Here is a 57,671-nt window from a genome sequence, read left to right as displayed (position 1 = left end):
GAACAGTGCCGACATCGCGATCGGTTCGCCCATCGCGGGTCGGGGCGAGGCGTCGCTGGACGAGGTCGTCGGCATGTTGGTCAACACCTTGGTCCTGCGGACCCGCATCGACGGGGACGAGAGCTTCGAGGAGCTGCTCGGCCGCACGCGCGAGTCCGACCTCGGGGCGTTCTCGCACGCGAACCTGCCCTTCGAGCGGCTGGTGGAGGTACTCGATCCGAACCGATCGACCGCCAGGCATCCGCTCTTCCAGGTGGCGCTGTCCTTCCAGAACCTCACGCCGACCAGCTTCACCCTGCCCGGGCTCGAGGTCGCCCAGGTCGAAGCGGATCTGCAGGCGGCGATGTTCGATCTGCACCTGACGATGACGGAGCGGCCCGAGGGCGGAATCGCCGCATCGCTGACGTACGCGACGGATCTGTTCGACGAGTCGACCGTCGCGGGGTTTGCGGCGCGGTTCCTTCGGGTGCTGGAGACGGTGTCGTCGGATCCGACCGTCGTGGTCGGCGACGTCGACGTGCTCGGCGACCTGGAGTGGCGTGAGCTGGTCGAGGCACGGAATCTGACCGGGCACGACGTTGCGGACGAGTTGTTGCTGGACGGGTTCGGTGCCCGGGCGGCGGCGACTCCGGACGCGGTTGCGTTGGTGTTCGAGGGCGAATCGCTGACGTATGCGGAGTTCTCGGCTCGGGTGAACCGATTGGCCCGGTTCCTGATCGGCGAGGGTGTGGGCCCGGAGTCGTTGGTGGCCTTGGGGATGCGCCGTTCACTCGATCTGGTGGTCGGGATGTACGCGGTGCTGGCCGCCGGCGGCGGCTACGTGCCGGTCGACCCCGATCATCCGGCCGAGCGGATCGGGTACATCCTGGATGCGGCCGATCCGGTGTGCGTGCTGTCCACCGAGCGAGACGGTTTCGAGGTGGTGGGGGAGAGGTCTGTCTTCCGGATCGACACCCTCGATCTGGCCGGGTTCGACGCCTCTCCTCTCGCTGATTCGGAGCGGCGAGCGGCCGTGCTCCCTGATGACGTCGCGTATGTGATCTTCACGTCGGGTTCGACGGGTAGGCCGAAGGGCGTCGCGGTCTCGCATCGGGCGATCGTGAACCAGATCGCCTGGATGTCGGACGAGTACGGTCTCGATGCGTCGGACGTGTACTTGCAGAAGACCGCAACGACGTTCGACGTCTCGTTGTGGGGGTATTTCCTGCCGCTGCGGGCCGGCGCGACACTCGTACTCGCGACCGCGGACGGGCACCGGGACCCGGCCTACCTTGCCGGCGTCATCCGGGAGCGAGGTGTGACGGTCACGGACTTCGTGCCGTCGATGCTGTCGGTCTTCACCGCGGCCGTTTCCCGTGCGGACCTCGCGTCGCTGCGGCACGTGTTCGTGATCGGTGAGGCGTTGCCCGCGGCCACCGTGGACGACTTCGCCCGTGTCTCGGGTGGGCGGGTGCACAACCTGTACGGACCGACCGAGGCGGCGGTGTCGATCACCTACGCCGACGTCACCGGGACCGCTGCGGGTGGTTCGGTGTCGATCGGTGTGCCGGAGTGGAACTCGCGGGTCTACGTGCTGGATTCGCGGCTGCACCCGGTCCCCGCGGGTGTGTCGGGCGAGCTCTACCTGGCGGGCGTGCAGTTGGCCCGCGGCTACGTCGGTCGGCTGGATCTGACGAGTGACCGTTTCGTGGCCGACCCGTTCTCCACGTCCGGTGAGCGGATGTACCGCACCGGGGACCTGGTGCGCTGGAGCGGTGACGGTGGCCTCGAGTACATCGGTCGCACCGACTTCCAGGTGAAGTTCCGTGGTCAGCGGATCGAGTTGGGCGAGATCGAGACGGCGCTGCAGTCGCACGAGGGTGTGCTCGGTGCCGCGGTCCTGGTCGTCCCGACGGCCACGGGGGATCGGCTGGTCGCATACGTGGTCCCCGCGCCGGGCGCGGTTCTCGATGCCGGGGACCTGAAGGCTCATGCCTCCGCCTCGCTGCCGAGCTACATGCTGCCCGAGGCGATCCTGGTGCTCGGCGAGTTCCCGCTGAACACCTCCGGCAAGCTGGACCGGAAGGCGTTGCCCGCGTCGGTGTTCGAGGCGAAGGTGTTCCGTGCTCCGTCCACTCCGACCGAACGGGTCGTGGCGGCGGTGTTCGCGGAGATCCTCGGCGCCCCGCGGGTCGGTGCCGACGACGACTTCTTCGCGCTCGGCGGCAACTCGCTGGTCGCGACGCAGGTGGCGGCACGACTGTCCCGGGCGCTGGATGTGCCGGTGCCGGTGCGCGAGCTGTTCGAGGCCCCCACCGTCGAGGCACTGGCCGCCCGCCTCGCCGCAGGCGCCGGAACCGGAGCCAGGCCCGCGCTGGTCGCGGGGCCTCGCCCGGACCGGATCCCGCTGTCGCAGGCGCAGTCCCGGATGTGGTTCCTCAACCGGTTCGCCCCCGAATCGTCGGCGTACCACATCCCGGTGGTCCTGCGGCTGTCCGGTGAACTCGACGTGGCCGCGCTGCAGGCCGCGGTCGGCGACGTGGTGGCCCGGCACGAGGTGCTGCGCACCGTCTATCCCGAGCACGACGGGTCCGGCCACCAGGTGGTGCTCGCCGCCCCGGCGGGCGCCGTCGACCTGACCCCGGTGGCCGTCGCGGCGCACGAGCTGGCCGAGGCGGTCCGTGCGCTGGTGCGCACCCCGTTCGACGTGACCGCCGAGGTGCCGCTGCGGGCGCGGCTGCTGCGCGTGACGGAGGACGGTGCGGCGACTCCTTCGGTGTCCTCTGGTCGCTCCGCGGGCTCCGCTCCCGTGTCCTCTGGTCGCTCCGCAGGCTCCGCTCCTGTCGACCACGTGCTCGTCGTCGTGGTGCACCACATCGCCGCCGACGGCTTCTCCACAGGACCCCTGGTCCGGGACGTGGCGCTGGCCTACGCCTCCCGCACCAACGGCAGCGCACCGTCCTGGGCGCCGCTGCCCGTGCAGTACGCCGACTTCGCGCTGTGGCGCTCGGCGGTGCTCGGCTCCGAGTCCGATTCGGACAGCGTGATCTCGCGGCAACTCGACCACTGGCGCGCCGCGCTCGCGGACCTGCCCGACGTGCTCGAGCTGCCGCTGGACCGGCCGCGGCCCGCGGTGGCGTCGAACCGCGGCGCCACCCACACCCTCGCGCTCGGGGCGCCGCTGCACCGGGCGATCGAGGAACTCGCCCAGGCACACGGCGCCACCGCGTTCATGGTCGTGCACGCGGCCCTTGCGGCCCTGCTGGCACGGTTCTCGGGCACCGAGGACATCGTGATCGGCACCCCGATCGCCGGCCGCGGTGAGGCCGAACTCGACGACCTGATCGGCATGTTCGTCGGCACCCTGGTGCTGCGCACGCGGGTCGACCCCGACTCCGGGTTCGCGGAGCTGCTGGGCCGGGTACGCGAGAACGACCTGGCCGCCTTCGACAACGCGGACGTGCCGTTCGAGCGGATTGTCGAGGTGCTCGATCCGGTTCGCTCACAGTCGTATTCACCGCTGTTCCAGGTGAGCCTCGCCTTCCAGAACATGGTCCACCCGGACCTCGAACTCGGCGACCTCCGGATCGCGCCGGTCGACCTGTCGATCGACACGACACAGTTCGACCTCGACGTCGTGTGCGTGGACGCCCGCGACGAGGCCGGTCGGCCCGCGGGCCTCGAGGTGCACCTGACCTACGCGACGGACCTGTTCGACGCCGCCACCGCCGCGCGGCTGGGCGACGGGTTCGTGGTCCTGCTCGCCGCCGCGGTGGCGAACCCGCGCACCGCCGTCGGCGACCTCGACGTCGAGGACCCCGCCACCCGCACAGCCGCCGACGAATCCTGGAACGCCACGGCGCGGCCCGCCGCGCCCGCGACCCTCGCGGACCTGCTCGCCGACGGTGCCGCCGACAGTCCCGAGTCGACGGCGGTGGTGTTCGAGGACGAGCGGCTCTCGTACCGCGAGTTCGACGCCAGGGTCAGCCGGCTGGCCCGGCACCTGATCGAGCGGGGGGTTGGCCCGGACGTGCTGGTGGGCCTCGCCACCGAGCGGTCGGTGGCGATGCTGACCGCGATGCACGCCATCGTGCGGGCCGGCGGCGCGTACGTGCCGATCGACCCCGAGCACCCGACCGACCGGATCTCCTACGTGCTGGAGTCGGCCGCGCCCGCGCTGGTGCTCACCGACAGCAGGCACCGGTACGTGCTGCCCGAGACCGTCGAGTGCCTGCTGCTCGACGAGCTGGAACTTGACTCCCACGACGACGGGCCGATTACCGACGACGAGCGGTCCGCATCGCTGCGGCCGGAGCACATCGCGTACGTGATCTACACGTCCGGTTCGACGGGACGCCCGAAGGGTGTAGCCGTGTCGCACGCGGCGATCGTGAACCAGTTGCGTTGGCTCGCCGACGAATACGATGTGGACGCCGCGGACCGGATCATGCAGCGGGCCCCGTTCACCTTCGATGTGTCGGTATGGGAGTGCTTCCTGCCGCTGACCGTCGGCGCCCGGCTGGTGATCACCCGGCCGGGTGGGCACCGGGAGCTGGACTACCTGGCTTCGATCATGCGCGAGCACCGGATCACGGTCGCCGAGTTCGTGCCCTCGGTGTTGGCGGCGCTGATCGCCGAGGGCGAGGGCGGCGCGCTGGCCTCGCTGCGACACCTGTTCGCGGGTGGCGAGGAGCTCACCCCGGAACTGGCCGCACAGTTGCGTGAGTGCACCGCGGGCGCGGTCCACAACACCTACGGCCCCACCGAGGCTGCGATCACCACCACGTTCCACCAGATCACCGGTCCGGTCGCGGGTTCCGTGCCGATCGGGCGACCGGTGTGGAACACCAGCGCCCACGTGCTCGACGCGCGGCTGCGGCCGGTGCCGGTCGGCGTCCCCGGTGAGCTGTACCTGGCCGGGCACCAGCTGGCCCGCGGCTACCACGGCCGTGTCGACCTGACCGCGGACCGCTTCGTGGCCAACCCGTTCGAGGGTGGTGCCCGGATGTACCGCACCGGCGACCTGGTCAAGCGCGGTCCGGACGGGAGCCTGATCTACCTGGGTCGCACCGACTTCCAGGTGAAGATCCGTGGGCTGCGGATCGAACTCGGCGAGATCGAGTCGGCGCTCGCCGCGCAGCCCGGGGTCGCCCAGTCCGCGGTGTCGGCCGTGGAGGACCGGCTGATCGGGTACGTCGTCGGGACGGGCGCGCAGCCCGATCCGTCCGTGCTGAGGGCGGCGCTCGCCGTGAGGCTGCCCGGGTACATGGTGCCGGCCACCATCCTTGTGCTGGACGAGTTCCCGCTGGGCACTGCCGGCAAGCTCGACCGGAAGGCGCTGCCGCGGCCGGAGTTCGAGGCCGCGGAGTTCCGGGCCCCGACCACCGAGTCCGAGATCCTGGTCGCCGCGGTGTTCGGGGACGTGCTCGGTACCGACCCGGTCGGCGCGGACGACAGCTTCTTCGACCTCGGTGGCAACTCGCTGTCCGCGACCCGGGTGATCGGGCGGGTCAACGCGGCGACGGGCGCCACCCTGGCCCTGCGCACCGTGTTCGAGGCCCCGACGGTAGCCGCGCTCGCCGCGGCGGTCGAGGCGGCCAGGCGCACCGACCGCCCCGCATTGGTGGCGGCGCCGCGCCCCGACCGGATCCCGTTGTCGTTGGCCCAGACCAGGATGTGGTTCCTCAACCGGTTCGACCCCGAATCGCCTGCCTACACCATCCCGCTCGCGATCCGGCTCGAGGGCAGCCTCGACGTCGATGCCCTGACCGCCGCGGTGCGTGACGTGCTCGAGCGGCACGAGTCGCTGCGCACGGTCTACCCCGACGACGGGGACGGACCCGTCCAGGTGGTGCTGCCCGCCGACCGGGTGGAGCTCGACCTGAACCCGGCGGAGATCGCCGGGCCGGACCTGCCCGAACGTGTGCGGGCGATCCTCGGCCGCGGCTTCGACGTGGCGGCCGAGGTCCCGATCCGGGGCGCGCTGCTACGGCCGGCCAGGGCGGAGGACTCGGAGCACTCCGCTCCGCAGCACGTGCTCGTCCTCGCCGTGCACCACATCAGCGGCGACGGGGTGTCGATGGGTCCGCTGGCCAGGGACGTGATGGCGGCGTACATCGCCCGTGCGGCTGGGCAGGCACCCGCGTGGGCGCCGCTGCCCGTGCAGTACGCGGACTTCGCGATCTGGCAGCGCGCGCTGCTCGGCGAGGAGTCGGACCCGGGCTCGATGGCGGCCTCGCAGATCGCGTTCTGGAAGCGGACGCTGGCCGGGCTGCCGGACCTGCTGGAGCTGCCGACCGACCGGCCGCGACCCGTGATCGCCTCGCACCGCGGCGATTCCGTGGAGTTCGAGATCGACGCCGAGGTGCTCGCAACCGTCCGGGATCTCGCCCGCGCGCACGGCGCATCGGTGTTCATGGTGTTGCACGCGGCGTTCGCGGTGCTGCTGGCCCGGCTGTCCGGGGGCGAGGACATCGCCGTCGGCACTCCCGTCGGTGGCCGCGGTGAGGCAGCCCTGGACGAGTTGGTCGGCATGTTCGTCGGCACCGTGGTGCTGCGTGCCCGGGTCGATCGGTCGGAGCGGTTCGTGGACCTGCTGGGCCGGATCCGCGAGGGCGACCTCGCGGCGCTCGGGAACACCGACATCCCGTTCGAGCGGCTCGTCGAGGTGCTCGCGCCTGCCCGCGCGCAGTCGCACTCGCCGCTGTTCCAGGTGGCCCTGGCCTACGAGCACCGCGAGGACACCACCTTCGAGCTGCCAGGCCTCACGGTCGGGGCGTACCCGTTCCGGGCCGAGGTCGCCCACTTCGACCTGGCCCTCACCCTGACCGAGGTCGAGGACCCGGACGGCGGGCTGTCCGGATCGCTGCGCTTCGCGACCGACCTGTTCGACGCATCGACGGCGGCAGACCTGGCCGCCCGGTTCGTCCGGGTGCTGTCGTCGGCCGTGGCCGAGCCCGGCACCGTGGTGGGCGAACTGGAACTGCTCGCCCCGGACGAGCGCGCCCGGCTGACCCCGGTGTGCGGCCTGCCGGCCGTGCGACCGCGTCGACTGGCCGATCTCATCGCGGATGCGGTCGCCGCGAATCCCGAGGGCACGGCGCTGCTCTGGCGCGAGCGGTCCTGGACCTACCGGGAGGCCGACGAGTGGTCGGAACGGCTGGCGCGGGTGCTGGCCGGGCGGGGAGTGGGGCCGGAGGACTTCGTGGCGCTGGCGCTGACGCGGTCGGCGGAGTCGGTGCTGGCGGTGTGGGCGGTCGCGAAGACGGGTGCGGCGTTCGTGCCGGTGGATCCGACCTATCCGGCCGAGCGGATCGAGCACATGCTCGCCGATTCCGGTGCGGTGCTGGGCATCACCACCGCAGCCGACGGCACTGACCTGCCCGCCGGCCTCGACTGGGTGCTACTCGACGAGACCGCCCCGGGGGCCGCGGCACGATTCGACGCGGTCGACCTCGTCGAGGCTTCGCTCGCGAACCCGGCGTACATGATCTACACGTCGGGTTCGACGGGGAAGCCGAAGGGTGTGGTGGTGACCCACGCCGGTCTGGCGAACCTGGCGGCGGAGCGGCGTGAGCACTATCGGGTGACGGCGGATTCGCGGTTCCTGCACAACACCTCGCCGAGCTTCGACATGGCGGTGGGCGAGATGATCTCGGCGCTGTCGGCGTCCGCGACCCTGGTCATCGCCCCGCCGGCCAGCCCGGTCGACGAGGTCGCGGAGCTGATGCGGGCCCGGCGGGTCACCCATGCCCTGATCACGCCGGCGATGCTGGCATCGATGGATCCGCGGGGTCTCGAGGACCTGGCAGTGCTCGGCGTGGGCGGCGAGGCCGTCGGTGCCGAACTGGTCGCCCGGTGGCAGCCGGGCCGGACCATGCTCAACGGGTATGGCCCGACGGAGGCGACGGACATCTCGACGGTCGCGGACCTGATCGCAGGCAGGCCGGTCACGATCGGTGTCCCGGTGCGCGGCTTCGAGGCCCTGGTGCTGGACGCGCGGCTGCGTCCGGTGCCGGTGGGGGTGTCCGGCGAGCTCTACGTGGCCGGTCCCGCGCTGGCCCGCGGCTATCACGGCCGGCACGGCCTGACCGCCGAGCGGTTCGTGGCGAATCCCTATGGTGCGCCGGGCGATCGGATGTACCGCACCGGTGACGTGGTGCGCTGGATCGGCAGCGGAGCGTCGCGGTCCTCGGGGGACAGGCTCGAACTCGAGTACCACGGTCGCAGCGACCACCAGGTCAAGATCCGGGGGCACCGCATCGAACTCGGCGAGATCGACGCGGTGCTGGTCGCGCAGGACGGCATCGACTTCGCCGTCACCCTCGGGCGGGTGACGCCTGCCGGCGACACCGCCCTGGTCTCCTACCTGGTTCCGCAACCGGGCCAGGCGCCGGCGGCGGTGGAGGTGACCGCCCGGCTCGCCGAGTCGCTGCCGCGGTACATGGTGCCGTCGGCGGTCGTGGTGATCGACGCGCTGCCGTTGACGCCGACCGGGAAGCTGGACGAGAAGGCGCTGCCGACACCGGAGTTCGCGTCCCACACCCCCGAGTACCGCGAGCCGGGCACCGCGGCGGAGCGGGTGGTGGCCGGGGTGTTCGCCGAGGTGCTCGGCGTGGAGCGGGTGGGAGCCGACGACGACTTCTTCGACCTCGGCGGCAACTCGCTGTCCGCGACGCGGATCGTCGCCCGGATCGGCGCCGACGCCGGGGTGGCACTGGCGGTGCGGGCGCTGTTCGACGCGCCCACCGTGGCGGGCCTGGCCGCGGCGCTCGAGTCGACGCGCCGGATCGACCGCCCGGCGCTGATGCCGGTCGCACGTCCCGGCCGGATCCCGTTGTCGCTGGCACAGACCCGGATGTGGGTGCTCAACCAGCTGGCTCCCGAGTCGGTGGCCTACAACATCCCGCTGGCGATCCGCCTCGACGGCGCCCTGGACGTCGACGCGTTGGGCGCGGCGGTGCGTGACGTGCTCGAGCGGCACGAGTCGCTGCGCACGGTCTACCCCGACGACGGGGACGGTCCGGTGCAGGTGGTGCTCCCGGCCGATGCCGTCGAACTCGACCTCACCCCCGTCGGCGTCGACTCCGAGTCGCTGCGCGCGGTGGTCCTGCGGACCATGGCCGAGGGATTCGACGTGAGCGCAGCCGTGCCGCTGCGGGGGCGCCTCCTGCGCGTGCGGGACGACGAGCACGCGTTGGTGATCGTGGTCCACCACATCGCGGGAGACGGCATCTCGATGGGTCCGCTGGCCCGGGACGTGATGGCGGCCTATGTCGCCCGCGCGGCGGGGCAGGCACCCGCGTGGGCCTCGCTGCCGGTGCAGTACGCGGACTTCGCGATCTGGCAGCGCGCCGCCCTCGGCGAGGAATCGGATCCGGACTCGGTGGCCGCGCGGCAGATCGGGTTCTGGAAGCGGACGCTGGCCGGGCTGCCGGACCTGCTGGAGCTGCCGACCGACCGGCCGCGGCCCGCGATCGCCTCGCACCGCGGCGACTCCGTGCGCTTCGAGCTGGACCCCGGCACCGTCGCGGCGGTGGCGACGCTGGCGCGCGCGCACGGCGCGACCTCGTTCATGGTGTTGCACGCCGCGTTCGCGGTCCTGCTCGCCCGGCTGTCCGGCACCGAGGACATCGCGGTGGGCACACCGATCAGCGGTCGTGGGGAGGCCGCGCTCGACGACCTCGTCGGCATGTTCGTCGGCACCCTCGTGCTGCGTGCCCGGGTCGACCCCGCGGAGAGCTTCGCGACGATGCTGGGCCGGGTCCGGGAGGACGACCTCGCGGCGCTCGGGAACACCGACGTCCCGTTCGAGCGACTCGTCGACGTGCTCGCCCCGGTGCGGACGCAGGCGCACTCGCCGTTGTTCCAGGTTGCGTTCGCGGTCGAGCACCGCGGTGAGACCGCCTTCGAGCTACCGGGACTGACCGTGTCCGCGTTGCCGTTCGAGGCGCACGCCGCCCAGTTCGACCTCGCGCTCACCCTCGCGGAGGGCGCGGAGGGCGAGGCCATGACCGGCGGCCTCACCTATGCCACGGACCTGTTCGACCGCGCCACGGTGGTGGCGATGGCGGATCGGTTCGTCCGGGTGCTCACCGCGGCGCTCGACCGGCCGCAGACCCCGGTCGGCGACCTCGACGTGCTCGATGCCGCCGAAGCCGTCGCGCTCGCGCCGGTGCGCGGGCTCCCCACGGTCCCCGCCGTCACGCTGGCCGGGCTGGTGGAATCCGCGGTGCGGGCGAACCCGGACGGGATCGCGATCAGTTGGGAGGGCCGCGGGTACAGCTACCGGGAGGCCGACGCGTGGTCGGACCGGTTGGCGCGGGTGCTGGCCGGGCGGGGAGTGGGGCCGGAGGACTTCGTGGCGCTGGCGCTGACGCGGTCGGCGGAGTCGGTGCTGGCGGTGTGGGCGGTCGCGAAGACGGGTGCGGCGTTCGTGCCGGTGGATCCGACGTACCCGGCCGAGCGGATCGAGCACATGGTGTCGGATTCCGGTGCGGTGCTGGGCATCACGCGGTCCGGTGAGGGCGAGGGCCTGCCGGGCTCGGTGGCCTGGCTGACGTTGGACGAGCTGGATCTGGACGCGGAATCGGCCGCACCGTTCTCGCCGGCGGTGGCGGTGCGATCCGAGAATCCGGCGTACATGATCTACACGTCGGGTTCGACGGGGAAGCCGAAGGGCGTGGTGGTGACCCACGCCGGCCTGGCGAACCTGGCGGCGGAGCGGCGTGAGCACTATCGGGTGACGGCGGATTCGCGGTTCCTGCACAACACCTCGCCGAGCTTCGACATGGCGGTGGGCGAGATGATCTCGGCGCTGTCGGCGTCGGCCACGCTGGTCATCACCCCGCCGTCGATCCTCGGGGGCGAGGACCTGTCGAACCTCATGCGCGAGCGCGGGGTCAGCCACGCGCTGATCACGCCGGCGATGCTCTCGTCGATGGACCCCGCCGGGCTCACGGACCTGAGGGTGCTCGGTGTCGGTGGCGAGGCGTGCAACGCGGAGCTGGTGGCGCGGTGGCAGCCGGGCCGGAACATGCTCAACGGGTATGGACCCACCGAGGCGACCGACATCTCCACCGTCGGCGACCTCGAGACCGGGCGTGCGGTCACGATCGGTGTCCCGGTGCGCGGCTTCGAGGTGATGGTGCTGGACGCGCGGCTGCGTCCGGTGCCGGTGGGGGTGTCCGGCGAGCTCTACGTGGCCGGGCCCGCGCTGGCCCGCGGCTATCACGGCAGGCACGCGCTGACCGCCGAGCGGTTCGTCGCGAATCCCCATGGCGCGCCGGGCGATCGGATGTACCGCACCGGTGACGTGGTGCGCTGGACCGGTGCCGGGGAACTCGAGTACAGCGGGCGCAGCGACCACCAGGTCAAGATCCGGGGGCATCGCATCGAGCTCGGCGAGATCGACGCGGCGATGCAGGATCACCCGGACGTCGAGTTCGCGGTCACCCTGGGCCGCCGGATGCCGAACGGGGATGCGGCACTCGTGTCCTACCTGGTCGCGCGGGACGGTGCGGAGCTGAGTCCCGACCGGGTCGCCGCGTTCGTCTCGGAGTTCCTGCCCCGGCACATGGTGCCCGCGGCGATCGTCGAGATCGAGGCGGTCCCGTTGACGCCGACCGGGAAGCTGGACGAGAAGGCGCTGCCGACACCGGAATTCGCGTCCCGGACGGTGCGGTACCGGGAGCCGGGCAGCCCGACCGAGCGGGCGGTCGCCGAGGCGTTCGCCGCGGTGCTCGGTGCGGACCGGGTGGGCGCGGACGACGACTTCTTCGACCTCGGTGGCAACTCGCTGTCGGCGATGCGGGTGCTCACGCACCTGCGGTCGGCGCTGGCGGCTCCGGTGTCGCTGCAGTGGCTGCTGGTCGATCCGACCCCGGCCTCGATCGCGGCACGGATCGACGCGTCGGACGGGCAGGTGGGCGACTCGGGTCTCGACATCGTGTTCCCGATTCGGGAGACGGGCGAGTCCGAGCCGGTGTTCTTCGTCCACCCGATCGTCGGGTTGTCCTGGTGCTATACGGGATTCGCCGCGCACGTGGGTGCCGATCGCCCGCTGTACGGCCTGCAGGTGCCGGGTCTGCTGAGGGAGGAGGCGGAGCCGGCGTCGATCGACGAGCTCGCCGCCCGCTATCTCCAGGAGATACAGCGGATCCAGCCGCAGGGCCCCTATCATCTCGTCGGCTGGTCGCTCGGCGGGGTGATCGCCCAGGCGATGGCCGTCGAGCTGCAGACGGCGGGGGAGCGGGTGGGCTCGCTGGTGCTGCTCGACAGCTACGCGATTCCGGTGGACGAGCCGGGCGACCCGATCCGTCCGGACGACCTGCTCGCCGGGCTCGGGATCGCGGCCGACGATCTCGGTGACCTCCATGCCGACCTGCTCGACCCCGTGACGGTCCTCGACCTCGTCGACGACGGCTCGTTCCCCGGACTGACCCGGGAGCACGCGCGCCGGCTGTTCGCCGCGGCCGAACGCAACGACGCGCTGATGGGCCGTCACCGTCCGGGTGTGTTCGACGGCGATGTGTTGGTGTTCACCGCCGCGGCGGATCCGGCGGGTGCCGCCGACTCCTGGCGCCCGTTCGTCACGGGCGAGATCGACGAGCACCCGGTCGAGGCCACGCACTGGCAGATGACCTCCCCGTCGGCGATCGAGGTGATCGGGCCGGTGCTCGGCGACCACCTCGACGACGACCTCAGGCAGACCAAGCGATCGGAGATCGACCGGTGAGATTGCGGAATGCGGTGGCGGGCCTGGCCGCGGCCATCGTGATGGGGCTGGCCGGCGCGCCTGTCGCGGCGGCGCAGACCCCCGCTCCGGCGACGCCCGGGGTCGCCGCGCTCGACCACATCGAGCGCGTCGGCGACCGGCGCTGGAACGTCTTCGTGCACTCGCCCTCGATGAACGAGGTGGTGGAGCTGCAGGTGCTCCGACCGGCCGACACCAGCGCCGCCCGCCCGACGCTGTACATGCTCAACGGCGCCGGCGGTGGGGAGGACGGCGCGAACTGGATTCGCCAGACCGACATCGTCGACTTCTTCGGCGACAAGAACGTGAACGTCGTGATCCCTGTCGGCGGGTACATCAGCTACTACACCGACTGGCGTCGCGACGACCCGGAGCTCGGCCGCAACCAGTGGCAGACCTTCCTCACCGAGGAGCTGCCACCGGTGCTGGACGCGGCGCTCGGCGCCAACGGTGTCAACGCGATCGGCGGGCTGTCGATGTCGGCCGGTTCGGTCCTGGACCTGGCGATCCAGGCGCCCGGGCTCTACCGAGGCGTCGCCTCGTACAGCGGCTGCGCGATGACCAGCGACCCGGTCGGGCAGGCCATGGTGCGCGTCGTCGTCGAGGGCGCGGGCGGCGGCGACACCCGCAACATGTGGGGCCCGACCGACGACCCGGACTGGGTCCGGCACGACCCGTACGTCAACGCCGAGAAGCTGCGCGGGCTGGAACTGTTCATCTCGAGCGGCAGCGGTCTCCCGGGCCCGTTCGAGGAACCGGGCGCGAACCGGCCCGCCGCATCACCGCCGCTGGCGGACCAGATCGTGGTCGGCGGGGCGATCGAGGCCGCGACCAACCACTGCACGCAGCGGTTGGTGCAGCGGCTCGGAGAGCTCGGGATCCCGGCGGAGGTGGACCTGCGCCCGACGGGAACCCACTCGTGGGGGTACTGGCAGGAGGCACTGCACCGTTCGTGGCCGGTGCTGGCCCGCGCGCTCGGGCTCGACGGCTAGAAGGGGTTGTCGACGTAGACCGGGGTGGATCGAGCGGCCCCGTCCGCCGTTACTCCTGGCCGGCCGCCTTCGCCTGCGCGGCGGTCGTCGCCGGGTGCACGGCGATCAGGCCCAGCCCCGCGCGCCGACGGCAATGCTTGGCCAGCTCCTCGTACGCGGGCTTACCGAGCAGCTCCGTCAGCTCGGGGGCATAGCTCTGCCACACCGGCTTCGATCCGACGTGCGCGTCCGGCGAGCCCGAGCAATACCAGTGCAGGTCCTCACCGCCCTCGCCCCAACCGCGGCGGTCGTACTCGGTGATGACGGTCTTGAGGATCTGCGAGCCGTCCGGCCGCTCCACCCAGTCCTGGGTGCGGCGGACGGGCAGCTGCCAGCAGACGTCCGGCTTGACCTCGAGCGGCTCGATGCCCTTGCGCAGGGCCATCGAGTGCAGCGCACAGCCGATCCCGCCCTCGAATCCGGGCCGGTTGAGGAAGATGCACGCCCCCTGGTAGCGCCTGGTGCGCAGCGCGGGCTCGTCGTCGAGATCGTCCTCCTCGACGTACCCCTTCTTCCCGAGACCCTTCTCCATGAACTGCCAGTCCCGCTTCGTGAGCAGTTTCACTGACCGGTCGAGCTTGGCCTTGTCGTCGGCGTCGGAGAGGAAGGCGCCGTGCGAGCAGCAGCCGTCGTCGGGGCGTCCCGCCACGGTGCCCTGGCACGCAGGCGTGCCGAACACGCAGGTCCAGCGCGAAAGCAGCCAGGTCAGGTCCGCCACCACGAGATGTTCCGCGTTGGCGGGGTCCACGAATTCGATCCACTCACGGGGGAAGTCGGGGTCGACTTCCGGAGTCGGCTCCATCTTCGAATCGGGCGTGGTGTTGCCTGCTGTCACAAGTCTCGACGGTAGACCCAGTACCGTGGTCACGTGCGGTTAGGGGTACTCGACGTCGGAAGCAACACGGTTCATCTACTCGTGGTGGATGCCCACAGGGGCGCACACCCGACGCCGATGAGCTCCACCAAGTCGACACTGCGGCTCGCCGAGAACACCGACGACCGCGGCGACATCACCGTGTCCGGGGCCGACAAGCTGGTCGCGGCGGTACAGGATTTCTCGAGTATCGCCACGACGTCCGGCTGCGGCGAGCTGATGGCCTTCGCCACCTCGGCCGTCCGGGACGCCAACAACTCCGAGGCTGTGCTGGCCCGCGTCCGCGACGAGACCGGGGTGGCGCTGGAGGTGTTGTCCGGTGTCGACGAGGCGCGGCTGACCTTTCTCGCGGTGCGGCGCTGGTACGGCTGGAGCGCGGGCCGGATCATGAACTTCGACATCGGCGGTGGCTCGCTGGAACTGACCTCCGGCGGCGACGAGGACCCGGACGTCGCGTTCTCCCTCCAGCTCGGCGCCGGCCGCTTGACCCGGGACTGGTTGCAGGCCGACCCGCCCGGCAAGCGCAGGGTGGCGGTGTTGCGCGATTGGCTCGACGCGGAGCTGGTCGAGCCGGCCAAGGCCCTGCGCGCCGCCGGAGAGCCGGACCGGGTCGTCGGGACGTCCAAGACGTTCCGGTCGCTGGCGCGACTCACCGGGGCGGCACCTTCCGCCGCCGGACCGCGGGTTCAGAGGACACTGACTGCCGGCGGTCTGCGTCAACTGATCGCGTTCATTTCTAGGATGACGATGTCGGACCGCGCAGAATTGGAGGGTGTGAGCTCGGATCGGTCACAGCAGATCGTGGCGGGCGCACTGATTGCGGAGGCAAGCATGCGGGCACTGTCGGTGGACTCGCTGGAGATCTGCCCCTGGGCTCTGCGTGAGGGGCTGATCCTGCGGAAGCTGGATACCGAGATGGGCGGAGAACTGGTGGTGAGTGCGCGATGAGCGAAGGATCCGAGGACACCGGGCAGATCTCAGTTGCCGAGCTGCTGGCGAGGAACGGCCAGCAGGTCGAGTCGCGCGGTGGACGACGCCGTCGAGGAGTCGCCGGTGGCGGGATCAGCGTTGCCGAGCTGACCGGCGAGATCCCTGTGATCCGGCCGCCCGAGGACTCGCGGCACACGATTCCCGAGGTTCCCGACCTGTCGGTCGCACCGCCCGCGCCCGTCTCACCGCCCGAACCTGTGTCGCCGCCCGTGTCTCTCTCACCGCCCGAACCCGTGTCACCGCCCGCGCCCGCCGCGGTCACACCGCCCCAACCCGCCGCGCCGCCCGAGCCCGCCGCGCCGCCCCAGCCCGCCCCGCAGCCCCGGTCCCGCCGCGCGGACCGCTCGCCCGTGTCTCCGGTCGTCGCGCGCTACACGGTCCCCGAACGCGAGCGGCCGACCATCCCGCCCGTCCCCGAGGTGCCGAGGGGCGAGACGCCGAAGTTCGAAGCTCCCAAGTTCGAGGTGCCCGAGTTCGAGGTGCCGAAGGTCGAGCCGGTCGCGCCCGTGTCCGCCCCGGTGGCCCCCGCACCCGCGCCCGCGCCGGTCGCCCCCGTGGCCGCGACGCCCACGCAGTATCGCGCTGCCGCGACGCCCGATGCCACATCGGCGACAACGGTGGCCGCCCTGCCGCCGCAGTACGGTTCGCAGTCCGGCTCCTTCGGTCGGGTGAGCGTCCCGCCCGCACCGGCCGAGGCGCCCAAGGTCAGGCCCGAGACCTCCATGCGCGCGCCGATCGCGGATCAGCCGAAGACCTCGGCCATGCCCGCCGCGGAGATTCCGCCCGCCCCGCGTCCCGGATTCGTGCCGTACACCCCCGTCCGCGAACCGGCGTTGCTGTCCGGGTCGAGTGTCGAGGGCGACCTCATGCGCCAGGCCAGGGCGGCAGGCACCTCCCGTCGGGAGACGCTGGAGGAGGCCAGGGCGCTGGTGCACGTCACCGGCGAGATCCCACGGGTCGTCGTACCGAAGACGTCCGCTCCCACCGCGTCGGCGCTCAAGGAACGAGCGCTCAAGGAATCGGTTGCCGAGGATTCGGCGCGCGAGGGAGCGGTGCTGGGGTCCGCGGAGCCGGCCGATTCGGCGGACCGGGCGGCGGACGAAGTCGTCGACGACGCGCCGTCCGATCGAAACGACAAGCAGGCGGCCCGCGAGTGGGCGGTCCTGATCGGTCAGGGCATCGTCGCCCTGCTGGTCGGTGGGCTGCTGTTCAAGGGCTTCGAAAAGCTGTGGGATGTGTTGCCCTGGGTGGCGCTGGTCCTCGCCGTGCTGGTGATCGCCGGCCTGGTGGCGGTGGTCCGGATCCTGCGGCAGACCGATGACCTGGTGAGTCTGTTGATCGCGATCATCGTCGGCGTGTTCGTGACGATCGGTCCGCTCGCCTTTCTGCTCACGACCTGACCGAGGTGGCGATGGACGGATCCCGAACCGGGACGCGCAAGGTTCTCGTCGGTCTCTCGACTGCGTCGGTCTATCCACAGAACACCGAGGCGGCCTTCGAATACGCCGCCGAGCTGGGCTACGACGGCATCGAGCTGATGGTCTGGGCGGAATCGGTGAGCCAGGACATGGACGCGGTCAAGGCGCTGGTCCGCAAGTACGCCGTCCCCGTGCAGGCGGTGCACGCGCCGTGCCTGTTGATCTCGCAGCGGGTGTGGGGCGCGGACCCGGTCGCCAAGCTGGAGAAATCGGTCCGCGCCGCCGAGGTGCTCGGAGCGCACACCGTCGTCGTGCATCCGCCGTTTCGATGGCAGCGCAAGTACTCCGAGGGCTTCGCCGACCAGGTGCGCGAGCTCGAGGAGCGGAGCGACGTGGCGGTCGCCGTGGAGAACATGTTCCCGATGCGCGCCGATCGCTTCTGGGGCAAGCGCGCGAAGTCGGCCGAACGGCTCGAGAAGCGGGGCGGGCCCGGTCCCGGGGTGTCCGCGTTCGCGCCGTCCTACGATCCGACCGACAGCGGCCACGCCCACTACACGTTGGATCTCTCGCACACGGCGACCGCGGGCATGGACGCCCTCGACCTGGCCCGGCGGATGGGCTCGGGGCTGACCCACCTGCACCTGGCGGACGGGCGGGGCGCGTCCGTCGACGAGCACCTGATTCCCGGGCACGGCAATCAGCCGTGCGCACAGGTGTGCAGGCAGCTCGTCGAGAGCGGCTTCGACGGGCAGGCGGTGCTGGAGATCAACACCCAGAACGCGCGCACCACGGCGGAGCGGTCGTCGATGCTCGCGCAGTCGCTCGCCTTTGCCCGCGAGCACCTGTCGGTGGGCGCGCGCTCGTAGCGACGGCCGTCAGAGCGCGCCGACGCCCGCGGCGATCACCGCGATCCCGGCGACGATCAGCCCCGCCACCAGTACTCCGAACCCGATCCACACCGACCGGATCCAGGCGTTCGGGCGTTCGGGTTCGGTGCCGATCACGGACAGGAAGAACCCGGTGGGCACGAAGATCGCCGAGGTGAGCACCAGGATCGATCCGGTCGCCGACCACCCCGGGGAGACGCCGGCGACCTGGGTGAGCAGCGCGACCACCAGTCCGAGTGTCACCAGCACGCCCGCGTGCGCGTGGCCGGCGCGGAACATCGTCTTCTGCAGGGCGTTGGCGCCCTGCTTCCCGCTGATGACGCGGAGCATGAAGGTGCCGCCGAAGGCGATCCCGACGACGGTGAGGAGGGTGACGCCGACGACGATCGTGAGGATGGGGTCCATGGCGGGTCTCCTGGTTCGAGGGGTAGTCTGAGGGCGTCTGGATAGCGAAACTATCCAGTAAGTTGGATAGTAGAAGTATCCAATCGTTCCGTCAACCAGGAGGGTCGATGCGCGTCTCCGAGCTCGTCGAGCGGTCCGGGCTCCCGCTGGCGACGATCAAGTACTACCTGCGTGAGGGCGTCCTGATGTCGGGCGAAGCGACCAGCGCGACCCAGTCCAGCTACGGCGAACAACACCTGCGGCGCCTCGCGCTGATCAAGGCCCTGGCGGGCGCCGGCCTGCCGATCCACAAGATCCGCGCGATCATCCGACTGATCGACGAACCCGTCGGCGGCCTCTACGACACCCTGGGACGGGCGGTGGCCACGCTGCCTCCCTACCCGGACGACGCCGAGGCGGAGGGGCGAGATCATCCCCGTGCCCGCCGCCTGCTGGATCGGCTGGGGCAGGTCTACGACCCGGCGTTCCCCGCGGTCGGCCAGCTCGAGCGGGCCCTGAAGGCGGTCGAGGATGTCGGCATCCCGATGACCGACGAACGGATCGACGCCTACGGCAGGCACATCATGGGGATCGCGGAGGTGGACCTCGCGCAGATGCCGACCTCGTCCACCCAGGCGGCCGTCGAGTATGCCGTGCTGGGCACCGCGATCTACGAGCCCGTGATCGCTGCGATGCGCCGACTCGCCCACCAGGACATCGCGTCCAGAAGCTTCCCGCCCGCCGGATCGACTCCGTCGGGCGCGCACGAACCCCGAGAGGAAATCCGATGACCCGACCCGCCACCACGCTCACCTCGACCCGCCCGTTCGCGGACCTGACCACGCTGACGGACCTGGGCGGCGGCAATTTCGGGGCCGTGATCGACCCGATCTGGACCATCGGGCCGAAGGTGCACGGCGGCTGCATGATGGCCCTGTGTGCCGCCGCGGCGCGCGATGCGATCCGGGCGCCGTACGAGACGGCGGGCGCGGAGCGCCCCATCGACACCGGTGCCATGCAGCCGATCGCGGTCAGCGCCGGCTACCTCAACGCACCGGACCCCGGCGAGGTGCGGCTGGTGACCACCGTCCGCAAGCGCGGCAGGCAGGTGTGCCTGGTCGATGTGGACCTGATGCAGGGCGACAGGGTCGCGGTGTCCGCGGCGGTGACCCTCGGCGTCCCGGACGTCGGCGAGCCCCGCCACCAGGAGCCCCTCGCACTGGCGGAGTTGTCCGCCGAGCCGCCCGCCGACGCCGTCCACATCACCCCCGACCATCCGATGGGGCAGATCGTGCACGTCGCGAAGGGATGCGACCTCCGCGTCGATCCGTCCGCCGCGCTGTTCCTGGCCGGGCAGCAGGGTGACCCGGTGAACCGGATGTGGGTGCGCCCGTTCGCCGAGGACGAGGCCGATCCGGATGTCGCGGTGCTCTTCGCCCTGATGACCGGTGACATCAGTGCCCCGGTGACGATGAACCGCGGCATGTTCGGGTGGGCGCCGACCGTTCAGCTCACCACCTACCTCCGGCGTCGTCCCGCGCCGGGCTGGCTGCGGGTGATGGCCAGTGCGACGGTGCTCGGCGACACCTGGTTCGAGGAGGACCATCTCGTCCTCGACGAGACCGGGCAGGCCGTGGTGCAGAGCCGTCAGCTGGCCATGATCCCGAAGGGCTGATCCCGCCGGACCTCCCTGGTGCCCGCGCCCGAGCGCGAGGCACTAGCCGCCCGCCGACGGCTGCATGGCAGGCTTGCGACCATGACGAGAATTGCAGTGATCGGTGGCGGCAGGATCGGCGAGGCGCTGATCGCGGGGCTGCTTCAGTCGGGTCGTGCGCCGAAGGATCTGGTCGTCGCCGAGTCCTCGGCCGAACGGGCGGACGAACTGACGGGACTGTTCGGCATCAGGGCCACCACGATCGCCGATGCGGCCGAGGGTGCCGACGTCGTGGTCATCGCGGTGAAGCCGAACGACGTCGATGCAGTGATGGCCGAGCTGACATCGGTCGAGCTGGACGGGGACCGCGAGCAGATGGTGGTCTCGCTGGTGGCCGGTCTGCCGACCTCCCGGTACGAGGCCAAGCTGCCCGCCGGGTTCCCGGTGGTGCGCGTGATGCCCAACACCCCGATGCTGGTGGGCGAGGGTGTCAGCGTGATCGCGGGAGGGCGGTACGCGAAACCGGAGCACCTCGCGCTGGTCACCGACGTCCTCGCGTCGGTGGGCAAGGTGGTCGCGGTCGCGGAGTCGCAGATGGACGCGGTCACCGCGGTGTCGGGGTCCGGGCCCGCCTACTTCTTCCTGATCGTCGAGGCGATGGTCGACGCGGGCGTCGGTATCGGCCTGACCCGGGCCACCGCGACCGAGTTGGTCGTGCAGACGATGCTGGGTTCGGCGGCCATGCTCGACCGGTCCGGCGAGTCGGCCACGGATCTGCGCGCCGCCGTGACGTCGCCGGGCGGCACCACCGCGGCGGCCCTGCGTGAGCTCGAGCGGGGCGGGGTCCGGACCGCGTTCTACGAAGCGCTGGTGGCCGCGAAGAGCAGGTCTGCCGTTCTCGGTGGTGGCACCGAATAGATATTGGTACTCCACACCCGTCGCTGTAACCCCATCTGTCCCGCTAAGCTGATTACAGCACGTGCGTGTCTGTTCCGCCGGAGGGGAAGCCGGCGGCGCGAGACGTGCCGGAGGTATGTGGATTAATGGTGTCTACAAGTAAGTCGAAGGGGCCCAGCCCCGACGGTCAACCCATGGTCGGCGGCACGCAGTTTCTCACCGTCGCCGAGGTGGCGACGCTGATGCGGGTCTCCAAGATGACGGTGTACCGGTTGGTGCACAACGGCGAGCTGCCCGCGGTGCGGGTGGGCCGGTCATTCCGAGTGCATGCGAAGGCGGTGCACGACTACCTGGAAACCTCGTATTTCGACGCGGGCTGACCGGTCCGGATGTTCCCCTCGGGCGGCGTGTCCGGGGGCGAACGAAGCTCGGTTTCTGCGGAGCGAGGCCGCACCGGTACGATGATCACTTGTCGTGCCAGCCAGCCGGTGTCATCAGGCGCTGGGTTAGCAGATACGAGGCCGAGCGCCAGATTCGTAACGCACGCGTACGTCACCGGCGTGCGCAGGACCGCTAGAGAAGAACGTGAGGGACACCCGCCATGGGTTCAGTGATCAAGAAGCGACGCAAGCGCATGTCGAAGAAGAAGCACCGCAAGCTGCTTCGTCGGACCCGAGTGCAGCGTAGGAAGCTCGGTAAGTAAGTCGCCGAGTCAGGCTTGGGGCGCGAAGTCCCCGACGATGCCCGTCACCGCAAGGTGGCGGGCATCGCTGCATTCCAGGGCCCGATTGGTCGATCGTCCAGGGTTCGGCTCGACGAACTTCGTTCTATGCTGATACGAAATACCTGGTAAATAGGTATTTCGGCCGCGTTAAGATGCCGTGCGGTCTGCGTCGAGGATGGTTACGCTCGCAGGGGACGACCGAACAGGTAGGGGTGGGTGTGGAGGTACTCAACGAACGCGGTGTGCGGCCGCCGGGTGTCGTCCTGGTGACGGGCGCCAGCCGCTTCCTCGGGGGATTCCTGGTGGCCCGGCTCGCGCAGAATCCGAACATCGAGCGGGTCATCGCCGTCGATGCCGTGTCGCCGAGCAAGGACATGCTGCGCCGGATGGGGCGTGCGGAGTTCGTCCGGGCCGACATCAGGAACCCGCTCATCGGCAAGGTGATCCGCAACACCAGGGTCGACACCGTGGTGCACGCCTCCTCGATCCCGAAGGCCCCGAAGTCGGGCAGCAGGGCCGCGATGAAGGACATGAACGTCCTCGGCGCCATGCAGTTGTTCGCGGTGTGCCAGAAGTCCCCGGACGTCCGCAAGGTGGTGGTGCGCTCGTCCGGTGCGGTCTACGGCGGCAGCGCCAAGGACCCCGCGAAGTTCACCGAGGAGATGAGCGCGCGCACCCCGCCGCGGGGCGCCTTCGCGCGCGACATCATCGAGATCGAGGGATACGCGCGCAGCCTCGGACGTCGGCGGCCGGAGATCGCGGTCACGTTGCTCAGGATGGCGCCGCTGATCGGCCCGCGGATGAGCGGTCCCGTGTCGCGCTACCTGAACTCGCCGGTGGTGCCGACGGTCCTGGGCCGCGATCCCAGGATGCAACTCCTGCACGAGGAGGACGCGCTGGCGGCCCTGGAACTCGCCACGGTCTCGGGCCCCGCGGGAACCTTCAACATCGCGGCAGACGGCGTCGTGATGCTCTCCCAGGCGGTCAGACGGGCCGGTGGCCTCGCGGTGCCGGTGCCCTCACAGCTGTTCCGGACCCTCGGCCGGGCCTTGATGGGACCGGCGATGCGGGACTTCACCAAGGAACAGCTCGACTACTTCCATTTCGGGTGTGGGTTCGACACCGCGCGCATGCGGACGGAACTGGGCTTCGAGCCGCGGTGGACGACGATGCAGGGACTGGACGATCTGATCAACGGGGCCGGCATCAGCCCGGTGATCAGCGAGGACTGGCTTCGGTCGGTCGAAACACGGGTGCAGCGGTTGGTCGGAGTCGGGGGAGAACAGCGATGAGTGATGTGGCCAAGGTGATCCCGCTGCACGACGCGGCCGGGCGGCGTGCCCGGTCCGCGCCCGGCGAGGCGCCGGTGACCGAGCATCTGCCCGAGCCCCGCCTGCTGTTCGGCGAACCGCAGCCGGCGGCGCCGTCGCTGCCCGGCGTCGTGCTCGACTCGGCGCGCGAGCTGGTCGCCGATCCCGTGGTCGCGATCGCGGAGTTCATCCGTCGCCGGCTCACCGGCGACTACCAGGTCGACGAATTCGGATTCGACCCGCATTTCGCCGAGAACGTCTGGCTGCCGATGCTCCGGCCCCTGTTCGAGAGCTGGTTCCGCGTCGAGGTGCGCGGAATCGAGAACGTGCCCGCCGAGGGCGGTGCGCTGGTGGTCGCCAACCACGCGGGCGTGGTCCCCATCGACGGGCTGATGACCTCGGTGGCGATGTTCGACCATCATCCGGCTCATCGTCCGCTGCGGATGCTCGCCGCCGACCTCGCCTTCGAGATGCCGGTCGTGGGCAACATCGCGCGCAAGGCCGGGCACACGCTTGCCTGCAACCCGGACGCCGAGCGGCTGCTGCGAACCGGCGAGGTGGCGGCGGTCTTTCCCGAGGGGTTCAAGGGGATCGGCAAGCCGTTCAGCGAGCGGTACAAGCTGCAGCGCTTCGGCCGGGGCGGGTTCGTCAGCGCCGCGCTGCGCACCGGGGTGCCGATCGTCCCGTGCTCGATCGTCGGCTCGGAGGAGATCTACCCCAAGATCGGTGACCTCAAGTCGCTGGCGCGGTTGCTCGGGATGCCGTATTTCCCGGTGACGCCGTTCTTCCCGCACCTGGGCCCGCTGGGGCTGATCCCGCTGCCGTCGAAGTGGTACATCGAGTTCGGCGAGCCGATCCTGACCGACTCCTACGACGCGGTGTGCGCCGAGGACCCGATGGTGCTCTTCGAGCTGACCGACCACGTCCGGGAGACCATTCAGCAGACCCTGTACCGGCTGCTCGCCCAGCGCCGCAACGTGTTCCTGGGCTGAATCGGGGGAGTCTCGGCCGGATCGGTTGCCCGGCAAGCGAACCCGCGTCGGCGTCGCTGGATTCCCGAGCGGATCTGGTGATCGCCCGGCCGTTGTGCTTTGGTGGGACAGGGGGCCTCGACAGGGAGCCACGACATGGCCAGGTCATTCCGCGGTATCACCAACCTCGACATTCGCGACTCGGTCCCCGACTGGGGTCCGTACGAGCAGCCGAAGGCCCCGCCCGGCACGCCGAACGTGCTGTACATCGTGCTCGACGACGTGGGGTTCGGCGCATTCAGCTGCTACGGCGGCCCGATCGAGACGCCGAACATCGACCGGATCGCCGGGAACGGGCTGCGGTACAGCCAGTGGCACACCACCGCGCTGTGCTCACCCACGCGGTCCTGTCTGCTCACCGGCCGCAACCACACCGTCAACGGCATGGGCTGCATCAGCGAGGCCGCGATCGGGTTCCCCGGTGCGAACGGGCACGTCCCGCGGGAGTGCGCCACCCTCGCCGAGATCCTGGTCGAGCGCGGGTTCAGCACCGCGATGGTCGGCAAGTGGCACCTGTGCGCCGCGGACGAGATGAACCTCGCCTCCACCAAGTCGAATTGGCCGATCGGCAGGGGCTTCGAGCGGTTCTACGGCTTCCTCGGCGGGGAAACCAGCCAGTGGCATCCGGATCTGATCCACGACAACCACCCGGTCAAGCCGCCGGCCACACCGGACGAGGGCTATCACTTCGGCGTCGACATCACCGATCGCGCCGTGGAATTCATCGACGACGTCAAGGCGATCGCACCGGACCGGCCGGTGTTCCTGTACTACGCGCCGGGCTGCGCACACGCCCCGCATCAGGTTCCGCAGGAGTGGGCCGACCGGTACCGCGGCAGATTCGACGCCGGCTACGAGGCGTTGCGCGAGGAGATCCTCGCCCGGCAGAAGGACATGGGCATCGTTCCGCGCGACGCCGAGCTGCCCCCGTTGAATCCGATCGGCGACCCGCAGACCCGCAGCGGGCCCGACGGCCAACCGTTCCCGCTGCTGGACTACACCCGGCCGTGGGACAGCCTGTCCGACGACGAGAAACGGCTCTTCGCCCGCATGGCCGAGGTGTATGCCGGGTTCCTGTCGCACTGCGACGACCAGATCGGGCGTCTGCTCGCCTATCTCGAAGACATCGGCCAACTCGACAACACCATCGTCGTGGTGGTCTCCGACAACGGGGCCAGCGGCGAGGGTGGCCCGAACGGGTCGGTCAACGAGAACAAATTCTTCAACGGTGTGGCCGACGACCTGGCCGAGAACATGGCCATGCTCGACGACATCGGCAGCACCAAGACCTACAACCACTATCCGAACGGCTTCGCGATGGCGTTCAATGCGCCGTTCAAGATGTGGAAGCGCTACTCGTTCAACGGCGGTACCTGCGATCCGTGCGTGATCTCGTGGCCGGCCGGCATCTCCGCCCGCGGCGAGATCCGCGACCAGTACCACCACGCCATCGATCTCGTGCCGACCCTGCTCGAGTGCCTCGGCATGGAGATGCCCGACACGGTCAGGGGCTACACCCAACACCCGATCCAGGGCGTGAGCATGCGTTACAGCTTCGACACCGCCGGCATCCCGTCCGCCCGGCACACCCAGTTCTACTCGATGCTCGGTACCAGGGGCATCTGGCATGACGGCTGGAAGGCCGTGACCACGCACCCGACCATCAGTGGGTGGAGCCATTTCCCCGAGGACACCTGGGAGCTATACCACACGGACGTCGACCGCACCGAGCTCCACGACCTCGCCGCCGCCGAGCCCGGCAAGCTCGCCGAGCTGATCGGGCTGTGGTTCCACGAGGCCGGTGCCAACCAGGCGTTGCCGCTCGACGACCGGTCCGCGGTCGAGATCCTCATGACGCCGCGCCCCAGGCTCGCCCCGGCCCGCAACCGGTACGTGTACCGGCCCGGCGGCGCGGACGTGCCGGAGTCGGTCGCGGTGGCCGTGCGCAACCGCTCGTACACGATCGGGGCGCTCGTGGGCCTGCCGGAGGCCGGCGCGTCCGGAGTGCTGTTCGCACAGGGTGGCCGCTTCGGCGGGCACGCACTGTATGTCCGGGACAACCGACTGCACTACGTCTACAACTTCCTGGGGAGCGAGGAACAGCGGATCACCGCCACCGAGGTCCTGCCGACCGGGGACCGGGTGATCCTCGCGGCCTCCTTCGAGAAGGACGGGGAGGACCCGCCGGGCACGGCCCGCGGCCTGCTGAGCCTCTACCACGGCGATCGCAAGGTCGGCGAGGGCCGGATCCGGACCCAGCCGGGCGTGTTCGGGCTCGGCGGCACCGGGCTCACCGTCGGACGGGACGACGGCGAACCGGTCACTGGCCACTACCAGGGTGCGGCGCCGTGGGCGTTCACCGGCGGGACGCTGAACCGGGTGGTCGTCGACGTCAGCGGCGAGCCCTACCTCGACCTCGAACGCGCGGCCGCGGCGATGCTGTCCCGGGAGTAGCGGCCACGGTTGGGTCAGTGCTTGCGGCGGCTGATCACGGCGGCCAGCGCGCCGCCGACCGCGCCGAGCACGAGCGCGGTGGGCACCCCGATCCGGGCGGCCTTGCGTCCGGTGCGGTAGTCCCGGATCTCCCAGCCGCGGTTCTTGGCCAGTTCCTTGAGATCGGTGTCCGGGTTGATGGCCACGGCGGTGCCGACGAGCGAGAGCATCGGCACGTCGTTGTGGCTGTCCGAGTAGGCCGTGCAGCGCTTGAGGTTCAGGCCCTCGCGCACGGCCAGGGTCCGGACCGCGTGCGCCTTGCCCGCGCCATGCAGGATGTCGCCGACCAGCCGCCCGGTGAACTTGCCGTCCTCGCTCTCGACGACGGTTCCCAGCGCCCCGGTCAGCCCGAGCCGCTTCGCGATGACCTGGGCCAGTTCCACCGGGGTGGCTGTCACCAGCCACACCTGCTGGCCGGCATCGAGGTGCATCTGGGCCAGCGCCCTGGTCCCCGGCCAGATCTTGTCGGCGATCAGCTCGTCGTAGATCTCCTCACCGAGCCGGGAGAACTCCGCGGTCTCGCGGCCCGCGATGAAGGCCAGGGCGCGTTCCTTGCCGCTGGCGACGTCGTCGCTGTTCTCCTTGCCGGTCACCCGGAACTTCAGCTGCTGCCAGCCGAACCGGGCCATGTCGGCGACCGAGATGTACTTGCGGGCGGCGAGGCCACGGGCGAAATGGATGATCGAGGCGCCCTGGACCATGGTGTTGTCCACGTCGAAGAACGCGGCGGCGGTCAGGTCGAGTGGCACACCGCCCTCGGCCTCGCGACCACCGAGCTCGGCGCCCGCCTCGACCTCGCTCGTCGCCGCCTCGTGCAACGCGATGGCGGCGTCCGCGCTGGCCTCACCGGCGAGGCTGGCACGCAGCTGCGCGTCGCTCGGCCCCAAGGGGTTCCTGCCGCGTCGGCGGGGACGCTTGGCATCGAGCCAGCCGGCGCCCACTCCCGAGCCGGTCGGACCAGATCGACCAGGCACTCATACCTCCCGTGTTCGTCCAACTCCGGCCCACCCTATCCCCAGCATCGAGGGTGCACCGGGTGGATCGCCGCCGGGGCAGCCGCTGTGACTTGCGTCTCCGCGGGTGGCCGACGGAAGGCGCAGGTGGCGGTGGCACAGTGGACCCATGACCGCCCCCGCACACACGATCACCCTCCTGACCCGGGCCGGCTGCAATTCCTGTGACGTAGCACGCACTCAGCTGCTGACGCTGTGTGCGGAATTCGGGCTCGAACTCGAATCGGTCGACGTCGATGTGGCCGCGGCGACCGATCCCGAACTGCGCGCCGAGTACGGCGACCGGCTGCCGGTCGTGCTGCTCGACGGCCGTGAGCACAGTTACTGGGAGGTCGACGAGCCTCGGTTGCGTTCGGATTTGACAATCTGAGGCCGACCTGACACCCCCGCCGCCCGGACGCCGCGCAGGTCGCAGCGGGTGAATTCGGAATCCGGCGACTTTGTGCATGGGTTCACAAGCAGTTACCGTGGTGTGAACAGTCCCCCCGGATCAGCGTGAGAACCGGCCATGTGCATGGCCGGACGAGGAGCCACCAACGTGACGCAACAGCACCAGCCGCATGGGTTCTCCGCCCGTGGCGTCGCAGGGGCTGAGTCCGCGTCCGACGCGACGGCCAGTTCGGGCTCCGACATCTCCCGCGCGGACACGACGGTGCGGGACCTGCCGCAGGCCACCGTCACACGGCTCGCCACCTACTTGCGCGTGCTCGGCGTGATGGCCGACGACGGCACCATCATCGTCTCCAGTGAGGAGCTCGCGACCGCCGCAGGCGTCGGCTCCGCGAAGCTGCGCAAGGACCTCTCGTTCCTCGGTCCCAACGGTGTCCGCGGCGTCGGCTACGACGTCACCAGGCTGCGCGCCCGGATCGAGGCTGCCCTCGGGCTCGACCGCGGCCACCAGGTGGTGCTGGTCGGCGTCGGCAGCCTGGGGCAGGCGCTCGCCCGGTACGGCGGGTTCGGCCGACGCGGATTCACGATGGTCGGACTGTTCGACCGCGATCCCGGCCGGATCGGCAGTACCGTCGACGCGCTGGCCGTTCGCGACGTGGCCGAGCTCGAGGCGGCGTGCCGGGAACTGGATGCCACCATCGGGGTCATCGCGACCCCGGACGAGTCCGCCCAGGAGGTGTGCGACCTGCTGGTGAACGCCGGCGTGCGCTGCATCCTGAGCTTTGCGGCCTCGCCGCTCGATGTTCCGAAACACGTCGAGATCCGCCGAGTGGATCTCGCCGTGGAGATGCAGGTGCTGTCGTTCCACAGTGCCCGCAACGCCGAATCCGAGCCGGCTGCGGCCTCGGCGGCGGTGGGACTGCGCACGGCACGCTCGGCTTCGACAGGTTCGGATTCGACAACGAATGGATCGGTGATGGCACCGTGAGTGTTCTCCTGGTCGGGATCTCGCATCGCAGCGCTCCCGTCTCCGTCCTCGAGCGCGTCGCCGTCGGCGACACGGATCGGCCGAAGCTGATCGACAAGATGGTGGCCTCCGATCACATCTCCGAGGTCATGATCGTCTCCACCTGCAACCGCGTGGAGATCTACGCCGTGGTCGACGCGTTCCACGGCGCGCTCGCGGATGTCGGGGAGCTGCTGGCCGGGCACTCCGGCCTCGACCTCGCGGACCTCACCAAGCATGCGTATGTGCGCTACAGCGAGGCGGCCGCCGAGCACCTGTTCGCCGTGGCCAGCGGGCTCGACTCGATGGTGGTCGGCGAACAGCAGATCCTCGGCCAGATCCGGACCGCCTACGCCACCTCCGACAACCAGCAGGCCGCGGGCCGGGTGCTGCACGAGCTGGCCCAGCAGGCACTGCGGGTCGGCAAGCGGGTGCACTCCGAGACCGGGATCGACCGGGCGGGCGCCTCGGTGGTGTCGGTGGCGCTCGAGCGCGCCGCCGGGCTGCTCGGCGACGGTCTCGCCGGGCGGACAGCGATGGTGGTGGGCGCCGGGTCGATGGGCGGGCTGTCCGTCGCGCACCTGACCAGGGCCGGCATCGGCCGCATCATCGTCGCCAACCGCACCAGGGAGCGCGCCGAACACCTGGCGGACACCGTGCGGGCGGCGGGCGTCGAGGCCGACACCGTCGAGCTCGGGGAGCTCTCGGTGGCCCTCGCCGAGGCGGACGTGATGGTCACCTGTACCGGCGCGGTCGGTGCGGTGGTGACTCTCGCGGACGCGCATCTCGCGCTGGCGAAGCGGGACTCCGCGCAGCGTCCGCTGGTGATCTGCGACCTGGGGCTGCCCCGCGACGTCGAAGCCGCGGTGGCCGGGTTGCCCGGGGTGAGCCTGCTCGACATGGCTGCCCTGCAGCGCGATCCGGCGGCCGGTGCGGCCGCCGCCGATGCCGCCGCGGCCCGCGAGATCGTCGCGAGCGAGCTCGCCACCTACCTGGCCGGGCAGCGCCTGGCCGAGGTCACCCCGACCGTGACCGCGCTTCGCCAGCGCGCCGCCGACGTCGTCGAGGCGGAGCTGATGCGGCTGGATTCGCGCCTGCCCGGGCTCGAGGACCCGCAGCGCGACGAGGTCGCGCGGACCGTCCGGCGGGTGGTCGACAAGCTGCTGCACGCGCCGACCGTCCGGGTCAAGCAGCTCGCCAGCACCCCCGGCGGCGACTCCTACGCGGCCGCGCTGCGGGAGCTGTTCGAGCTGAGCCCCGGGTCTGCCGAGGCCGTCGCGACGCCGATGGAGATCCGAGCCGTCGAGCTCGCCGACGACTTCACCGCAGGCCACGAGGCCGAGGCGATGGACGCATGGAAGGGGATGCCGTCATGAGTTCGACCGCCGCATCCACTCAGGACACGACCGCGGGGCGGACCACCGCGGCCACCCTGCGCATCGGCACCAGGGGCAGCCTGCTGGCCACCACCCAGGCCGGCACCGTCCGGGACGCGCTGATCGCCGCGGGACATCCCGCGGAGCTGGTGATCGTCAAGACCGCGGGCGACCAGTTCTCCGGCCCGGTCGAGAAGATCGGTGTCGGCGTGTTCACCGCCGCCCTGCGCGAGGAGCTCGCCGCCGGGAACGTGGACATCGCCGTGCACTCGTTCAAGGACCTGCCCACCGCTCCCGACGAGCGCGTCGTCATCGCCGCCGTGCCGGGACGGGAGGATCCGCGCGACGCGTTGGTGGCACGGGACGGGATGGTGCTCGGTGAGCTGCCCCCCGGTTCCCGGATCGGCACCTCCGCGCCGCGGCGTATCGCCCAGTTGCGGGCCCTCGGCCTGGGGCTGGACATCCAGCCGCTGCGCGGCAATCTCGACACCCGGATCGGCAAGGTCGCCGACGGCGAACTCGACGCCGTCGTGGTCGCGAGGGCGGGGCTCTCGCGGATCGGCCGGCTCGACGTGATCACCGAGGCGCTGGAGCCGGTGCAGATGTTGCCCGCCCCCGCGCAGGGCGCGCTGGCCGTCGAGTGCCGCGCGAGCGACACCGCGCTGGTCGCGATTCTCGCCGAGTTGGACGATGCGGGTGCCCGCGCCGCGGTCACCGCGGAGCGCGCACTGCTGGCCGAGCTCGAGGCCGGCTGCACGGCCCCGGTCGGCGCGATCGCGGAGATCGTGGAGTCGATCGACGATGAGGGCCGGGTGTTCGACGAGCTGTCGGTGCGCGGCTGCGCGACCGCGCTCGACGGATCCGATTCGATCAGGGCCTCGACGGTGGGCCCGCCGGACCGCGCCGAGGAGCTCGGTCGCGAGGTGGCCCGCGAACTGCTGGACCTGGGCGCCCGCGCCCTGATGGGCCCGGTGACCGATCGCGAGATGGAGGGCGGTCCAACCGATGAGTGAGCCATTGCCGACGGCGCGCTTGTCGAAACCGCGCGCCCTTCCTCCCGCCCCTGACACTGCTCGACACATGAATGCACTGGAGAACAACCGATGAGCCGAGTCCGCAAGAACACCCCCGGACGGATCCTGTTCGTGGGCTCCGGCCCGGGAGACCCGGCGCTGCTCACCGTCCGGGCGCGGGACGTCCTCGCCGCCGCCGCCCTGGCGTTCACCGACCCCGACGTCGACAAGGGCGTGACCGCGCTCGTCGGTACCGGCCTGCTCGGCAAGGGGGAGGAGTTCGACCCCGAGAACCCGCCGTTCGAGGTGCGGCCCGCGCTGGGTGAGCCGGCCGAGGTCGCCAAGACCCTGGTGGCCGAGGCCAAGAACGGGCACGACGTCGTCCGCCTGGTCGCCGGCGACCCGCTGACCACCGACTCGGTGATCGCCGAGGTCACGGCCGTCGCGCGGACCCAGGTCCAGTTCGAGATCCTGCCCGGCCTGCCCGCCGGATCCGCGGTGCCGAGCTACGCGGGTATGCCGCTCGGCTCCGGCCACACCGAGGTCGACGTGCGCGGTGAGGTCGACTGGGCCGCACTGGCCGCCGCGCCCGGACCGCTGGTGCTGCACGCCACCTCCGGCCACCTCGCCGAGACCGCGAGCGAGCTGGTGGAGAACGGGTTGGCCCCGCAGACCCCCGCCGCGATCACCGTCCGCGGTACGACGTGCCAGCAGCGGACCGTCGAGGCCACCCTGGCCACGCTGAACGAGGCGGGCTCGGAGCTGGTCGGTTCGCTGATCGTCACGGTCGGCAAGGTGGTCAGCCAGCGCAGCAAGATGTCCTGGTGGGAGTCGCGCGCCCTGTACGGCTGGACCGTGCTGGTGCCGCGCACCAAGGAGCAGGCCAGCGAGATGAGCGATCGCCTCGTCACGCACGGCGCCATCCCCATCGAGGTGCCGACGATCGCCGTCGAGCCGCCGCGCAGCCCGGCGCAGATGGAGCGTTCGGTCAAGGGCCTGGTCGACGGCCGCTACCAGTGGGTCGTCTTCACCTCCACCAACGCGGTGCGCGCGGTGTGGGAGAAGTTCGAGGAGTTCGGGCTCGACGCCCGCGCGTTCTCCGGCGTGAAGATCGCGTGCGTCGGCGAGGCCACCGCGGACAAGGTGCGCTCGTTCGGCATCAACCCCGAGCTGGTGCCGTCCGGCGAACAGTCGAGCGAGGGCCTGCTGGCCGAGTTCGCGCCGTACGACGACGTGTTCGATCCGGTGAACCGGGTGCTGCTGCCCCGCGCCGACATCGCCACCGAGACCCTGGCCGAGGGTCTGCGCCAGCGCGGCTGGGAGATCGACGACGTCACCGCCTACCGCACCGTCCGGGCGGCGCCGCCGCCGGCCGAGACCCGCGAGATGATCAAGACCGGCGGATTCGACGCGGTCTGCTTCACCTCGTCCTCGACCGTGCGCAACCTGGTCGGCATCGCCGGCAAGCCGCACGCCCGCACCCTGGTCGCGTGCATCGGGCCGAAGACCGCGGAGACCGCGATCGAGTTCGGCCTCCGTGTCGACGTGCAGCCCGAGACCGCCCAGGTCGGCCCGCTGGTGGAGGCGCTCGCCGAGCACGCCGCCCGGCTGCGCGCCGAGGGAGCGCTGCCGCCCCCGCGTAAGAAGTCTCGTAGGCGCTAGCGCGCCCGTGAGCGGTTGACGAGTCCAGGCACTCGCCAACCGCTCACAGGCCCGACGAAGGAGGGCACCATCTTCCCCGCCGAACGTCCCCGGCGCCTGCGCGCCACCCCGGCGCTGCGTCGACTGGTCGCCGAGACCTCGCTCGAGCCACGGCACCTGGTGTTGCCGATGTTCGTCGCGGACGGGATCGCCGAGCCGCGTGAGATCGGTTCGATGCCCGGTGTCTTCCAGCACACCCTCGACTCCCTGACGCGGGCCGCCACCGAGGCGGTCGCGGCGGGCGTCGGTGGGCTGATGCTGTTCGGCGTCCCCCGGCCGGAGGACAAGGACGCGAACGGGTCGGGGGCCACCGATCCCGACGGCATCCTGAACCGGGCCCTGCGCTCGCTCCGCGGTGAGCTCGGGGACGACACGGTGATCATGGCGGACACCTGCCTCGACGAGTTCACTGATCACGGTCATTGCGGGGTGCTGTCGGCGGACGGCCGGGTCGACAACGACGCGACCCTCACCCGCTACGTCGACATGGCGCTGGTGCAGGCCGAGTCCGGGGCCCACCTGCTGGGGCCCAGCGGCATGATGGACGGCCAGATCGCAGCGATCCGTGAGGGCCTGGACGACGCGGGTCGCCAGGACACGGGCATCCTGGCCTACTCCGCCAAGTACGCCTCCGCGTTCTACGGACCCTTCCGCGAGGCCGTCGGGTCGTCGCTGTCCGGCGATCGCCGCACCTACCAGCAGGATGCCGCCAACCGGCGAGAGTCGCTGCGCGAGGTCGACCTGGACCTGGACGAGGGCGCGGACATGGTGATGGTGAAGCCGGCCATGTCATACCTCGACGTGCTGCGTGAGGTCGCCGACATGTCGACGGTTCCCGTTGCGGCGTACCAGATCTCGGGGGAGTACTCGATGATCACCGCCGCCGCGCAGAACGGCTGGATCGACCGCGACGCCGCCGTGCTGGAGTCGCTGCTCAGCATTCGCCGCGCGGGTGCGGACATCGTGCTGACGTATTGGGCCGCCGAGTTCGCGGCCCGGTTGTGACAGTTACGGTGGTGGCATGACCGCCCCCTGGCCGCCAGCGCCCCCGACCGGTCCCGTCGCGCAGGACGCGCGACCCGTGCCGCCCGTCGACGTGGGTACCGCCTTCCAATTGCTCTGCGGGGTCGCCGCACTCGGCGTGGTGAACCTGCTCGCCACCCTCGCGATGGTGGCCGCGGATCGGAAGACGTTCGCCGATCAGTTGATCAAGGATGTGCACGCCCAGGATCCGTCGGTGGAGATCAGCACCTCGGCCGCCGAGGGACTGCTGCTGGTCGGGCTAGGCGTCACCGCGCTGCTCGGGCTCGCGCTGACGGCCCTGTATCTGCTGTTCGTGTTCAAGATGCGCAGCGGGCGGAATTGGGCCCGGATGCTGGTGACGATGATCGGCGTGGCGATGGTCTTCTTCGCGATCCCGGCGCTGTTCGGGCTCGGCGCGGGCGGCGGCGTGGCCGGCATGCTCGCCGGTGGTGCGGGGATCCTGCAGGCCGTGCTGTCGGTCGGAGCGGTGGTCCTGATGCACCGGAGCGAGTCGAACCGGTACTTCGTGCCCGGGCCGAAAGCGCAGTAGCCGGCGTGGGTGACGCGCAGACCCGTCCGCGTTCGGTCGACGCCGCGTACTGGTTGTGGCTGGTGTGTGCCGCGCTGCTGGTGCTCTTCGGGCTGCTCGCCCTGACGTCTCCCGGCACCGCGATTCGGGAGCAACTGGTGGAGCGCGGCGCGAACCCCGACAGCGTCGACGCCTTCATCGTGCTGCTGCGTGGCTCCGGCGCCGTCGCGCTGCTGACCGGGCTCGGCGTCGGGCTGATGGCGGGGCCGACCAGGGCGGGGGATCCGCGATTCCGGCGAGCGGTCGTGGCGCTGTCGGTGGTGTTCGGAGTCCTGCAGCTCGGGCTGATGGCGATCGGCCTCGGCCAGGCTCCGGTGCTGGTGGTGGCGGTGCTGGCGCTGGTGGCGAGCGCGCTGGTCTACCTCAGGTCCGCGGCGGAGTGGTTTGCCGGTGAGTGACGATCGGCCGCGGGGCGACGCGGAATCGGCCGCCGCGGCCGGGAAGGTTCTGTTCGAGGAGCCGGGCGCGCGGTGGTGGATGGTCGCGCTCGGGCCGGCGCTGTGTCTGGTCGTGCTCGTCGCGGAGGCCGTCCTCGGGTCCGGGGTGCACTGGCTCGGGCTGGCGCTGTCCGCGGTGCTGCTCGCGGGCCTGGTCTCCCTGCAGGTCCTGGCGGCGCGGCGGCATGCGAGCGTGCTGCTGACGCCGACCGTCCTGCGCGACGGTGCCGAGACCCTCGACGTGGCCGAGATCGCCGAAGTCCTGCCGGAGGCCGATCCATACGCCGAGGATCTGGAGCCATGGGAGAGTGCCCCCTCGCTCGGCGAGCTGTCCGGGATACCGCGACGTCGGACGGCGATCGGGCTGCGGCTGCGGGATGGGTCGACGGTGCGGGCGTGGGCGCGGGACGGTGACGGGCTGCGGACCGAGCTGGAGGGGCTCGTGGCGGGGGACGATGCGGAGGACGGCGAGCGGTGAGCGAACGGATGACGCGGATCGTGGAGCTGTGCCTGGCGGTGCTCGCGGTCGGTGCGGCGGTCTGGTGCTGGAACCGGGGAGTGCAGACCTCGGACTTCGCGCCTGCGATGGACGGTGCCCCGGCATTCACCGGCACGCACTACTCCGGCACCTGGATCGGGGCGGCGACCGGGCTGGTGATCGGGGCGGGGTTGTTGGTGATCGACGTCGTCCGGCGACGGGTGAGCGGATCCCGGACACCGGAGTGAGCGGGGCGCGGGGCGAGCTGGAGGCGCGGCACCTACGGTATTTCGCTGCGGTGGCGGAGGAGCTGAACTTCACCCGAGCCGCCGACCGGCTGCACATGGCGCAGCAGTCGCTGAGTGCGCAGATCAAGCAGCTGGAACAGATTCTCGGTGTGCCCCTTTTGGTGCGGACCACGCGCAGTGTGCGCCTCACCGCCGCAGGCGAGGACTTCCTGCGGGACACCCGCGTGATCCTGTCCGCCATGGACGCCGCTGCGGAGCGCGCACGCTCGACGCATCGCCGGGCCTGCGACAGGCTGGTGCTGGGGTTCATGGAGGGGGCGGCCCTCACCCTGACGGACCCGATCCTGTCGGCGTTCGGTGCGCGCTACCCCCACGTGACCGTGGAGATGAGGCAGTTCAACTACGACGATCCGTCGGCAGGGCTGGCGCAGGAGGCCGTGGATGTGGCGATCCTGCGTCGTCCGATCGCGACGCCGGGCCTCCGCTATGAGAGCCTGTTCGTCGAGCCGGTGGTGGCGGCGTTCTCGCAGGGGCATCGGTTGGCGGAACGCGAGTCGGTGTGGGTGGACGAGCTGCTCGCGGAACCGATCCTCGGGTCGTCGTGTGCCGATCGAACGTGGAATGCGTTCTGGGAGCTGGACGCGCATCGCGACGGCGAGCCGGCGCGCGTGGTCTCTCGGTCGACGACGGTGTTGGAAGAACTGCAGAAGGTGTCGGCCGGCTTGGGGTTCGTGGTGACGGGCGCGGCGGCCCGGTGGCTCGATTACCCCGGGGTCCGGCTGGTGCCGATCACGGATGCCGCACCGAGCGAGGCCGCCGTCGCTTGGCGGCGGGATCGCGAGTCGGCTCTGGTGCGTGGGTTCGTGGAGGTCGCCAGGGACGTCCGCGAGGAGAACGGCGAGTCGATCGCGCGGCTGTGCGCCCCCGACCTCGCGGAGCGCGCCTATCCGGCACCGATTCACGACTGACAGGCACCACCTGTGGGTCCACACTCAACGAGTGTTTCTGTTGGCATCCGCGCCGCCCTAGCGTCACTTCTCATGGGTGAGATGACGTGGACGAACTTCGCGGGCGACCAGGTGTGTCGGCCGCGATCGATCGAGCGGCCTGCGAGCCGGGACGAACTCGCGGAGGCGATCGGTCGGGCGGGTCGCGCCGGTGACAGGGTGCGGGTCGCGGGCTCCGGCCATTCGTTCAACGACGGTGTACTGACCGACGGGGTGCTGGTCACACTGGACCGGATGAACAGGGTGCTCGACATCGATCCTGCGTCCGGGCTGGTCCGGTGCGAGGCGGGAATCTCGCTCGGCGCGCTGAGCGCCGCGATGTGGGAGCAGGGCCTCGCCTTCGCGAACCTCGGAGACATCGACGTGCAGTCGATCGCGGGCGCGACCGCGACGGGCACCCACGGCGCGGGCATCCGGCTCCCCAATCTGTCGACGAGCCTGCGTTCGATCGAGCTGACCCTCGCCGACGGCACCGCGATCGAGGTCGATGCGGACAGCGACCCGGAGACCTACCGCGCCGCGCGGGTGAGCATCGGCGCGCTCGGTGTGGTCAGCGCGGTGACGCTGCAGGCGGTGCCCGCGTTCACGCTGGAGGGCATCGACACGCTCGAACCGCTCGATGACGTCCTCGACAATCTCGGCGAACTCGCCGACAAGAACGATCATTTCGGCTTCTTCGTCTTCCCGCACACCCGGCACGCGATGACCAAGACCTGGAACCGCACGACGGCGGATCCGCGGCCGCTGCCGAAGCACCGGGAGTGGCTCCACGACGTCGCGATGACGAACTACGCCTTCTGGGCCGCCTGCCGGGTGGGACGCGCACGCCCCCGGTGGATCCCGGCGATCAACCGGCTGTGCACGAGCCAGTCCGGGACGACACACCGCATCGACCGCTCGTACCGGGTCTTCGCGACCCCGCGGCTCGTCCCCATCACGGAGCTGGAATATGCGATCCCCGCCACGGGTGCCGCACAGGCCGTGCGGCGACTCCTCGCCGTTGCGGAGGACCCGCGCTTCGATGTGCCGGTGCCGCTGGAGGTACGGTTCGTCGCCCCCGACGACGCCTTCCTCAGCCCGGCAGGGGGCCGCGAAACCTGCTACATCGCCGTGCACCAGTTCGAGGGGATGGAATGGGAGCCGTACTTCCGTGCCATGGAGCGGGTGCTGCTCGAGTACGGCGGCCGACCGCACTGGGGCAAGCGCCATTTCCGCGCCGCCGACGATCTGCGCCCGCACTTCCCGCACTGGGATCGGTTCGCCGCAGTGCGCGACCGACTGGATCCGCATCGGCGTTTCACCAACCCCTACATCGAGCGCGTGTTGGGGGCGTGACGGTGGCATTGCTACACGACCGGTTCGGCGAGCTCCGCGACACGGTTCCGTTCCTCCGTCTCGGCTCGGGCCCGACGTCGCTGCGGCCTGCGCCCGGCCTCACCAACGGTCCGGCCGAGATCTGGGTCAAGGACGAGGGCGAGTACGGCGACGGCGGCTGGGGCGGCAACAAGGTTCGCAAACTCGAATGGCTCATTCCCGACGTGCGGCGTCGAGGCCGGCGCACCATTCTCACCGTCGGCGGGCTCGGCACGAACTGGGGCCTGGCGACCTCCCTGTACGGGCGCGAACACGGGCTCGACACCGCGATCGCACTCGTCGACCAGCCGGTCGACGACCATGTCCGCGCGCAGCTCCAACGCCTCGAACACAGTGGTGCCACGCTGCACTTCACCCGGACGAAGGCACGCACGATCGCCGCCGTCCCGCTGTTGCTGGCCTGGCATGCCACCGGCGCCCGGCTGCCGTACCTCCTGCCCGCGGGGGGCTCATCCGCCGTCGGGACCCTCGGCTACGTGGAGGCCGCGCTGGAACTGGCCGACCAGGTGGCGGCGGGGATCGTCCCCGAGCCGACGCACGTCGTCACCGCGATCGGATCGGGTGGCACCGCGGCCGGACTACTGCTCGGCCTCCGGCTCGCCGGACTGTCCACCCGCGTCGTCGGGGTGGTGGTCAACGACCAGCTACGGCTCGACACGACCACCCTGCTGCGCTCGGCCCGACGCACCGAACGACTGCTCCGCGCCCGCGGCGCCCGACTGCCCGAGCTCACGCTCGCCGCCGATGACCTGGTGCTGGTGCGCGACCAGCTCGGCGACGGCTACGGTCACCCCACCGACCGGGGCGATACCGCCCTTGCCCTCGCCGACAAGCGCGCCGGTCTCGGCCTCGAGCCCGTCTACACGGCCAAGGCGATGGCGGCGGTGCTCGCGCTCAACGCGGCGGGCAGGCTCGGCGCCGGTCCCGTCGTGTTCCTGAACACCAACGGGCCAAGGCGGTCCCCACACTGATCGGGCGCCGGACCCCGCTCGTTCGGCCCAGGTGGACGGGGAGCGCGCCTGGCGGATGGATACCCATACCGGGTATCATGGTGCCATGAACGGATACTCCCCGCAGAAGGACGACCTCCTCAAGCGCCTTCGTCGCATCGAGGGACAGGTCGCGGGCATCTCCCGCATGGTCGACGACGACCGGTACTGCATCGACATCCTGACCCAGGTGTCGGCGGCGACGAAGGCGCTGCAGTCGGTCTCGATCAAGTTGCTCGACGAGCACCTTGCGCACTGCGTGGTCGAGGCGGCCAAGAAGGGCGGCCCCGAGGCCGACGCCAAGGTCAAAGAGGCGTCGGACGCGATCGCCCGCCTCGTCCGGTCCTAGGGGACGCGCAGATGCAGACCACGTACACGGTCACGGGCATGACCTGCGGGCATTGCGTCGCCTCGGTCACCGAGGAGGTCAGCGCCATCGCCGGGGTCACCGACGTGCAGGTCGACCTGGCAACCGGGGCGGTCCGCGTGACGAGTGAGACCGAGCTCGACCCGAAGGCCGTCGCTGAGGCGGTCGAAGAGGCGGGCTACGAGCTGGCGCCATGACCGCCGCTGGAGGATCTCCCGCTCCCGTAGGCGTCGCGGAGCGCGAACTCGACCTCGAACTCGGCGGGATGACCTGTGCGTCCTGCGCGAACCGGATCGAACGGAAGTTGGCGAAGATCGCGGGGGTCAGCGCGACCGTCAACTTCGCCACCGAGCGGGCGCATGTGCGCTACCCGGCGGGGGTGGAACCCACCGAGTTGGTCGCCGCGGTCGAGTCCGCGGGGTACACCGCGACGGTGTCGGCCGCGGCGGGGCGGGGCGAGCCGACGCCGCCGGGAGCGGGCGCGGCACCCGACGGGCTCGGCACCCGCCTGGCGGTGTCCGCCCTCGCCGCCGTGCCGGTCGTCGCGCTGTCGATGGTCCCGGCCCTGCAGTTCGACCGCTGGCAGTGGATCGCGCTCGCGCTGACCACCCTGGTGGTGTTCTGGGGCGGTTACCCGTTCCACCGTGCGGCGCTGACGAACGCCCGCCACGGCAGCTCGACGATGGACACCCTCGTCTCGCTCGGCACCCTCGCCGCGTACGGATGGTCGGTGTGGGCGTTGGTGTTCGGCACCGCGGGGCACATCGGGATGGCCCACGAGTTCACCCTCCGGTTGGGTGCGCACGACCCGTCGGGGCAGATCTATCTCGAGGTCTCCGCCGCGGTCACCGTATTCCTGCTCGCGGGCCGGTACGCGGAGTCGCGGGCCAAACGCCGTGCGGGCGCGGCACTTCGGGCGCTGATCGAGGTCGGTGCCAAGGACGTCGCGGTGCTGCGCGACGGCGCCGAGCGACGGATCCCGGTGAGCGGGCTACAGGTCGGGGACCGGTTCGTGGTGCGGCCGGGGGAGAAGATCGCCACCGACGGATGCGTGCTGTCGGGCGCCGCCGCGGTCGACGCGTCGATGCTCACCGGCGAGTCGGTGCCGGTCGAGGTGTCCGCGGGCGACGCCGTCGTCGGCGGCACCGTGAACACCGACGGCCGGCTCGTGGTGAGGGCCGAGAGGATCGGCGCGGACACCCAGCTGGCCCACATCGCCGCGCTCGTCACCGAGGCGCAGAGCGGCAAGGCCGCCGTGGCGCGGCTCGCGGACCGGGTGTCCGCGGTGTTCGTGCCGGTGGTGCTGGTGATCGCGGCGGTGACGCTGGCGGGCTGGTTGGTCACCGGGCACGCCGCGACGGAGGCGTTCACCGCCGCGGTGGCGGTGCTCATCGTGGCCTGCCCCTGCGCGCTCGGGTTGGCGACGCCGACCGCGCTTCTCGTGGGCACGGGACGCGGGGCCCAGCTCGGCATCCTGATCCGGGGGCCCGAGGTGCTCGAGCAGACCAAGCGGATCGACACCGTGATGCTGGACAAGACGGGCACCGTCACGACCGGGCGGATGGCGTTCGACGAGGTGGTCCCGGCGCGCGGGCAGGACGCCGATCGCGTGCTGGCGCTGGCCGCCGCCGTCGAGGGCGCGTCGGAGCACCCGGTGGCCAGGGCCATCGCGGCCGCGGGCGGCTCCGGGCATTCGGTGACGGAGTTCGAGAACCGCCCCGGCCTCGGCGTCGTCGGACTCGTGGACGGGATCCGGGTCAGCGTCGGGCGGCCGCACGGCCCGGTCCCCGCCGAGCTCCGCCCGGCGTTCGCGGCCGGGCGCACCACCGTCGCGGTGGCCTGGGACGGCGAGATCCGCGGTGCCATCACGGTCACCGATGCCGTCAAACCCACCAGTGCGGAGGCGATCGCGCAGATCCGGGCGCTCGGGATGACCCCCGTGCTGTTGACCGGGGACCGAACCGAGGTCGGCCGGGCCGTGGCGGAAAGCGTCGGCATCGACCGGGTGATCGCGGAGGTCCTGCCGGCGGACAAGGTGGCGCATGTGGCGCGGTTGCAGCGCGAGGGCGCCGTCGTCGCGATGGTCGGCGACGGCGTGAACGACGCGGCGGCGCTCGCCGCCGCGGACGTGGGGCTGGCGATGGGGACCGGTACCGACGCCGCGATCGAGGCGAGCGACCTGACCCTGGTGCGCGGTGACCTGTGCTCGGTCCCGCAGGCGATCCGGCTCTCGCGCGCCACCCTCGGCACCATCAGGGCCAACCTGTTCTGGGCGTTCGCGTACAACGTCGCGGCCATCCCGCTGGCCGCGCTCGGGCTGCTGAATCCGATGATCGCCGGTGCCGCGATGGCGTTGTCCTCGGTGTTCGTGGTGGCGAACAGCCTGCGATTGCGCCGTTTCCGCTAGGGGCCGGTGAGGGCCCGATTTGCGCGGACGCCCCTCCAACTTGAACACTGTTCAAGTTGGAGGGAGATTCGGTGACACAGGCAGCGGCGGCCCCGATCGGGGTCGCGACGGTACGGCATACCCGGGTCCTCGTGATCGGTGCCGGTTTCGCGGGGCTCGGCATGGCGATGGGATTGGCGCGGGAGGGCCGCGGCGATTTCATCGTGCTGGAGAAGGCGGGCGAGGTCGGCGGGACCTGGCGGGAGAACACCTACCCCGGGTGCGCCTGCGATGTGCCCTCCGCCCTGTACTCGTACTCCTTCGAGCGCGGCGACTGGGACGGTGTCCGGGCGCGGCAACCGGAGATCCTGCGCTACCTGCGGCGAGCGAGCGAGAAGTACGGCGTCCGCGGCAAGATCGAGTTCGGTGTCGAGGTCGCGAGCGCCCGCTGGGATGAGGCAGGCGGTCGGTGGCACTTGGTCACCACCGCCGGCGAGGAGTACGTGGCGCAGTTCCTGGTCGCCGGAACGGGTGCGCTTCACCTGCCCAAGACACCGAAGGTCCCCGGCGCCACCACCTTCGAGGGCACGGCCTTCCACTCCTCGCGGTGGGACCACAGCGTCGACCTCTCGGGCAAGAGGGTGGCGGTCATCGGAACCGGAGCCAGTGCGGTCCAATTGGTGCCCGAGGTGGTGGGGAAGGCCCGGTCCGTGCAGGTGTATCAGCGCACCCCGCCGTGGGTGCTGCCGAGTCGTGAGTGGCTCCCTCGAGCGCGGGGGTCATTCGCCCAACGCGTCGCCCGATGGGGCACCTACTGGGGCAACGAGACGCTGGCCGCCGGGCTCAACGGGCATCCCGCGCTGACCCGGCCCCTGGAACGGCGGGCGAGACGGCATCTGCGGCGCCAGGTCTCGGAGCCCCGGCTGCGGGAGGTGCTCACCCCGGACTACCGGATCGGCTGCAAGCGGATCCTGCGGTCCAACACCTACTATCCGGCGCTCGCCCGGCCGAGCACCGAGGTGATCTCCGAGCCGATCGCCGAGATCCGGCCGGAGGGGATCGTCACCGATGGCGGGGTGCTACGGCCGGTGGACGTCATCGTCTACGCCACCGGCTTCCGGGTCGCGGGGTCGCTGGCGCGGCTGCCCCTCGTCGGGCGCGGCGGCGTCACCCTGCAGGAGCGATGGCAGCGGGACGGGATCAGGACGCACCTCGGAATATCGGTCTCCGGGTTTCCCAACGCGTTCTTCCTGACCGGACCGAACACCGGCCTCGGCCACAACTCGGTCGTGTACATGATCGAGGCGCAGGTCAGGTACGCGCTCAGGGCGATGGATCTGGTCGATCGCGAGGGTGCGAGGGCACTGGATGTGCGACGAGATGTGCAGGACGCCTTTCATGACGACCTGCACGCGCGGCTCGCGACCGCGGTCTGGAGCACCGGCGGGTGCTCGAGCTGGTATGTCGACGGCCGTGGCACGAATCACTCGGTGTGGCCGGGTTTTTCGTGGCAGTACCGGTGGCGGACGCGCCGGGTGCGCCGACGCGACCACGACCTGTTCTGACGAAACCTCAGGAGAGGATGCCGAGCTGCTGCAGGTGCGTGACGTCGTCTCGCAGTCCCCAGTGCTCGACGACCCGTCCCTCCGGCGAGAACCGCATCCAATGCATCTGACGGAACCGGAAGCCGCGCCCCGTCGGGGCATTGCCCATGAACTCGCCGAGGTGGGTGCCGGCATACCAGTTGCGGCCCACCACCACGTCGCCGGACGCGACGAAGTCCTCGAAGTCGGTCCGGCCGTCGGGGAACGCCGACCGGAGCATCGCCACCAGCGCCTTGATGGGGGCGGTGCCGTGCCGGTGCGGTTCCGGCGCGGTGTGGTTGATCAGGTTCGGGTCGAACAGTTCGTCGATCAGTTCCAGCCGGCCGTCGCCGAAGATCTCGGCGTAGATGCGCCGCATGGTCTCGATGTTCCGGTCCTGCGCGTCGGTGGTGTGGGGTGCGGTGGGTGCTGTGTTCGTCATGGACTCAGCGTCGGGCGCGGCCGGGCCCGACGCCATCCCCGCTATCTGGGATTCGCCCGCCGGGTGCGGCCGACTAACCTGCGCTCGTGAGTCAATCCCAGGGTGACCGGCTGGCGCGTGAGGTGGTGCGACTGACGCACGGGGGCCTCGGCCTCGACGAATTGCGCGAGCGGCTCGACGAGGTGGTCCGCGGGTTCGTGTACTGGGACGTGGCTGCCTGGTCGACCACCGATCCGGCGACGCTGCTGTTCACCAGCTGCGTGCTGAGTGGGCGCGCCGAGGACCACGACGCCGAGGCCAGGCTCTTCGACAGCGAGTTCCGCGTCCCCGACGTGAACTCCTTTGCCGCGCTGGCCCGGTCGACCCCGCCGGTCGCCACGCTGCACGCCGCGACGGACGGCCGGCTCGACCGGTCGGCGCGCTGGCGGACGATCCTCGAACCGATCGGCGTCACCGACGAGATCCGTGCCGCCTTCCTCGACGGATCGAGCTGCTGGGGCACCCTGGTCGGCTACCGCATGGGTGGCGCCACGTTCACCCCGGCCGACGCGGCGATGATCGCGCAGATCGCCCCGCTGATCGCGGACGGGCTGCGTCGCGCGATGCTGCACACCGCCGCGGATCGGGCGGTCGACGCGGTGGCCTCGCCGGGCATCGCGATCGTCGAACCGGACGGCACGCTCGGTGAGGTCACCCCGCAGGCCGAGCGCTGGCTCGCCGAGATCGCCGAGGCGGCAACGGTTCCCAGCGTTTTCCGCGCCGTCGCCGCGGTGGCCCGGTCGGCGGCCGACGGCGCGAGCGACCGGCCAGCGCACGCCCGCCTCGCCCGCCGGGGCGGCGGCTGGATCCTGGTCCACGGCTCGGTGCTGTCGGGCTCGGGCCGGGTTGCCGTAATCCTCGAGGCCGCGACCGAGAACCACCTGTCCGATGTGCTGGTGCGCGCATACGGGCTGACGCCGCGCGAGCGCGAGGTCACCGAGCTGGTGCTGCGGGGCGCCTCGACCGACGCGATCGCGAAGGCGCTGTTCATCTCGGCCTACACGGTGCAGGACCACGTGAAGTCGATCCTGGCGAAGGCGGAGATCTCCAGCCGTCGCGACCTCGTCGCCGCCCTGTACGGCCGTCATTACGCCCCGTTGACCGCGGCGGGTGCGATCCCCAGCCCGTACGGGTGGTACCTGGGGTCCTGAGTCGCGCCCGACGCGTCGACCTACGGCACAAGTCGGTAGAACCGCCAGAATTCGTGCTCGATCGTCAGGATGTCGGTTCGGGTGAAACCGGCTTGCGCGGCGTAGTCGCATACGGTGGCGGGCCGGATCACGGTTCCCGTGGCGGCGCTGCCCGGATCGGTCATGCCGACCAGTAGGCAGTGCAGGATGCTCCATCCGTAGTTGAGCCTTTCGATCTCGTCGCAGGGTGCGGTGAACCGTTCGGCGACCCGCTCGTCGGCGACGAGGACGCTGCCGCCGTCGGCGAGGCTGGCGCGGGCGGCGCGTAGGGCTTCGACCGGGTGGCTCATGTCGTGCAGTGCCTCGAAAATGGTCACCAGATCGTAGGGTCCGGGCAGGTCCGGATTCGCGGCGTCCTGCACAATCGGGCGCACTCGGTCGGTGAGGCCGGTCGCGGCGACGTTGGCCAGCGCGGCCTGGATCGACGCCGCGTCCACGTCGAGCGCGTCGATCGTCGTCTCCGGATACGCCTGGGCGATGGCGATGCTCGACCAGGCTGTGCCGCAGGCGATGTCGGCGACCCGTGCGTCGGGTCGTCGGAGGCGGAGGTCGATCTCGGGGACGGAGCCAAGCCAGTCGGTGACGAGATTGACGAACTGGGGACGGTTGATCGCGCCGATCTCCGTGTGGACCTGGTATGCCTCGTACGGCACTCCGGTGCCGGTTCGGAATGCGTGCACGATGGCGTCGTCCGGCTTCACGACGCCGATTGCGAGCGATGCCAGCGGTGTGAGATAGCGGAGGTCGTCCTGGTCGACGAGGACCGGAAGATGTGCGGTGGGGATACGGTAGCGGCGCAGGTCCGCGGGAGCATCCGGTTCGTCGACGGACAGCAGGCCGGCCACCGCCTGCTGTTCGAGCCATTCGCGAACGCACCGCGACACGGTCCCGGTTCGGGCGGCGAGCTCGCCGGCTGTGGCGTCGCCCGCGTCGGCGAGCGCACGATAGAACCCGAGCCGCGCGCCGAGGTGCACCGACGCGACTTCGAGGGTGTCCACAACGGCGCTGAACAGGCGTTCGGCAAGTTCGTCAGTAGTGGGCGTGGAGGTCATCTCGCACCGTCATCGGTGTGGCCGTCATCTGGTACTGAGCAACGGCCGCAGCGCCACAGCCGCGCCGGCAACGAATACTGCCGTGGCGAGGTAGATGAGCCCGAGGTGGCCGAGGGTGTCGAAGTCGTACGGATAGTGCGCAGGCAGCGCGACCGCCAGCCCGACGACTGGCGTCGCCACGGCGGTGACGTACGCCCACCACTGCCCGCGGCGCACGCCGAACCAGGACAGCGCCGCCGTGGCCAGTCCGGCCGCGGCGATGAATCCGGCCACTGCGATGTGCAGATGCCCGATGTAGTGATAGAGGTCTTCGTTGAAGGCCCGGATCTGGTCGCGATCCACGGCGATCTCACCTGGCCCGATCCCGAGCTCGACGAATGCGCCGGTGAAGTTGCGGACGAGGAAGATCACCGCGTAGCCGACGAAGCCGAGGGCGGCCGCGGTCATCAGGGCGCTCCCGAGCCGCAGTTGGCCCGACGTCTCGGTGGCTGTGTCGGGGGTGGTCATTGCACGCTCCTCAGTGTGCGGCGCCGGTCTCGGGGCTGGCGACGATACGGATGTAGGGGCGGGGAGCCTGCCAGCCACCGGGGTAGAGCTGGCGGGCCTCGTCGTCGGAGACGGACCCGGCGATGATCACGTCGTCTCCCTGCTGCCACTGGGCTGGGGTGGCGAGGCGGTGGTTTGCGGTGAGTTGCAGCGAGTCGATGACGCGGAGGACTTCGTCGAAGTTGCGGCCGGTGGTCATCGGGTAGACGAGCACGAGTTTGATCCTTTTGTCGGGACCGATGACGAACACGTTGCGGAGAGTGGCGTTCTCCGCGGGGGTGCGTTCGGTGGGGTCGCCGTGCGTGTCGGCGGGCAGCATGCCGTAGGCCTTGGAGACGGTGTAGTCGGTGTCGGCGATCAGCGGATAGTTCGGGGCAGTGCCTTGGGTATCGGCGATGTCGTCGGCCCACTTGGTGTGGTTGTCGAGCGGGTCCACGGACAGCCCGATGATCTTGACGTCCCGGGCGTCGAAGTCGGGCTTGATCTTGGCCATGTAGCCGAGTTCGGTCGTGCAGACCGGGGTGAAATCGCGAGGGTGGGAGAACAGGACGGCCCAGTGATCGCCGATCCAGTCGTGGAAGCCGATCGTGCCTTCGGTGGTGTGGGCGGTGAAGTCGGGGGCGGTGTCGCCGATGGTGAGTGTCATGGTCAATCCTTGTGGGCGCGTAACGAGACGCCAGTGACGCCGTGCGGCCCTTCCTCGATATTCAAGCGAACAATTGAAGTATTCGCCGCTGCCGGTATGCTTGTCAATAGTTCGCTTGAATAGACGATTCGAGGTAGAGATGGCTGGTCGCGCGGCGAAGGCGGCGTTGTTCGATGGGCTGGCGTCGGTGGCCAAGGCGCTCGGGAACGGACGGCGCGCGGAAATCGTCGACGTGCTCACCCAGGGCGAACGGTCGGTGGAGCAGATCGCGACCGAGATCGAGCAGACGGTCGCGAACACCTCGCAGCACCTGCAGCACCTGCTGCGGGCGGGCCTGGTGCGGCCGCGTCGGGACGGAAATCGCGTCCACTACGCGCTGGCGGACGCGAAGGTCGGCGAGTTGTGGGCGTCGGTGCGTGACGTCGCCGCGGCGCAGGTCGCTGACGTCGAGCGACTCGCAGCCGAGTACCTCGGCGATCGGAGCCAGTTGACGACGGTGTCGCGGGCGGAGCTGACCCGGCGGCTGGGCGACGGCGACGTCATCGTCATCGATGTTCGGCCACGCGCCGAGTACGAGGCAGGCCACATCCCCGGGGCCGTGTCGATGCCCCTGGACAACCTGGCGCAGCATTTCGGCGAGCTCCCGACCGACACCGTCGTCGTTGCGTACTGTCGCGGTCCGTTCTGCGTGTACGCCGACGACGCGGTGCGTGCGTTACGACGGGCCGGTCGCCGGTCGGCGCGCCTGGAAGACGGCTTTCCGGAGTGGGTCCGGGCAGGCCTGCCCGTGAATCGCGGCGCCGGCGGCTGAACGCAGGCACGCTACCGATTCCGTAGCGCGGCAATCCGATCCGCAACCGCCTCGGCGGTCGGTGGCCTGGATTCCAGGGGCGCGAGGCAGGACTCGACCAGTGCCGCCTCGTCGGCCTCGAGCGAAGGCGAGATCCGCGGCCGGCAGGACTGCACCGCCCGGATGGCGAGCATCGGTTGGTCGAGTGGCAGTTCGCCGTACAAACCGTCGCCGGTGAGGGCGCGGTTGATCGTCGCGCCGAGGGCCCAGATGTCGGTCGACCGCGACGGCGCGCCGCCGAACAGCAATTCGGGGTCGATGTATTCGACGGAGGTGGCGGGCGCCATGCCGGTCAGCCGGGTTCCCGCGTTCAGCACCCTGGCCAGCCCGAGGTCGGACAGCTTCCCGCCGTGCTCATCGACCATGATGTTGGCCGGTTTGATGTCTCCGTGCGTGCTACCGGCCTCGTGCAACGCGTGCACTGCGCGGGCGGCATCCTCGAGTGCACGGAGGATGTCGCCGCGAGGCATCTGCTGGGCAGGGGATCCCAGCGAACCGAGCGGAAAGTACTCCATCGCGTACAAGAACGTGTCCGCCTCGAGCGCCGCGTCGTAGATCCGGACGAACAGCGGCGAATGAACCGCCGCGAACGCGCGCAGCTCGCGGACCCCGCGGCGATACGCATCCTCGCTGTACTGCCCGGCGAACACCTTCACGGCGACCAGGTCCGTCGAAAGCCCCAACCGTGCGGGCGCCTCGGCCAGATAGAAACAACCGTGATTGCCCTCGCCGAGCAGGGTGACGATTCGGTAGTCGGCGATCGCGGCCGGGATACTCGCGTTCTGTCGGTCGGGCATCGACTTGTCCTCGGTCCTACCGGGTCGGCTGACGATGGAGTTGACGCGGCCGTCGTGGTGAACTTAGAACGTGGGGCACAGCGCCGCCGAGATCTTCGCGTTCGTCCTGATCGACATCGCCGTGATCATGGTGGTGGCACGACTGTTCGGCCGGGCTGCGCGGGCACTTGGACAGCCCGCGGTCGTCGGTGAGATAGTTGCCGGCATCGCGCTCGGCCCGAGCCTGCTCGGCGCGCTGCCCGGCGATCTGGACGGTCAGCTCTTTCCCCCTGACGTCGTGCCCTATCTGAAGGTGCTCGCGCAGCTCGGCCTGGTGCTGTTCATGTTCATCGTCGGGCTCGAGCTCGACGTCGCGCTCATCCGGGGACGGGAACGGGTCGCCGGGAGCATCTCGCTGGCCTCGATCGTCGTTCCGTTCTCGCTGGGCGCGGCGTCGACCCTGATTCTGCACCCACTGCACGGCGAAGTCGACGGCGAACAGGTGTCACTGCTCGCGCTCATGCTGTTCATGGGTGTGGCGATGTCGATCACCGCCTTCCCTGTGCTCGCACGCATCCTGGCCGATCGCGGGATGCACCGGACGACCGTCGGCGTCCTGGCCCTCGCCTGCGCGGCGGTGGACGACGTGCTGGCCTGGACGCTGCTGGCGTTCGTGGTGGCGGTGGTCAAGGGCGGAAGCCCCCTCGAGGTGGTCCGTATCGTCGCGTTCACCGCGGTGTTCGCGGCGGTGATGTTCGGAGTCGTCCGCCCGCTGCTGGTGCGACTGCTCGGGTGGTACCGCAAGGCGGGGCGGCTGACGCCGGACATTCTGGCCGTCGTCCTCGTGGGCGTTCTCGTGTCCGCGTACATCACCGAGGAGATCGGGATCCACGCGATCTTCGGTGCGTTCGTGTTCGGCGCCGTCCTCCCGCGCGAGAACGCGCAGGACTTCACCCGCGAGATCCTCGAGCGTCTCGAACAGATCAGCGTGCTGTTGCTGCTGCCGATCTTCTTCGTCGTCACGGGTTTCGGCGTGGACATCGCCGGTCTGACCGGATCCGGTTGGTGGCAGCTGCTGCTCATCCTGGCGGTCGCGATCGGAGGCAAGTTCGTCGGTGCGTTCGGTGGGGCGCGGCTGCAGCGGATGCCCGTGCAACAGGGTGCGGCCATCGCGGTGTTGATGAACACCCGCGGCCTCACCGAGCTCGTCATCCTGTCGATCGGTCGCGAGCTCGGGGTCCTCGACGGTGAGCTGTTCACGATGATGGTGCTGATGGCCCTCATCACGACGGCGCTGACCGAGCCGCTGCTGCGGTTGGTGTACCCGGACAGGGCGATCGAGCGGGATATCGCCGCGGCCGCCAAGGCGAGCTTCGGGTCCGCGCGGACCTACCGCGTCCTGATCAACCTCGACGGACCCCCGGGGCCGGGGACCGAACGCATGACGAGGGCGGCCGACGTCGCGACGGCGGGGCGGCAGCCGGCCGAGCTGCTGCTCTCCCGCTTCCTGCCTGCGGCGAACTCGGGGCCGACCGGTCTCGAGATCGGGACCGGCCTGCTGCTGCCCGACCTCGCGGGTATGGCCCAGGCAGTCGAGGAGTTGGAGGAGTACGCGGCCACCGCGGACGGCCGCGCGGCACCGATCAGGGTGATGTGCCGGTTCAGTTCGGACGAGGGGGCCGATCTGTGCCGGCTTGCCGAGGCATCGTCGGCGGAAGTTGTTGTGGTCAGCGAGGAGTGGGCCATGCGCAGGCGCGACGCACTTCTCGCGTTCGACGCGGTGACGGTTCTCGTGGTGTCCGAACACCGCTACGTGAACGTCGCGGATTGGCTGCATTCCACGCAGTCGCGAACCGGTGCCACGGCGGCGGTGGCGCTGTCCAGCGGTGGCGGGGTGTTGGTGTACGCCGACGAATCGGCGAGCGGCAACCGTGCGGTGCTGATCGCTGCCCGTGCGGCGGTTTCCGCCGGGGTGCCCCTGACGGCCATCGCGGCAGACGGTGGCGGCCGGTCGCGCCGCAGACTCGCGCACGCGCTGGACTCGCTGGGCGCCGTCGGCGTCGAGACAGCGGTCGTGTCCACCGATGAATCGTCGGTGTCCACGCGCCGTGCGACCGCGGGGGTGGTGGCCGCTGCCCAGGTGCTCGACCGCGCCGGCGGATCCGATGTCAACCTACGGGAGGAGGTGTCCGCGCTCGCGAAGGCGCCGAAGGGGCCGCCTTGACCACGAACGGGTTCACAACCTGCCGTGCGGGGAATCGAAGGTGGCCACTCGGTCGCCCAGTCGAACCTCGGCCCCCGGCGAGAGCGTGACGGGGACGTTGGGGTCCAGACGGATCCAGTCCCGTTCGCCCGGTGCCCGCAGATGGGTTCCGTTCGTCGAGTCCAGGTCGACGATCGCGACGTCCCAGTCCGTCAACCGCACCGCCGCGTGTGCCCGCGACATGCCCCCCGAGGGATCCTCGATCCGGATCGGGCGCAGACCCGCCGCCGCGAGCTCGGACTTCTCCGGGTCGCGGCCGAGCACGCAGTCCCCGTCGAGGACATAGGTCGTACCGTCGTCGAGGACGAGGAACCCGAGGGGTGGCCGGATCCCCTCGGTGAGCACCTGGGTCATCTGATCCATCCGGATTCCGCATACACAGCAGAAGGCGGCCCGCGGATCGTTCAGATGCATGTTCTTGCAGTTGTGTCCGCTGACCGCCACCGGACCGGCGTCGAGTCCGCCGCCCAGGAGCGTGCTCTCGTCGTCGGAAGGCGTGCTGCCGGGCACCGGCAGCGACGGTCTGGACGGTATCGGTTCATCCGCCACGTCGATCCGGTCGGACACCGCGGGCGCCACCAAGGGTGGGGCCGGGGGCGCGGGCGCCTTCCGTCCCACGTCCGTGGATTCGGAGCCCGACGGGCCGTCCGGTTGCCGGCTGCCTTCCGGTGGGCTCCCCGGCCAGATCACGACCCCTGCCCCCGGAACCACGCCCTCGGTCAGTGCTCCGGCTCCGCGCTCGGCCGGGAGCTCGTACTCCGACCCGTCGGCATCGACGAACAGCGCCGCGGCCGTGGCGGGCGCGTCGACCACCCGGTCCACCGTGAATCCCGCGTCGGCGCCGCGGAGCCGATCCCGCTCGCCCTCCCCGCCGACGAGAACCGCGGTGATGCCTCCGTGCAGAAACACGGCGAGCCGCGTGCCCGCCGGGGAGAGGACACCGAACTCGATGCCGTCCTCCTGCTCGATGATCCATTTGGTCGCGAGCCTGGCGAACAGTCGGCCGGATTGTTCGGGTTCGGCTTCCGCTGCCTCCCGCAGCAACCGCCGCAGGGCGTCCGTGCACTTCGCGGCGGTCGAGTCCGCCAGGGGCCGCGACCTGTCCCGGTGCGCGACGATCGCGACCGCGCCGCCGGCGCTCAGGACCAGGTGGGTGCCGGCCAGTACCTCGACTTGACGGTTGCTCACAGGAACCTCCCGCCGGAGAAGCGCCAGCGATGGACGACGACCCGCATCGGCCCGTTGATAATCAGCCAGAACGCCAACCAGGTGACCACGAACTGGATCGAGAAGGCCGTCAGCGACGGTCGCAGGTCTTCCGGCACCACGATCGTGGTGTGGCCCACCAGCAGCCACATCAGCGCGCCTTCGTTGACAATCGTCGCCATCCCGAACAGCGTAGGCCAGTCCTTCTCCCACCGGAACTGCTGCAGGAAGTGGTACAGCAGTTCCCACAGCACGCCGACCAGCACCACCCCGACCAGCACGCTGATCGTCACCCGGTAGCTGTCCACCGGCCCGAGGGCGCCCGTGGGGAGAAGCGGCGTGATCAGGAGGGCGACGACGAATCCGATCACGCCGAGGCCCAGGATGCGGGTCTGGATGCGACCGTTCAGTGTTGGCAGCATTGCCGTCTCAGATCTCTCTGTTCCGCACCCACAACCACCACTGCCGGGTGGACCGAACGGAACCCATTCGGCGGCAGAAGCCGTTCGCGGCAAGGTCGTCCGCGATCTCCTGGGCGGCGATCTGCAATCCCAGGAAGGTGTCGACCCCGGGGAAGTACCCGCCGAGCGTGGCGCTGCCGGAGGCGTACAGGCGGCCCGTGCCGCTGCGGGTGCCGATCAACTCGAATGTGCGGTCGACGTCGAGCCTCCCGACCGGATTTCGTCCCGCGCCGGTGTGTGCGAGTAGATCGGCCAGCAGGCGGTGCTCCCTAATGTCCGCTTCGAGTCCGGTGCAGTCGATCACGTAGTCGATCCGTGCGTCGTAGGGCTGCGTCGGCGGCGGGAACGGCAGCGGCGCGGTCGGGTCGGGCACGATCGTCGTCACGACGCCGTGGCCGCCGGGTTCCGGGCGCAGGTTCCCGGCCGAGCCCGCCATCACCTGGTACCAGCCTTCGGTGCGTCCCCTTGCCAGCTGTTCCTGCCAGTTCCTGCGCACCGGGGTGTTGGTGCCACCCATTTCCTGGTAAGCACGCCTGCGGGCATCGCCTTCCAGTTTGCGCATCCGGGCCTTGAGTTGGCCGCCCCACACCGACTTCGGATAGTTGAACCCCTGATGTGCCCAGCCGTCTTTTCCCTTGCGCCGCATGAAGATGTTCGGTCCGTGCGGCTTGTCGACGTAGGTGCGGAAAAGGTGCAGGATCTGGGTCCGCAACCCGAGTCGGTCGCGATCGTCGATGACCCGCTGAAGGACCCGCGACGCGACGATGCCGCTGCCCCTGATCATCACGGTGGACGGCTTCTTCTGCAGCGCCCGGTAGACATGCTCGTGCGGCTCGTAGGCGTTGACCACCCGCGACGGGTCCCGGTACTTCTCCCGGTACTCCTGGAGGTCGTCGAGCATCCGAAGGCCCGGATACCCGACCGCCACGTGCACATACCTGCTGCGGAAGGCGACCCGCTTGGTCGCTGCGGCCCCAGCGGGCGGCGTGAGGATGGTGAAGTAACCGCCGTTGCTCCGGCGTCGCACCATCCGGACCTGGCCCTTGCGAAGCGACTGGGCGTAGCCGATCCGGTGGAACTCGCGTTCCATCGATTCGAAGGCCTGGCCCGCGCGGGGTGTGAAGTAGTCGGCGAACACCGGTTCCACGAACACCTGCCACAACGGTCTGACGAATCCGCCGATGCTTCTGGCGCTCAACGCTTCTCGGACGGCGTAGGAGGGAAACCCCCAGATGTTGTCCGGCGTCGAGGCAGAATCCGACCGCAGCCGCTCCTGCCGGGGAATCTGGGACACCTTGGTGAGGTACTCGTAGCTGGACCACGGAAGGTCCTGAGGGCCGAGCACGACCATCGACTCCGCGGGGACGCCGTAGATCCGCAGGGTGTCGAACGTGACGAACGATCCGATGCCGCCGCCGATCGTGACAAACGGGACCTCGGCGACGGGTATGCCGGACTCGACCAGCATGTCGTCGGTCCATACATCGGTGTCGATCAGATTTCGGGTGAGATCACCCTTCATCTGCAGGATTTTACCGGCGGCACCGTCGCGAGGGTGCGGTTTCCCCGAGCCTCAGGACTCGAGCATCGCCGCACCCAGGGTCGATTCCGGCACCGCGAACCCCTCGATCAGGGTCAGGGCGTGTGGGCGCAGCGTCCGACAGCGCTCGTTGACGCCGCGGGTCACCGCCTTCGCGCGCTCGACGGACAGGTGCCGGTGCTCCATGAACCAGGCCTTGTCCTCCTCGATCACCGTCAGCGCGTACAGGTCGCAGAGGTCACCGAGCAGGTCGGCAGCCGTCTCGTCCGCGCAGGAGTCGATGCCGGCGACGAACGCCTCGAGCACCACCCGGTCGATGTGCGCCTCGGCCGCCCGCAGCACGTGGTCCTGCACGGAGTTGAAAGCATCGAAGGGGTCGTCCTCCCGCTTCTGTGCGCCCTGGAGCCGCCGCGCCGCCGTGGACAGCAGGTACTCCTCGCGATCCTCGAACATCTTGAGTTGGGTGCCGCGGTTGAACAGGCTGCCGTCCTCCTCGTTGTCCTGCCGCGTGTCGAGGATGGTCTGGATGATCTGCTGCGCGGCGGTGCGCTTCTTGACGACATCGGAGACGGTGGTGACGGCGAAGCGCATCCACTCGACCGGGCTCATGCCACGCACCTCGTCGGCGTACGCGGTGAGCAGCTCCTTCGCGACGAGTTGAGTGAGGACGTGGTTGTCGCCCTCGAAGGTGGTGAACACGTCGGTGTCGGCCTTGAGGGCGACGAGCCGGTTCTCGGTGAGGTACCCGGCGCCGCCGCAGGCCTCGCGGCACTCCTGGATCGCACGGGTGGCGTGCCAGGTGTTGGCGGCCTTGAGCCCGGCGGCCCTGGCTTCGAGCTCGCGCTGCTCCTGCGCGTCCACCTCGGCCGAGCTCTGGATGTCGTGCAGCCTGGTCACCAGCTCGTTCTGGGCGAAGTGCAGCGCGTAGGACTTCGCGATCAGCGGCAGCAGCCGGCGCTGGTGCACCAGGTAGTCCATGATCAGGACCTCGTCGTTCGCCGGGGCGAGCGAAGCGAGGGGGGATTGACTCGGTGGCTTGTCGAACTGCCTGCGCTGCAACGCATAGCGGGTCGCGATGCTCAGCGCCACCCGCGCCGCGGCGCCGGCCGCGCCGCCGACGGTGACGCGTCCGCGGATCAGGGTGCCGACCATGGTGAAGAAGCGCCGGTTCGGGTTCTCGATCGGCGACGAGTAGGTCCCGTCCTCCGCGACGTCGGCGTACCTGTTGAGCAGGTTCTCCCGCGGCACCCGGACCCGGTCGAAGACGATCCGGCCGTTGTCCACGCCCGGCAGGCCGCCTTTGTGTCCGCAGTCGGAGGTGGTGACGCCGGGCAGGTCGTTGCCGTCCTCGTCCCGAATCGGGACCACGAAGCAGTGCACACCCTTGGACTCGGGTTCCTCCTCGGGCCCGGCGGTGATCAGCTGCGCGAACACCGCAGCCATCCGGGCGTGTTGCGCGGCGCCGCCGATGTAGTCCTTGCGTGAAGACGGTGTCGGGGAATCGATGACGAATTCACCGGTCGAGGGGTCGTAGGTGGCGGTGGTCTCCAGCGCCTGCACGTCGCTGCCGTGCCCGGTCTCGGTCATCGCGAAGCAGCCGAGCAGGTCCAGGTCGATCAGCGGCTTGACGTAGGCCTGGTGATGGCGGGCGGTGCCGAGGTTCTCGATGGCGCCTCCGAACAGGCCCCACTGGACGCCCGCCTTCACCATCAGCGACAGGTCGGACATGGCCAGCATCTCGATGCTGACGACCGCCGCGCCCACGTCGCCGGTGCCGCCGTGCTCCGCGCTGAATCCGTTGGCGGCGTAGCCCGCCGCGGTCAGTACCTGCATCTGTTCGAGCGTCTTGGCGCGCGCGGCGGCGAGGTCGGGGGTGAAGTGTGGCGCGAACTCGGGGCGGGTCAGGTCGACGCGGACCTTCTCGCGCACCCCCTGCCACTGTCCGTCGAGGGTGGTCCGCAGGTGATCCGCTGTGGTGGCCATGGTCTCGACCGTAGCCGCTGCGGGGTCGGGTGTCGCGACTACAACACGCGAGGGGGCTACCGCCTCGGGACCGCCGGTCGAACCGTTCCGGTCACGCTGCCGAGCGCGAACCGGCCGCCGGACGGGGACGGCGCGGTGGCCGCAATGGTCACCACGTCGCCGTCCTCGAGGTAGCCGCGGGTGTCGCCGTCGGGCAGTGCGATCGGGTCCCGCCCGTCACCGGTCAGCTCGAGCAGCGAACCGACTTGATCGGGCCCTGGACCGGAGACGGTGCCGGAGGCGAACAGGTCCCCGGTCCGCAGGCGGGCGCCGTTCGAGGTCAGGTGCGCGAGCATCTGTGCCGGCGACCAGTACATCTCGCGGTAGGGAGGACGGGAGACCGGATGACCGTTGAGCCTGACCTCGAATTCGATGTCCAGACACCAGTTCTCGGTGTCCCGCAGGTACTCGAGTGGCGCGGGGTCCTGGGCGGGGCCGGGCAGCCTCGCCGCCTCCAGTGCGGCCAGGGGCACCACCCACGGGGAGATGGAGGTCGCGAAGGACTTACCGAGGAAGGGGCCGAGCGGAACGTACTCCCAGGACTGCAGGTCGCGAGCCGACCAGTCGTTGAGCAGCACGACTCCGAAGACGTGCTCCGCGAAATCGGCCGTGGGGACGGAGGTTCCGAGTGAGCTGGGTACTCCGACCACGAAGCCGAGTTCCGCCTCGATGTCGAGCCGGCGGCTGGGTCCGTCGGTCGGCGAGGACTCCCCGGGAGCCTTGCGTTGGCCGGTGGGCCGCACGATGTCGGTGCCCGACGGCACCACCGTGCCACCGCGGCCGTGATAGCCGATCGGCAGGTGCTTCCAATTCGGTGTCAGGGGTGGGCCGTCGGGGCGGAAGAGCCGACCGACGTTGCTCGCGTGATGCTCGGAGGCGTAGAAGTCCACGTAGTCCGCCACGTCGAACGGCAGGTGCATGCTGACCTCGTCGAGTGGGTGCAGGAACGGGTGGATCCGCTGCCGGTGGCTCGGATCCGTCAGCAGCTCGGTGATCTCGGTGCGCACCTGCGCCCAGCGTTCGCGTCCGAGTGCGAGGAAGGCGTTCAGGGTGGTCGAGCGCAACGCCGCCTCGTCGACGACGGAGGTGAGATCGAGAACGCTGTCGCCGATCGCGACGCCGATGTGGCGGTGCAGCGCGCCGGTGGAGAACACACCGTAGGGCAACGGCTCGATGGAGTGGTTGGCACCGCTTGCGACTGCTTGCAGGTCGCTCGAAACAACACCAGTCAT

Annotated in this window: 47 protein-coding genes (2 of these 47 only partly in view); 33 read left to right on the top strand and 14 right to left on the bottom strand. The window is 70.4% G+C overall.

The window, feature by feature from the left end:
* Window positions 1-12,715 carry the 3' portion of a non-ribosomal peptide synthase/polyketide synthase gene (locus ACFQS9_RS15695; protein ID WP_378406221.1) on the top strand. 7,112 nt of this gene lie to the left of the window's left edge, so the window shows 12,715 of its 19,827 coding nt (coding positions 7,113-19,827); its start codon lies beyond the left edge, outside the window; the stop codon is at window positions 12,713-12,715.
* Between the two features lie 41 nt (window positions 12,716-12,756).
* A complete protein-coding gene (locus tag ACFQS9_RS15690) occupies window positions 12,757-13,725 on the top strand; it encodes an alpha/beta hydrolase (RefSeq protein WP_378406532.1) in 969 nt (322 codons plus the stop codon).
* Window positions 13,726-13,774: 49 nt separating this feature from the next.
* On the opposite strand, the gene ACFQS9_RS15685 is transcribed toward ACFQS9_RS15690, so the two are convergent.
* Window positions 13,775-14,566, bottom strand: a complete 792-nt coding sequence (locus ACFQS9_RS15685; protein ID WP_378406530.1) for a DUF3109 family protein — start codon at window positions 14,564-14,566, stop codon at window positions 13,775-13,777.
* A 66-nt stretch (window positions 14,567-14,632) separates the two neighbouring features.
* Between ACFQS9_RS15685 and ACFQS9_RS15680 the strand changes: the two genes are divergently transcribed.
* Genes ACFQS9_RS15680 through ACFQS9_RS15670 form a run of 3 tightly spaced genes read left to right on the top strand, consistent with a single transcriptional unit; the run spans window position 14,633 to window position 17,912 of the window.
* Window positions 14,633-15,586, top strand: coding sequence for a Ppx/GppA family phosphatase (locus ACFQS9_RS15680; protein ID WP_378406219.1), 954 nt, complete (start codon window positions 14,633-14,635; stop codon window positions 15,584-15,586).
* Window positions 15,583-17,028 carry a hypothetical protein gene (locus ACFQS9_RS15675; RefSeq protein ID WP_378406218.1) on the top strand — a complete coding sequence of 482 codons (1,446 nt, stop codon included), beginning with the start codon at window positions 15,583-15,585 and terminating at the stop codon, window positions 17,026-17,028. Before ACFQS9_RS15680 ends, ACFQS9_RS15675 begins: the two co-directional genes overlap by 4 nt.
* Window positions 17,029-17,039: 11 nt before the next feature.
* Entirely contained in the window at window positions 17,040-17,912 is an 873-nt protein-coding gene (locus ACFQS9_RS15670; protein WP_378406216.1) for a sugar phosphate isomerase/epimerase family protein, read from the top strand.
* A 9-nt stretch (window positions 17,913-17,921) separates the two neighbouring features.
* Here ACFQS9_RS15670 and ACFQS9_RS15665 read toward each other — a convergent pair whose 3' ends face one another.
* Window positions 17,922-18,338, bottom strand: coding sequence for a hypothetical protein (locus ACFQS9_RS15665; protein WP_378406214.1), 417 nt, complete (start codon window positions 18,336-18,338; stop codon window positions 17,922-17,924).
* Window positions 18,339-18,445: 107 nt separating this feature from the next.
* On the opposite strand from ACFQS9_RS15665, the gene ACFQS9_RS15660 reads away from it, so the two are divergent.
* The 8 genes from ACFQS9_RS15660 (at window position 18,446) to ACFQS9_RS15625 (ending at window position 26,387) form a co-directional block, all read left to right on the top strand.
* On the top strand, window positions 18,446-19,108 hold the full coding sequence (locus ACFQS9_RS15660; protein WP_378406212.1) for a MerR family transcriptional regulator: 663 nt from the start codon (window positions 18,446-18,448) through the stop codon (window positions 19,106-19,108).
* The gene (locus ACFQS9_RS15655) at window positions 19,105-19,992 is read left to right on the top strand and encodes a thioesterase family protein (protein ID WP_378406210.1); all 888 of its coding nucleotides are present in this window, start codon (window positions 19,105-19,107) and stop codon (window positions 19,990-19,992) included. The genes ACFQS9_RS15660 and ACFQS9_RS15655 overlap by 4 nt, the downstream gene beginning before the upstream one ends.
* An 81-nt stretch (window positions 19,993-20,073) precedes the next feature.
* The gene (gene proC, locus ACFQS9_RS15650; RefSeq protein ID WP_378406208.1) at window positions 20,074-20,889 is read left to right on the top strand and encodes a pyrroline-5-carboxylate reductase; all 816 of its coding nucleotides are present in this window, start codon (window positions 20,074-20,076) and stop codon (window positions 20,887-20,889) included.
* A 125-nt stretch (window positions 20,890-21,014) separates the two neighbouring features.
* Window positions 21,015-21,248, top strand: coding sequence for a helix-turn-helix domain-containing protein (locus ACFQS9_RS15645; protein WP_378406206.1), 234 nt, complete (start codon window positions 21,015-21,017; stop codon window positions 21,246-21,248).
* A 221-nt stretch (window positions 21,249-21,469) separates the two neighbouring features.
* Window positions 21,470-21,571, top strand: coding sequence for a 30S ribosomal protein bS22 (locus tag ACFQS9_RS15640; protein ID WP_003402602.1), 102 nt, complete (start codon window positions 21,470-21,472; stop codon window positions 21,569-21,571).
* Window positions 21,572-21,810: 239 nt separating this feature from the next.
* On the top strand, window positions 21,811-22,884 hold the full coding sequence (locus tag ACFQS9_RS15635) for an NAD-dependent epimerase/dehydratase family protein (protein ID WP_378406205.1): 1,074 nt from the start codon (window positions 21,811-21,813) through the stop codon (window positions 22,882-22,884).
* On the top strand, window positions 22,881-23,894 hold the full coding sequence (locus ACFQS9_RS15630; RefSeq protein ID WP_378406203.1) for a lysophospholipid acyltransferase family protein: 1,014 nt from the start codon (window positions 22,881-22,883) through the stop codon (window positions 23,892-23,894). The genes ACFQS9_RS15635 and ACFQS9_RS15630 overlap by 4 nt, the downstream gene beginning before the upstream one ends.
* A gap of 135 nt (window positions 23,895-24,029) precedes the next feature.
* Window positions 24,030-26,387: an arylsulfatase gene (locus ACFQS9_RS15625; RefSeq protein WP_378406201.1), complete on the top strand. Its 2,358-nt coding sequence runs from the start codon at window positions 24,030-24,032 to the stop codon at window positions 26,385-26,387.
* 14 nt (window positions 26,388-26,401) lie between these two features.
* Here the strand turns inward: ACFQS9_RS15625 and ACFQS9_RS15620 are convergent, their stop codons facing one another.
* Window positions 26,402-27,400 carry an HAD family hydrolase gene (locus ACFQS9_RS15620; RefSeq protein ID WP_378406199.1) on the bottom strand — a complete coding sequence of 333 codons (999 nt, stop codon included), beginning with the start codon at window positions 27,398-27,400 and terminating at the stop codon, window positions 26,402-26,404.
* Between the two features lie 148 nt (window positions 27,401-27,548).
* Between ACFQS9_RS15620 and ACFQS9_RS15615 the strand changes: the two genes are divergently transcribed.
* The 17 genes from ACFQS9_RS15615 to ACFQS9_RS15535 all read left to right on the top strand — a co-directional run bounded on the left by ACFQS9_RS15615 (window position 27,549) and on the right by ACFQS9_RS15535 (window position 43,388).
* Window positions 27,549-27,809 carry a glutaredoxin family protein gene (locus ACFQS9_RS15615; protein WP_378406197.1) on the top strand — a complete coding sequence of 87 codons (261 nt, stop codon included), beginning with the start codon at window positions 27,549-27,551 and terminating at the stop codon, window positions 27,807-27,809.
* A gap of 168 nt (window positions 27,810-27,977) precedes the next feature.
* Window positions 27,978-28,817, top strand: a complete 840-nt coding sequence (locus tag ACFQS9_RS15610; protein WP_378406195.1) for a redox-sensing transcriptional repressor Rex — start codon at window positions 27,978-27,980, stop codon at window positions 28,815-28,817.
* Window positions 28,814-30,211, top strand: a complete 1,398-nt coding sequence (locus ACFQS9_RS15605; protein ID WP_378406193.1) for a glutamyl-tRNA reductase — start codon at window positions 28,814-28,816, stop codon at window positions 30,209-30,211. The genes ACFQS9_RS15610 and ACFQS9_RS15605 overlap by 4 nt, the downstream gene beginning before the upstream one ends.
* Window positions 30,208-31,224: a hydroxymethylbilane synthase gene (gene hemC, locus ACFQS9_RS15600; RefSeq protein ID WP_378406191.1), complete on the top strand. Its 1,017-nt coding sequence runs from the start codon at window positions 30,208-30,210 to the stop codon at window positions 31,222-31,224. Before ACFQS9_RS15605 ends, hemC begins: the two co-directional genes overlap by 4 nt.
* A 90-nt stretch (window positions 31,225-31,314) precedes the next feature.
* On the top strand, window positions 31,315-32,886 hold the full coding sequence (locus tag ACFQS9_RS15595) for a bifunctional uroporphyrinogen-III C-methyltransferase/uroporphyrinogen-III synthase (RefSeq protein ID WP_378406189.1): 1,572 nt from the start codon (window positions 31,315-31,317) through the stop codon (window positions 32,884-32,886).
* Window positions 32,887-32,955: 69 nt separating this feature from the next.
* Window positions 32,956-33,930 carry a porphobilinogen synthase gene (gene hemB, locus ACFQS9_RS15590; RefSeq protein WP_378406528.1) on the top strand — a complete coding sequence of 325 codons (975 nt, stop codon included), beginning with the start codon at window positions 32,956-32,958 and terminating at the stop codon, window positions 33,928-33,930.
* A 16-nt stretch (window positions 33,931-33,946) separates the two neighbouring features.
* Window positions 33,947-34,498: a hypothetical protein gene (locus ACFQS9_RS15585; protein ID WP_378406187.1), complete on the top strand. Its 552-nt coding sequence runs from the start codon at window positions 33,947-33,949 to the stop codon at window positions 34,496-34,498.
* 5 nt (window positions 34,499-34,503) lie between these two features.
* Window positions 34,504-34,935 (top strand): hypothetical protein, encoded by a 432-nt coding sequence (locus ACFQS9_RS15580; protein WP_378406185.1) that lies wholly within the window; start codon window positions 34,504-34,506, stop codon window positions 34,933-34,935.
* Between the two features lie 79 nt (window positions 34,936-35,014).
* Complete coding sequence (locus tag ACFQS9_RS15575) at window positions 35,015-35,452, top strand: hypothetical protein (protein ID WP_378406526.1); 438 nt, start codon at window positions 35,015-35,017, stop codon at window positions 35,450-35,452.
* Window positions 35,449-35,700 carry a hypothetical protein gene (locus ACFQS9_RS15570; RefSeq protein ID WP_378406183.1) on the top strand — a complete coding sequence of 84 codons (252 nt, stop codon included), beginning with the start codon at window positions 35,449-35,451 and terminating at the stop codon, window positions 35,698-35,700. Before ACFQS9_RS15575 ends, ACFQS9_RS15570 begins: the two co-directional genes overlap by 4 nt.
* A complete protein-coding gene (locus ACFQS9_RS15565) occupies window positions 35,697-36,668 on the top strand; it encodes a LysR family transcriptional regulator (RefSeq protein WP_378406181.1) in 972 nt (323 codons plus the stop codon). Before ACFQS9_RS15570 ends, ACFQS9_RS15565 begins: the two co-directional genes overlap by 4 nt.
* Before the next feature lie 72 nt (window positions 36,669-36,740).
* Window positions 36,741-38,042: a D-arabinono-1,4-lactone oxidase gene (locus ACFQS9_RS15560; protein ID WP_378406179.1), complete on the top strand. Its 1,302-nt coding sequence runs from the start codon at window positions 36,741-36,743 to the stop codon at window positions 38,040-38,042.
* A 2-nt stretch (window positions 38,043-38,044) separates the two neighbouring features.
* Window positions 38,045-39,052 (top strand): 1-aminocyclopropane-1-carboxylate deaminase/D-cysteine desulfhydrase, encoded by a 1,008-nt coding sequence (locus ACFQS9_RS15555; protein WP_378406177.1) that lies wholly within the window; start codon window positions 38,045-38,047, stop codon window positions 39,050-39,052.
* Between the two features lie 85 nt (window positions 39,053-39,137).
* Window positions 39,138-39,419, top strand: coding sequence for a metal-sensitive transcriptional regulator (locus tag ACFQS9_RS15550; protein ID WP_378406175.1), 282 nt, complete (start codon window positions 39,138-39,140; stop codon window positions 39,417-39,419).
* An 11-nt stretch (window positions 39,420-39,430) separates the two neighbouring features.
* Window positions 39,431-39,634, top strand: a complete 204-nt coding sequence (locus ACFQS9_RS15545; RefSeq protein WP_378406173.1) for a heavy-metal-associated domain-containing protein — start codon at window positions 39,431-39,433, stop codon at window positions 39,632-39,634.
* Window positions 39,631-41,844, top strand: coding sequence for a heavy metal translocating P-type ATPase (locus ACFQS9_RS15540; RefSeq protein WP_378406171.1), 2,214 nt, complete (start codon window positions 39,631-39,633; stop codon window positions 41,842-41,844). Before ACFQS9_RS15545 ends, ACFQS9_RS15540 begins: the two co-directional genes overlap by 4 nt.
* A 71-nt stretch (window positions 41,845-41,915) precedes the next feature.
* On the top strand, window positions 41,916-43,388 hold the full coding sequence (locus tag ACFQS9_RS15535) for a flavin-containing monooxygenase (RefSeq protein ID WP_378406169.1): 1,473 nt from the start codon (window positions 41,916-41,918) through the stop codon (window positions 43,386-43,388).
* A 7-nt stretch (window positions 43,389-43,395) separates the two neighbouring features.
* Here the strand turns inward: ACFQS9_RS15535 and ACFQS9_RS15530 are convergent, their stop codons facing one another.
* Complete coding sequence (locus ACFQS9_RS15530; protein WP_378406167.1) at window positions 43,396-43,848, bottom strand: ester cyclase; 453 nt, start codon at window positions 43,846-43,848, stop codon at window positions 43,396-43,398.
* Between the two features lie 86 nt (window positions 43,849-43,934).
* Here ACFQS9_RS15530 and ACFQS9_RS15525 point away from each other — a divergent pair, with 86 nt between their 5' ends.
* Window positions 43,935-45,038, top strand: a complete 1,104-nt coding sequence (locus ACFQS9_RS15525; protein WP_378406165.1) for a helix-turn-helix transcriptional regulator — start codon at window positions 43,935-43,937, stop codon at window positions 45,036-45,038.
* A 20-nt stretch (window positions 45,039-45,058) separates the two neighbouring features.
* Here the strand turns inward: ACFQS9_RS15525 and ACFQS9_RS15520 are convergent, their stop codons facing one another.
* Genes ACFQS9_RS15520 through ACFQS9_RS15510 form a run of 3 tightly spaced genes read right to left on the bottom strand, consistent with a single transcriptional unit; the run spans window position 45,059 to window position 47,321 of the window.
* Entirely contained in the window at window positions 45,059-46,129 is a 1,071-nt protein-coding gene (locus ACFQS9_RS15520; protein ID WP_378406163.1) for an SAM-dependent methyltransferase, read from the bottom strand.
* Window positions 46,130-46,153: 24 nt separating this feature from the next.
* The gene (locus tag ACFQS9_RS15515; RefSeq protein ID WP_378406161.1) at window positions 46,154-46,636 is read right to left on the bottom strand and encodes a hypothetical protein; all 483 of its coding nucleotides are present in this window, start codon (window positions 46,634-46,636) and stop codon (window positions 46,154-46,156) included.
* Window positions 46,637-46,646: 10 nt separating this feature from the next.
* Window positions 46,647-47,321: a peroxiredoxin gene (locus tag ACFQS9_RS15510; protein WP_378406160.1), complete on the bottom strand. Its 675-nt coding sequence runs from the start codon at window positions 47,319-47,321 to the stop codon at window positions 46,647-46,649.
* A 139-nt stretch (window positions 47,322-47,460) separates the two neighbouring features.
* Here ACFQS9_RS15510 and ACFQS9_RS15505 point away from each other — a divergent pair, with 139 nt between their 5' ends.
* Window positions 47,461-48,132 (top strand): ArsR/SmtB family transcription factor, encoded by a 672-nt coding sequence (locus ACFQS9_RS15505; protein ID WP_378406158.1) that lies wholly within the window; start codon window positions 47,461-47,463, stop codon window positions 48,130-48,132.
* 11 nt (window positions 48,133-48,143) lie between these two features.
* On the opposite strand, the gene ACFQS9_RS15500 is transcribed toward ACFQS9_RS15505, so the two are convergent.
* Window positions 48,144-48,968, bottom strand: coding sequence for a serine/threonine-protein kinase (locus ACFQS9_RS15500; protein ID WP_378406156.1), 825 nt, complete (start codon window positions 48,966-48,968; stop codon window positions 48,144-48,146).
* Between the two features lie 70 nt (window positions 48,969-49,038).
* Between ACFQS9_RS15500 and ACFQS9_RS15495 the strand changes: the two genes are divergently transcribed.
* Window positions 49,039-51,171 (top strand): cation:proton antiporter, encoded by a 2,133-nt coding sequence (locus ACFQS9_RS15495; RefSeq protein WP_378406154.1) that lies wholly within the window; start codon window positions 49,039-49,041, stop codon window positions 51,169-51,171.
* A 12-nt stretch (window positions 51,172-51,183) separates the two neighbouring features.
* On the opposite strand, the gene ACFQS9_RS15490 is transcribed toward ACFQS9_RS15495, so the two are convergent.
* Entirely contained in the window at window positions 51,184-52,398 is a 1,215-nt protein-coding gene (locus tag ACFQS9_RS15490) for an FHA domain-containing protein (protein WP_378406153.1), read from the bottom strand.
* Window positions 52,395-52,838 carry a hypothetical protein gene (locus tag ACFQS9_RS15485; protein ID WP_378406152.1) on the bottom strand — a complete coding sequence of 148 codons (444 nt, stop codon included), beginning with the start codon at window positions 52,836-52,838 and terminating at the stop codon, window positions 52,395-52,397. The genes ACFQS9_RS15490 and ACFQS9_RS15485 overlap by 4 nt, the downstream gene beginning before the upstream one ends.
* A 7-nt stretch (window positions 52,839-52,845) precedes the next feature.
* Window positions 52,846-54,399 (bottom strand): FAD/NAD(P)-binding protein, encoded by a 1,554-nt coding sequence (locus ACFQS9_RS15480; RefSeq protein ID WP_378406150.1) that lies wholly within the window; start codon window positions 54,397-54,399, stop codon window positions 52,846-52,848.
* Between the two features lie 51 nt (window positions 54,400-54,450).
* Entirely contained in the window at window positions 54,451-56,400 is a 1,950-nt protein-coding gene (locus ACFQS9_RS15475) for an acyl-CoA dehydrogenase family protein (protein ID WP_378406148.1), read from the bottom strand.
* Window positions 56,401-56,456: 56 nt separating this feature from the next.
* The gene (gene fahA, locus ACFQS9_RS15470; protein ID WP_378406146.1) at window positions 56,457-57,671 is read right to left on the bottom strand and encodes a fumarylacetoacetase; all 1,215 of its coding nucleotides are present in this window, start codon (window positions 57,669-57,671) and stop codon (window positions 56,457-56,459) included.
* Window positions 57,668-57,671, bottom strand: the final stretch of a protein-coding gene (locus tag ACFQS9_RS15465; protein WP_378406144.1) for a hypothetical protein. 881 nt of this gene lie beyond the right edge of the window; the window shows 4 of its 885 coding nt (coding positions 882-885); its start codon lies beyond the right edge, outside the window; the stop codon is at window positions 57,668-57,670. Before ACFQS9_RS15465 ends, fahA begins: the two co-directional genes overlap by 4 nt.

Origin of the sequence: Rhodococcus daqingensis (assembly GCF_042665615.1) — a bacterium.
Lineage (GTDB): Bacteria > Actinomycetota > Actinomycetes > Mycobacteriales > Mycobacteriaceae > Rhodococcus_G > Rhodococcus_G daqingensis.
This window is presented reverse-complemented; position numbering and strand designations above follow the sequence as displayed.

What these genes read in the sequence shown, in the direction of transcription:
- ACFQS9_RS15550 (WP_378406175.1), top strand. Translation starts at nt 39,138, where the DNA reads ATGAACGGATACTCCCCGCAGAAGGACGACCTCCTCAAGCGCCTTCGT.
- ACFQS9_RS15485 (WP_378406152.1), bottom strand. Translation starts at nt 52,838, where the DNA reads ATGCTGCCAACACTGAACGGTCGCATCCAGACCCGCATCCTGGGCCTC.
- ACFQS9_RS15475 (WP_378406148.1), bottom strand. Translation starts at nt 56,400, where the DNA reads ATGGCCACCACAGCGGATCACCTGCGGACCACCCTCGACGGACAGTGG.
- ACFQS9_RS15645 (WP_378406206.1), top strand. Translation starts at nt 21,015, where the DNA reads ATGGTGTCTACAAGTAAGTCGAAGGGGCCCAGCCCCGACGGTCAACCC.
- ACFQS9_RS15665 (WP_378406214.1), bottom strand. Translation starts at nt 18,338, where the DNA reads ATGGACCCCATCCTCACGATCGTCGTCGGCGTCACCCTCCTCACCGTC.
- ACFQS9_RS15480 (WP_378406150.1), bottom strand. Translation starts at nt 54,399, where the DNA reads ATGAAGGGTGATCTCACCCGAAATCTGATCGACACCGATGTATGGACC.
- ACFQS9_RS15505 (WP_378406158.1), top strand. Translation starts at nt 47,461, where the DNA reads ATGGCTGGTCGCGCGGCGAAGGCGGCGTTGTTCGATGGGCTGGCGTCG.
- ACFQS9_RS15500 (WP_378406156.1), bottom strand. Translation starts at nt 48,968, where the DNA reads ATGCCCGACCGACAGAACGCGAGTATCCCGGCCGCGATCGCCGACTAC.
- ACFQS9_RS15660 (WP_378406212.1), top strand. Translation starts at nt 18,446, where the DNA reads ATGCGCGTCTCCGAGCTCGTCGAGCGGTCCGGGCTCCCGCTGGCGACG.
- ACFQS9_RS15675 (WP_378406218.1), top strand. Translation starts at nt 15,583, where the DNA reads ATGAGCGAAGGATCCGAGGACACCGGGCAGATCTCAGTTGCCGAGCTG.
- ACFQS9_RS15585 (WP_378406187.1), top strand. Translation starts at nt 33,947, where the DNA reads ATGACCGCCCCCTGGCCGCCAGCGCCCCCGACCGGTCCCGTCGCGCAG.
- ACFQS9_RS15685 (WP_378406530.1), bottom strand. Translation starts at nt 14,566, where the DNA reads ATGGAGCCGACTCCGGAAGTCGACCCCGACTTCCCCCGTGAGTGGATC.
- ACFQS9_RS15670 (WP_378406216.1), top strand. Translation starts at nt 17,040, where the DNA reads ATGGACGGATCCCGAACCGGGACGCGCAAGGTTCTCGTCGGTCTCTCG.
- ACFQS9_RS15595 (WP_378406189.1), top strand. Translation starts at nt 31,315, where the DNA reads ATGAGCCGAGTCCGCAAGAACACCCCCGGACGGATCCTGTTCGTGGGC.
- ACFQS9_RS15625 (WP_378406201.1), top strand. Translation starts at nt 24,030, where the DNA reads ATGGCCAGGTCATTCCGCGGTATCACCAACCTCGACATTCGCGACTCG.
- ACFQS9_RS15640 (WP_003402602.1), top strand. Translation starts at nt 21,470, where the DNA reads ATGGGTTCAGTGATCAAGAAGCGACGCAAGCGCATGTCGAAGAAGAAG.
- ACFQS9_RS15540 (WP_378406171.1), top strand. Translation starts at nt 39,631, where the DNA reads ATGACCGCCGCTGGAGGATCTCCCGCTCCCGTAGGCGTCGCGGAGCGC.
- ACFQS9_RS15615 (WP_378406197.1), top strand. Translation starts at nt 27,549, where the DNA reads ATGACCGCCCCCGCACACACGATCACCCTCCTGACCCGGGCCGGCTGC.
- ACFQS9_RS15655 (WP_378406210.1), top strand. Translation starts at nt 19,105, where the DNA reads ATGACCCGACCCGCCACCACGCTCACCTCGACCCGCCCGTTCGCGGAC.
- ACFQS9_RS15690 (WP_378406532.1), top strand. Translation starts at nt 12,757, where the DNA reads ATGGGGCTGGCCGGCGCGCCTGTCGCGGCGGCGCAGACCCCCGCTCCG.
- ACFQS9_RS15515 (WP_378406161.1), bottom strand. Translation starts at nt 46,636, where the DNA reads ATGACCACCCCCGACACAGCCACCGAGACGTCGGGCCAACTGCGGCTC.
- ACFQS9_RS15520 (WP_378406163.1), bottom strand. Translation starts at nt 46,129, where the DNA reads ATGACCTCCACGCCCACTACTGACGAACTTGCCGAACGCCTGTTCAGC.
- ACFQS9_RS15575 (WP_378406526.1), top strand. Translation starts at nt 35,015, where the DNA reads ATGGTCGCGCTCGGGCCGGCGCTGTGTCTGGTCGTGCTCGTCGCGGAG.
- hemC (WP_378406191.1), top strand. Translation starts at nt 30,208, where the DNA reads ATGAGTTCGACCGCCGCATCCACTCAGGACACGACCGCGGGGCGGACC.
- ACFQS9_RS15630 (WP_378406203.1), top strand. Translation starts at nt 22,881, where the DNA reads ATGAGTGATGTGGCCAAGGTGATCCCGCTGCACGACGCGGCCGGGCGG.
- proC (WP_378406208.1), top strand. Translation starts at nt 20,074, where the DNA reads ATGACGAGAATTGCAGTGATCGGTGGCGGCAGGATCGGCGAGGCGCTG.
- fahA (WP_378406146.1), bottom strand. Translation starts at nt 57,671, where the DNA reads ATGACTGGTGTTGTTTCGAGCGACCTGCAAGCAGTCGCAAGCGGTGCC.
- ACFQS9_RS15510 (WP_378406160.1), bottom strand. Translation starts at nt 47,321, where the DNA reads ATGACACTCACCATCGGCGACACCGCCCCCGACTTCACCGCCCACACC.
- ACFQS9_RS15545 (WP_378406173.1), top strand. Translation starts at nt 39,431, where the DNA reads ATGCAGACCACGTACACGGTCACGGGCATGACCTGCGGGCATTGCGTC.
- ACFQS9_RS15560 (WP_378406179.1), top strand. Translation starts at nt 36,741, where the DNA reads ATGGGTGAGATGACGTGGACGAACTTCGCGGGCGACCAGGTGTGTCGG.
- ACFQS9_RS15530 (WP_378406167.1), bottom strand. Translation starts at nt 43,848, where the DNA reads ATGACGAACACAGCACCCACCGCACCCCACACCACCGACGCGCAGGAC.